Origin of the sequence: Pandoraea sp. CB10b_02 (genome assembly GCF_002216225.1) — a bacterium.
In the GTDB taxonomy this organism is placed as follows: Bacteria; Pseudomonadota; Gammaproteobacteria; order Burkholderiales; family Burkholderiaceae; genus Pandoraea; species Pandoraea nosoerga.
In genome coordinates this window covers 55,854-113,524 of sequence record NZ_NJGW02000013.1, presented here as the reverse complement: position 1 = coordinate 113,524, position 57,671 = coordinate 55,854, and the positions used below count along the sequence as shown (strand labels likewise).

Sequence of the window (57,671 nt, the reverse complement as noted above, 5' to 3'; positions counted from 1 at the left end):
GCGCCTTGCGAGACACGGTAGCCCGGCCACGTCGCGAACGCCTGACGCGCGGCCGCCGGCTTGGTCAGATTCGGCAGATCCTGCAGACGGATGCGCTTGTCGTCCGCCCCATGGCACGACGCGCACGAGAAGTCGTAGGGCCCGGCTCGGTAATAGAAAATCTTCTGCCCGCGCGCGTAGGCTTCCTTCTCTTCCTTGTGCGATTGCGGCACGCGAATGAGCGCCCCGCGCGACTGGCCCGCGACGTAAGCCGTCAGCGATTCGAGGTCGGTCGGGTCCTGGCCTTCCTTGGAGAACGGCTGCTTGATGACGTCCGCGCGCTTGAAGCCCTGCAGGTTCACCATGCACTCGACGATGCGCGACTCGGCGTCGAGCACGCGCTTCGAGTCGGGGAAGTAGCGCGGCAGTTGCGCGTAAGCGTCCTTCACCACGCCCGCGCCAAGGCCGAGGTCGCATTGCGCGAGCGACACGTTGTTCGGGCCGCGCGGCGTCTTCCAGAGCTCCTCGCCACGCATTTCGATGAGTTCCGCCGGGTTGCCGTCGGCGAGCATCTCGCGGTATTGCGCGATGGCGTCGGCCGTCGAACTGTCGGCTGCGAATGCGGGGCCGCTGATGCCCCCGATGGCGAGCATGCCGCCGAGCACGCCGCGTCGCAGCCACTGGCCGCCTGCGGTGCCGGCTCGCGCAACGGCCCGTGCGCTGCTCGCTCGTGCGCTCTTCCGCGCCTCTTTCATCTGGCTCTCCTCTTGTGGGTTGGTTGGCACGACGACAGGGGCGGAACACCCCCGTGCACACAACGCGACGCGCACGACGCGCGTGCGAGCCGCGCGTCCTACCCGGCCGGGGCCGGCATTCGCCGTCAGGCGACAGTCGTCTCGTCCGTACGCGAGTCGCCCTTGTTGTCGGTCCACGTCACCGTGACCTTGTCGCCTTTCTTGGCGCCCTTGAACTTGAACGACAGGAACGGATCCTTCGACACCGCCGGCCCCCATTCGGCCGACAGCACCGTCTTGCCGTTGCAGGCGACCGTGACGTTCTGGATGAAGTGTGCCGGCACGATATTACCGGAAGCGTCCTTGCGCTGGCCGGTTTCCATGATGTGGCTCATCAGCACCTTGACCTCGACAACGCCGCCGGCCTCGGTTGCGCGAATGCGCATCGGATTACCCATGTTTTGGCTCCTCTTGTTCTACGATGCGCCGCTCAACCGCCGCAGCCGCCCAGCGTGACCTTGATTTCCTTTTCGGCCACGAGGAATTTGTTGTCCGCCTTGACGAGCGCGTAGACCTTCGAGGTCTGGCCCATCTTCACGCGCGTGGTCACCGACGGCTCCGTGCCGTCGGGAATGTCGAACGACGCGGCGAGCGTGTTCGGATTCTTCTCGATCAGGATCGCGATCGATTGCGTATTCGGCGCCTTGCTGGTCACCGCCACCGGCACGACCGCACCGTTTTCGGCAATGTCGGGCGCGTTCAGCACGACCAGGTCGCTCGGGCTCGCGCTCGTGCCGCCGAGCGCCTTGACCGTGTCGGCCACGCTCTTGGTGGCAAACGCCGCCTTGTTCCACTCCACCTGTGCCGCGCGTGCCTCTTCGGGCTTGATCAGCCCGGCGGCCACCGCCAGCCCCATTACCGCGGAAAACCGCAGCATGTCGCGTCGCTGTTGGTTCATCTCTGTGTGTTTCCTTCTCTGAGGGCCGCCGGCGCGATATTCGTATGCCGCACCGGCCGCCGTTCGCTCGCCCGGCCGTGCCGCATTGCCGCGCGGCCGACCGGCGAGCCCCCTGCCCCGGGCTTACTTCGCCGGGGCGCCGGCCAGAACCCAGTCCACCAGGATCTTGGCGTCGGCATCCGACATGTTCGGGTGCGCCGGCATCGGGATCGGACCCCACACGCCCGAGCCGCCGCCCTTCACTTTCTTCACCAGCTTGGCCACGGCATCCTTGTCGCCCTTGTACTTGGCGGCGACATCCTGATAGGACGGGCCCACGAGCTTCTTGTCGACCGCATGGCAACCCATACAGGCGTTGGCGGCGGCGAGCTTGGTCGCTGCTGCAACATCGACACCGGCATGGGCCAGCGAGGCGCCGGCCAGCATGGCCGCAGCGATCAGAATCTTCTTCATCGTATCTCCTTCGATTTGGGTAGGGGATGGCGTCCTGCGGCGACCTGTGTGGTTTGGCCCGGCCGTCGGACGCCCTGCCCGCTCAATGTGCACCACGGAGAATCCAGTCGACCATCGTGTGGACGTCGGCTTCGGCGACCTGCGACTGCGGCGGCATCGGCATGCTGCCCCAGTTGCCGGCGCCGCCGGCACGTATCTTCGCCACCAGTTTTTCAGTCGCATCCGACTGCCCATGATACTTGGCGGCGACCTCCGAGAAGGCGGGCCCGATCTTCTTGTCGGTCACGCCGTGACAGGCCAGACAACCGTTCTTGTCCGCAAGCGTTGCTGCCGATGACGTCGCAGCGGCGGTTTGGGCCGGCGCGTCCGGACTCGCCATGCCGAGCGTGGCGAGAGCCGCCGTCTTGCGCACCGACGCATTTTGCGCGGCAGTGCCCGACAGCGGAGGCAGCTTCGTATCGACACCGCGCACCGGTCCGATGACACGGTTTTGCGCGGCCAGATCTCCATGCGCGTCGCGGGCGTACGCAGGGAGTGCGGACGTCACGATACCAGCCTCGGGACAATCCTGCATACACGCCTTGTTATGAGTATCCGGTTTGTCGCCCACGCGCCACATGCCGTGCGCGCGCGTCATGCCGTTGCGATTCGGCATGCGTTTCTGGACGTCGGCAATGTTCTTGTCCGAGAGCACGAAGTCCGACGGCACGATTTCGCCGAGGTTGAGAATGTAGGCCGTCACCGCGTACACCTCGTCGGGTGTGAGCGAGCGCGGCGCATTCCACGGCATGGCGCGGCGGATGTAATCCCAGAGCGTCGAGACGGTGTCGACCTTCATGAGCGTGGTGCGCACCGGCTGATTGTTCGCGCGCAGCGACGCCACGTGCCCCGTCTTGATGTCCTCGGGGGTGGTGCCGCCCACGAGCGGATTGAAGACCTCGTTGCTCTCGCCGAACGTGCCATGACACGACGCGCAGCGCGCGTCGAAGAGCTTCTGACCGTCGGCCACCGAACCCTGCCCTTTCGGCAGGCCCTTGAAGTCGGGGCGCACGTCGATGTCCCACGCGCTCAGCTCGGCCGGCGTGGCGTGGCGTCCGATGCCTGACGGCGCCTTGATGGCCGGCGGCGTCCCGGCAGGCGCCGCCGCGGCGGCCCTGGACGTCCACGCGGCAAGCGTCAGCCCGACCACCACCAGCGCACTCGCCCACAGCGCGCCCAGCAGGAACAGGCCGACATGGCGGCTCACGGCGTGCAGCGACTCGCGTTCAATCGACGTGGACATTGGTCACCTCCCCGCTCGTTGCCACTTGCCACGTCTGGATCGCGTTGTTGTGATAGATCGATTTGGTGCCGCGCACCTCGCGCAGTTGGCGATAGCGCGGCTGTACGAAGCCGGTTTCGTCCACCGCGCGGCTTTGCAGCAGCGCCGGCGAACCGTCCCAATGCCAGTCGAAGTTGAAACGCGTGAGGCATTTGGGCAGCACGGGCGACTCCAGGCGCGCCTGCCGCCACGACTTGCCGCCGTCGGTCGACACGTCCACGCGCTTGATGCGCCCTCGCCCCGACCAGGCCAGCCCCGTCACGTTGAAATAGCCGCGATCGAGCAGCGCCTGGCCGCCCGAGGGCGACGTGATCACCGATTTGCACTCCTGGATCGAGGTGTATTGACGATGCTGGCCGTCGGGCATCAGATCGACGTAGTGACTCGTTTCGTCCTTGGTGTTCCACGGGGCATCGCCCACCTTGATGCGACGCAGCCACTTCACCCACGAAACGCCCTGCACGCCGGGCACGACGAGCCGCAGCGGATAGCCGTTCTCGGGGCGCAGCATTTCGCCGTTCATGCCCCAGGCGACCAGCACGTCCGAGAGCGCCGCCTCCATCGAGATCGTGCGCGTCATGCCCGAGCCGTCGCCGCCTTCGGCGAGCACGAACTGGCCGCGCCGGGTGTCGGCGCCCACGTCGTCGAGCAATACCGACAGCGGCACGCCGGTGAATTCGCAGCACGAGAGCATGCCGTGCGTGTACTGCACGGTCGGCACGGCGGCGTTCCCCCATTCCATGCCGGTATTCGCGCCGCATTCGATGAAATGCATGCGCGAGACGGACGGCAGACGCATGATGTCGTCCATCGTGTAGACCTTGGCCTCGCGCACGAGCCCATGCACCATCAGGCGATGCTGTGTCGGGTCGATTTCTTGCCAGCCCTGATGGTGGCGCTCGAAGTGCAGGCCGCTGGGCGTGATGATGCCGAACAGGCCCTGCAGCGGGGTGAACGCCACGGAGGCCTGTGCCGTCTGGGTGAGGCCCGGCGACTGCCGGCGCTGCAGGTTCGACTCGAACCGGGACGGCACGCCGTAAGCACGCGCGGCGACCGGCTGGCCCAGCGAGGTGGCCCAGGCGCGCGGCTCGAGAATCATGGGGTCGCCTGCGCCGGCCGTCTTCGGGGCGTCGGCGGCAAAGGCCGCGCCGCCTGCGAGCGCGGCGCCCGCCGCCAGGAAGCTGCGCTGCAGAAAACCGCGCCGCGTGGGGTTCAGCCCCTCGCGTGCGATATCGGCGGCGAGTGCGCCGTCGATGAAATTCTCCGGTGCTCGGCGCAAACGGCCGGCCCGCGATGGTTTGTCGCTCACCCTGTCTCCTCGCGTTTTGTGGCACCCGTCGGCGTCCGCGAGGACACTGACGGGCTTAAGGCACTTGCGCGCAGTCTCGTTGCCGCGCTGTCCTGCGGGTCTTGCGGTATTGCGGCGTCACTGGAGCGCCACATCGGGTGCGCAACGCCAAAGCGACGCGCCCCCGGCTTTCCCATCGGCCTGCGGCGTGTGTCAGCGCCCTCGCGGCATGAAGCCGTCGACGGCCTGCTCCGGCAGAGCCTCCTCCTCGATTCGGCCGGCGACCTGCACGCATACGGCGCGGCAGATCTCGACCACCCCGGTGTCCGCGATCGCGTAATACACCTGATTGCCCTCGCGACGGCGCGCCAGCACCCCCGCCTGGTACATCGCGCCGAGATGCCGCGATACGTTCGTCTGCGACGACCCCACCTCCGTCACCACCTCGTTCACGGAACGCTCGCCCCCGCACAGCGCGTGCAGAATTCGCAACCGCGTCGGCTCGGAGAGCAGGCTGAAGTAGTGCGATACCTTTTCGAATACGCGATCGAGTTCTTCCATGACGGTCTTTCTTTGGGTTCGTGTGAAGGCACAGGAAATTTCGTATATGCCTACATACGCATATACGGATAATCAAAATAACGGGCGACGGACGCAAGCTGCACTGCAACATATCGGAGGCCGACGTATCGGACATATCGCGCGCGAAAGCCGGGTCGCTCTTGCCGTTTCCATGTATACGACGAGATATAGCGGCCTTTTTCTCGGGCTTTAGCGGGCCGTTCGGCGCGACGCGCCTTGATGGGGCAGCCGAGCGGTGTAAGCAATGCGGATGGCGCGGCATCAGGGAAAAACCTGATAAGAAAAATGGGTGGGGAACGTCGCAACAGCGGTGATCCGTATTGCTGGCATCGTCGAACGAGGGCAAGGACAGCGCGACACTCACCCGTGCGACGGCAGCCGAAAACGACAAAGGCGGACGCCGTGGCGGCGCCCGCCCTTGCTCCTCATCCACGTCGTCATCCTCGTCATCATCCACGTCGTCGCTGTCGCCGCCGCGCATCACTCGAACTGATAGGACCAGTTGGCGTTAAAGCGCAGCGGCCGCCGCGGCGCGTTGGTCGGCGCGTCGGCCATCGGCTTGGCGAGCGACAGATCGAGCGAATAGTACTTGCTGTCGGAGATGCGCACCCCCAGCCCGAGCGACGCGAGCTGGTTGTGGAACAACTGCCCGTAGTTCATGTAGACCTTGGCGGTATCGAACAACAGATAGGGCTGTACCGTCTTGAGATAGCGGAAGTCCGTGCGGAACATGCGATTGACCTCGATGGACGCCCCCCAACCCTTGTCGCCGGCAATCTCCCCGGCGGGATAGCCGAGGCCGTAGCGCTGGCCGCCGAACGTGGCCTGCTCCGAGGTCGGCAGCGTGTTGCTGCTGTACTGCGCGCCGGCCGAGACGACGACGCCGAAGTCCCACGGCAGCACCACGCCCTGCTTCGCGTCGAGAGTGAAGCGCCAGAAAGCGAGATCGTACGGGCCGAGTATCTGCACCACGCCGGCCGGCTGCGTGGTGTACGACTGGCTCGCGCCCATCCCGTTGAAGCCTTTGAAGACGCCCAGCGTGGCGCTGCGCGTCTGCTTCTCGGTCACTTCGTTGTAGGCGAGCTGCGCCTGCGCGGCGCGCACGTTGGTCTGCGAATTGATGAAATTCGGGCTATCCGGCACTTCATAGCGATCGCGGGAATTCACCCCGTACATGCCGCCGCTGATCGTCAGGCTGCGCTGGTTGTTGAGCAGCAGCGGGTACGACACGCCCACCGCCAGACGCTTGGTGTCGAGGTGGCGCGTGAGGCCCGGGAGGCCCTGGTCGTCAGGCTGGCCGCGATAGTGCGACGCATCCACGCGCGCCTGCAGGCCGTTCGAGCCCAGCGGCTGGATGTAGGACGCCGCGTAGAATTCCTCGTCGTTGTGCCCCTTGGGCGCGATGGCCGTGAGCTGGATCTGTTCGCCCAGCGGGGTGAGCGCGTTGCTCGTCACGGTAAACACGCCGCGAATGCCAGGGTTGTTGTATGAGAGCGAGGTGCCGAGCGCCACCGGCTGTCGCGAGACGTCGAGCGACAACTCGGTCGCGCCATCGGTCTGCGTGGGCGGTTGCACGTCCGCCTTGATCTTCATGCCCGGCACGAGCGTGAGCAGGTTCAGGTAGCGCTCGAACGTGGCCCGCCTGAGCGGGCGTTCGGCCTCGATGTGCGCCGCGATGTCGCGCAGGCGCTGCTCCGACGGGCCGGGCGTGCCGGAGATCTTCGTGCCGGAGATGTAACCCTCGACGACGGTCACGCGCACGAAGCCGCCGGCAAAGTCTTGCGCGGGCACGAAGGCGAACGACAGCAGGTAACCGGCGTCCTGGTACATCTTCGTGACCTGGTTGGCCGTCTCGACGAGATCGCCGATGGTCACTTCCTTGCCCGCCATGGGCGCGAACAGCGCCGCGATTTGATCGAACGGCAGCGATTTCACGCCTTCGATCCCGAAACGCTGCGGCGTGATCTTACGCGCGAGCAGTGCCTTGAGGGCGTCTTCCTGGGTCGGCGGCTGAATGCGGATGGTCGCGGCCGGGGCCTTGGGTGCCTCGATCTTGGGAAGACTCTGCATCGGGTCGCCGCGCACCGGACTGGCGTCGGCGCGCGCCTGCTGCGCGCCGAGCAGGCCGATGACCGCCGTCGCGGCGGCCACGAACCGAACGGCGCGACGGTGTCGGCGCAACCCGCGATGAAACGCACGATGTGATTCGATGGTGTCCGCACGCGCAACGCGCGACGCGAGACGGGACTCTCCCTGGCGATGCGCCATCCCTATGCCCCCCAACGATTATTTTTTCGTTGGGGCAGTGTAACCGAGAGGTCCGAGCCCCCGTCAACGAGGCAGGCTGCCGCAAATGCGGCACTCACACAACATTGCCGGAGTCGCTCGTGGCCACACGCACATTGCGGCACTTAGAGAAAGTCCTCCAAACGCACTTGCCGCGACCGGGAATGCCGTCGAAATCCGCGTCAGGCCAGCATGTCGGCCCAGATGCCCTGCGCCCATGCGAGTCCCAGCGCGAATTCCTCGCGCGTGGCCCGCGGCGACGCGCCGCCGGTGCCCTGGACCGGCATCATGGTGCGCTGCGAGGCGTCGTATCGGTGCACGCTCGCGACGTGCATGGCCTCGGTCCCCGAGACGAACGTGTAGCAGGTGTTGCTGTAGAGCGGTTCGGGGTTAACCGGGCGGCCGGCCAGCATCGCGACGATCGCCGCCGCGCACACCTTGCCGTGCTGGTTCGCCATGTGGCCGGACTTGGGCATCTGGGGCGCGATCTGGACGGCATCGCCCAGAACGTGGATATCGGGTTGCACTGTCGAGGCGAAGGTCAGAAAGTCCACGTCGCACCAGCGGCCGTTGGCCGTCGCCAGGCCACTCGACGTGGCGATCTCGCCCGCACGCATCGGCGGGATCACGTTCAGCACGTCCGCGCGGATCTCCTCGCCAAGCTCGAAACGCGCGAGCTGCCTGGCGCCATCGAGCGCAACCTCGGTGCAGTTGAATTGTGGGTGATACTCGAGCATGCCGCCGAATTGCGTGCGCCAGACGTCGTGGAACTGCTCGGCTTCGGCCAGCACCTCGTCGTTGGCGTCGAACACGAGCACCTTGGCACGCGGCTTGTGCTGCTTGAGCCAGGCCGCCGCCTGGCACGCGCGCTCATACGGTGCAGGCGGGCACCGGAACGGCGCTTCGGGAATCGTGATGGCAAACACCCCGCCGTCGGGCATCGCGCGAAGCCGGGCGTGCAGCATGGCGCTCTCGCGCGCGTCGGTCCACCCGACCGGCAGAGCCTCGGCGGTGGCGGGCTCCGATAGTCCGCCGATCGCCTCGCGGCGCAGCGCCACGCCCGGCGACACGATCAGCTTGTCGTATGGCAGGCGGCTGCCGTCGGCCAATTGCACCTGTTTGCGCCCGGCGTCGATGCGGCTCACGCGCGTGCGCCGCCAGGCCACGCCGTGGCGTGCGACGAGTGCGTCGTAGGGCACCGTGAGATCGGTCACGCGCAAGTTGCCGCCGACGACCAGATTCGACAACGGGGCGGAGACGAAAGCGGCGTTCGGCTCGATCAGCGTGACCTCGACCGTATTGCCGGAGAGCGTCCGCAGTGCTTTGGCCGCCGTCGCCCCGCCAAAGCCGCCGCCGACCACGACCACGCGAGCGCGCGCCTTCACTGGCGTGGGCCAGAGCGGCGCGAGGCGCGTTTGTGCGCTCGCGGTGCATGGCGCGCCCGCCATGCCTGCCAGCGCGGCCATCGTCCCCAGGTGCAAAAGGAAATCGCGACGTTGCATGCGGGCGTGCCTATCGTGATGTGCGCGAAGCCGCACGCGGCCCTGGCCGGGCGGGCCGCCCCGGGAGTCGGGGCTGTGCGGCGAAGTACTCGGCGATGCGCCGCAGTTCGTCGTCGCGGTAGCCCCGAAGAAGTTGCGGCATGAGCGTGGCGGGCTGCCGGCCGTCGCGCATGGCCTGCAGCGCGGCAACGAGTTCGGCGGCCGGGCGGCCCTCGAGCGTCGGTAGTGTGGGGAGCGTTGCGTTGCCGGCGCTCACCGGCGCCGACGCGTGATGGCAGCTCATGCAGGCAAGCGCCCAGTCGCGGGCTTGCCAGTCGGGCGACGGGGCGCGTGCCGTGGATGGTTGCGCGACCGGTTGCGCTGGCGATGGCGCCGGCGATGGTGCCGCCGCGGGCGCGCCTTCGGCGAAAGCGGCATGGCCCGCCGACGCTACGAGCATCGCGGCGCCCAGAACGAGAGCCGCCGGCGTCGCCCACCCTTGGCGGGCGCGATACCGGCGGTTCGGCATGGGAGGAATGGCGCGCATTCGCAACGCGTGTGTGAGCACTTGGGGACGCGTCGGCACGCGCCGCCGGCGCGCGTCAATTACCCGTCTTGTTCGACGGCCCGGGCTTGACTGGTCCCTCGGTGATCGGTGCGGGCGTCGACAGCGGCTTGGCCGTGACGGTGTCGTTGCCGATCGGGGTGGTCGTGACGGTCGCCGCGTTCGCGTCGTCAGGCTGCGCCGGGGCGGGGTTCTTCGCGGCTTCGGTCGACAGACGCTGCGCCTCTTCCGGCTTCACGTACTCATAGAGCTTGACGACTTTTTCCACGCCGCCGACGCGGCTGGCGACGTTTGCGGCAATGCGGCCTTCCTCTTCCGAGACGAGGCCCATCAGATAGACGTCGCCGCGTTCGGTGACGACCTTGAACACGTTGGCCGAAATCTCCTTCGTGTTGATCAGGTTCGCCTTGACCTTGCTGGTGATCCACGCGTCGTTCGAGCGCGCGCCGAAGGAGCTTGCCGGCCCGATGGCCAGCTCATCGACGATGCCACGCACATTGCTGATCTGCCTGACGATCTCGACGGCGCGCTGCTTGCTGGCCTCGTCCGGCACTTCGCCGGTGAGCAGCACGCGGCGGTTGAAGACCGTGACGTTGACGTGCGCCGCTTCAGGCAGCGTGTTGGCGATATTCGCTTCCGCCTTGATCTGGATTTCGCGATCTTCCGTCTGGGCGCCGACGGAGCGGCGATCGGTGGCCACGAGCGCGCCGGTGGCCGCGCCGCCGAGGATGATGGGGGCGCAACCGGCCAGGGTCGCGGCAATCAACGCTGCCGCTACGAGCGGCTTAACAACGCCTTGCGCGCGTTGGAAACTCATCGGTCATTCTCCTTGTTGGATGATCGAACGGGGCGGCCCCCGCCGCGCCCGGCCGGCACCGTCCGCCCCCGCGACCCGGTGCCCGTCATGATCTTGACGCCTCAGGATGACAATAGGTTCACGCGTCGCCGAAAAGCATCGCGTCGACCAGGTCGCAGAGGCAGTGAATCGTCAGCAGATGCACTTCCTGAATCCGCGCGGTGCGATCGGCCGGCACGCAGATGTGCACGTCCAGCTCGCCCAGCGCGTCGTTGACCTTGCCACCGCCCTTGCCCGTGAGGGCGATCACGTGCATTTCGCGCTCGTGCGCGGCTTCGATGGCGGCGAGCACGTTGGCCGAGTTGCCCGACGTGGTGATGGCCAGCAGGATGTCGCCCGGCTGGCCGAGCGCGCGCACCTGCTTGGCAAAGATGGCGTCGAAGTTGTAGTCGTTGCCGACGGCCGTGAGGATCGACGAGTCCGTGGTGAGCGCGATGGCCGGCAGTTCGGGACGCTCGCGCTCGAAGCGGCCGACGAGTTCGGCGGCGAAATGCTGGCAGTCGGCAGCCGACCCGCCGTTGCCGCAGGCGAGGATCTTGTTGCCGTTGGACAGCGCGTTGAACATGACCTCGGCGGCGGCGGCAATGGGGTCCGCCAGGGCGTCGCGCGCGGCCAGTTTGGTTTCGACGCTATCCGTGAAGTGTTGCTGAATTCGTTCGATCGACATGGTCGTTTGCCAGGGTGTCGCAAAAGCAGCCGGCCTCGCGAGGGCAATGCCCGGCGTCGGCCGGCAATCCGGGGCCGTATATCATGAAACGGCACTTTCGCAAGTGTAACAGGGCCGACGGGGCGGGTTTCGTCAGAGATCGTCGGCACTGAAGGCGTTCGGCAGCCAGTGTGCGACGGGCGGGCGCCCGTCGAAGGCCACGACGTCGAAGCGGCAGCGCGCGGCCGGGCGCCGCAACAGGTAATGTCGCGCGGCCAGCGCGAGGCGCCTTCGCTTGGCGCGGGTGATGCTCTCGGCCGCGCCGCCAAAATCGCTGCGCGCCCGTGCGCGGACTTCGACGAACACGAGCACGCCCGCGCGATCGCGCATAATGAGGTCAATTTCACCGCCGCGGCACCGATAGTTGCGCGCGACGAGCTGCCAGCCGCGTCGCTCGAGCAGGGTCTGCGCGCGGCTCTCGAACGAAACTCCTAGCTGATTCGACATGGTTGTTCCAATGTTTACCGTTTCCGGCAATGCCGGTGTCGCTGCGTCCTGCGGGGTGCGTGAGGCGACGACTTCGCTTTACCGGAGGCCCCGCGCATGAGCGACCGTCTGTTGTCGCTGGCCGAGGGCCAGCATTACCCGACGGGCACGCTGTATGTCGTGGCCACACCGCTGGGCAACACCGCCGACATCACCGTGCGCGCCCTGCACATCCTGGGCATGGTGGACGCCATTGCCTGTGAAGATACGCGCAACAGCGCACAGCTGCTGCAACGCTATGGCATCGATCGTCCGTTGATCGCGGCCCACGAACACAACGAGAATGCCGCCGCGGCGCGGCTGGTGGAGCGTCTGCGAGCCGGCGAGCGCGTCGCCTATATTTCGGACGCTGGCACGCCCGGCATCTCGGATCCGGGCGCACGGCTCGTCGATGCGGTGCGCGCAGCCGGGCTCGGCGTGGTGCCGATACCGGGCGCCAGCGCGGTAATCACGTTGCTGTCGGCGGCGGGCGCGTGGGTGGAGTCGTTCACGTTCGTCGGCTTTCTGCCGCCGAAGGCGCAGCAGCGCGCACAGGCCATCGCTGCGTTGGCGGCGTCGCCGTGCGCGCAGGTGTTCTACGAAGCGCCGCACCGGATCGTCGAGACGGTCGGCGCGCTCGCGGCAGGACTGGGCGCCGGGCGCAGGCTACTGATCGGACGCGAATTGACGAAGCGCTTCGAGGACATTCACGAGTGCGCGCTCGGCGACGGCGTGGCGTGGCTCAAAGCGGATGCGAATCGCCAGCGCGGCGAGTTCGTCCTGGCGGTGTCGGGCGCGGCCGCGAACGTCGCCGAGGACGGCGTGGACGCCGAAGCGCAGCGCGTGCTCGCACTGCTCGTGGCCGAATTGCCGACGAAGAGCGCCGCCAAGCTGGCCGCCGCCATCACCGGCGCCCCTCGGAATGCGCTGTACGAGCGGGCGCTGGCGCTCAAGAACGGCTAGCGGCGCCGTCAGGGCGGCCCGGGAGAACGACATCGGATATTTCCGCGGGCATTTCCGGCATTCCCCCACACTTTCCCGCCGGCGATTGGTCTGCCAGTCCCCGTGGCACGCAAGGAAAAGCCCGCCGAAGCGGGCTTTTTTCCGTGGCGGCAACGCGCGCTCAGCTCAGCAGCAGTGCGTCGTCGTCGAGCTGTTCGCCGCGCGTGCGCTCGAACATCTGGAGCAGGTCGGGCACGTCGAGGCCCTTGCGCGCGTCGCCCGAGACGTCGAGCACGACCTTGCCCTGGTGCAGCATCACCGTGCGATCGCCGTAGTCGAGCGCCTGGCGCATGCTGTGCGTGACCATCATGGCCGTCAGCTTGCTTTGCTCGACGATGCGCGCCGTCAACTCCAGCACGAACGCCGCCGTCTTCGGATCGAGCGCCGCCGTGTGTTCGTCTAGCAAGAGAATTCGCGATGGTTGCAATGAGGCCATCAGCAAACTCACGGCCTGACGTTGGCCGCCCGAGAGCAAACCGATGCGGTCCGAAAGACGGTTTTCCAGCCCCAGGTTGAGCAGGCTCAGCTTCTCGCGAAAGCGCTCGCGCAGTTCCCTGTTCAACGCAAACCGGAAGCCGCGGCCTTCGCCGCGCTTGACGGCCAGCGCCATGTTCTCTTCGATGGTCAGCGCCTCGCATGTGCCGGCCATCGGGTCCTGGAACACGCGCGCCACCTGGCTCGCGCGCTGCCATGCCGTCTTTTTCGTGACGTCGTTGCCGTCGATCGAGATGGTGCCCGAGTCGACCGTCAGGTCGCCGCTGATGGCGTTAAGGAACGTCGACTTGCCGGCGCCATTGGATCCGATCACCGTCACGAACTGGCCCGTCGGAATATCGAGCGACATGCCGCGCAACGCGCGGTTTTCGATCGGCGTGCCCGGATTGAAAGTGATCTTGAGGTCTTTTGCGCTCAACATGATCAGGCGCCTCCGTTCTTGCGTGCGAACAGCTTGCGACGCGTTGCCGGCAGCACCAGCGCCACCGCCACGAGCAAGGCCGTCACCAGGTTGAGATCCTGCGCCTTCAGTCCGATGAAGTCGCTGTTGAGCGCCAGCGCGATGAAGAAACGATACAGCACGGCGCCGATCACCACGGCGAGCGTGGTGAGGATGAGCCGGCGTGCCGGCAGGATGGTCTCGCCGATGATCACCGCCGCCAGACCGATCACGATGGTCCCGATCCCCATCGAGATGTCCGCGCCGCCCTGCGACTGCGCGAACAGCGCGCCCGCCAGCGCCACGAGCGCGTTCGACAGCGCCATGCCCGCGAGAATCTCGCGACCGGTGTTCACGCCCTGCGCCCGCGCCATGCGGGGGTTGGCGCCCGTCGAGCGCATCGCAAGCCCCTGCTGCGACGAGAAGAAGTAATCGAGGCCCAGCTTCACGACCACGACCACCACCAGCAGCATGGCCGGACGCAGCACGTAGTCGGGCAGCCAGCTCGGGCCGTTCTCGGGCAGCAGCATCGTGAAGACGGTCGGCGACGTGATCAGCGGCACGTTCGGCGCGCCCATCACGCGCAGATTCACCGAGTAGAGCGCGATCATCATCAGGATACTGGCGAGCAGGTCCATGATCTTCAGACGCACATTGAGCCAGCCCGTGATGAAGCCGGCCACCGCGCCGGCCGCCATGGCGGCCAACGTCGCCGCGAACGGATTGGTGCCGCCGGCGATCAGCGTGGCGGCCACCGCGCCGCCAAGCGCGAAGCTGCCGTCAACGGTCAGATCGGGAAAATTGAGGATGCGAAAGGAAATCAGCACCCCGAGCGCCACGAGACTGAAGATCAGACCGATCTCCAGCGCGCCCATCATAGAAAAAAGGGACATTTTCGTAATTCCACTGCGCAAGACGGCCCTTGCCGGGTCACGGCATCAGCGCTCGCACGGCCGACGTCGGCCAATCGGGTCATAGCCGGTCGTTTTGCGACCGCGTTCGGGGGGAGCCGTCCCGCCCATTCGATAGGAAAAGAGCGGCGGGGACAGATCGTGTCCGGGCGCCGCCCTGTCGCTCGCCGGCGCCGCGGGCAGGCGGCCCGCCGCACCGGTGTCACGCACGCTTTACTGTTTGATGACCGTCTTGGCTTCCTTCACCAGGTCGTCGGACAGCGTGGCGCCCTGGCGCGCGGCCGCCGCCGTGTTCACGAACAGTTCCAGATTCGAGCTGGTCTGCGACGCGATCGAACCCGGCTTCTCGCCCTTGAGGATGCGACCCACGACCTTGCCCGTCTGGCGGCCAAGGTCGTAGTAGTTGATGCCCAGTGCCGCGATGGCGCCACGCTTCACGCTGTCGGTGTCCGAGGCGACGAGCGGGATCTTGCGGTCGTTGGCCACCTTCACCAGCGACTCGTAGGCCGACACGACGTTGTTGTCCGTGTTCGTGTAGATCACGTCGACCTTGCCGACCAGGCTGCTCGCCGCCGAACTGATGTCGACGGTGCGAGGCGCCGCAGCTTCGACCAGCGTCATGCCGGCGGCCGGCAACAGCTTCTTGAGCTCGTTGACGACCACGACCGAGTTCGCTTCGCCCGGGTTGTACACCATGCCTACGCGCTTGGCGTTCGGCACGACGCGCTTGATGAGCGCGACCTGCTTGTCCAGCGGCAGCTTGTCCGACACGCCCGTCACGTTGGTGCCCGACGGCTCCCAGCTCTTCACGAGTTGTGCGGCCACCGGATCGGTCACGCCGGAGTACACCAGCGGCACACTCTTGGTCGCGGCGGCCACGGCCTGCGCGGTCGGCGTGGCAATGCCGATGATCGCGTCGGGCTTGTCACCCACGAACTTGCGAGCAATCTGCGCCGCGGTGCCGACGTTGCCCTGCGCGCTCTGGTATTCCCACTTGAGGTTCTTGCCGACCTCATAGCCTTCTGCCTTGAGTTCGTCGCGCGCGCCGTCGCGGATGGCATCGAGCGCCGGGTGCTCCACGATCGCCAGCACCGACACCGACTTCGTGTCCTGCGCGAATGCCGCGCCGGTCGTCCCCAACAACGTAGCGGCCACCGCGCACAGCAGGGTGCGCTTGGCGTATTTACCCATCGTCGACATTAAAACTCCTCCAGGAATGCGTTTTTTTGAAAGGTGCGCCGGGCCCGGGTCTCGGCAGGCCTCAATCGGATGCACACAAAGCGTGCATCTGCGCGTGGGGCACAGTCTACCCACATCGTCTGCGGCGAACAACGGTTGCCAACGCAACCTCCTGGAAAGCCCGTCATGCGTCGCATTGCGGCCAAAGGCTGGCAGATTGATGCGAGGATCGGAAAAAAAATAGTGGATTTGGTCGCGGGCGATTTGAAGTGCGCACATTCATGCGACGCACTCCGCCGCAACGTTGGCGCGGAAAGCGAAATAATTAAGGTGATTTTTCCCGCAATGTGCGTGAATTGCACAACAAACCGGTCGTGCGCGTCCCGATTTTTAAGACGCTTCCGGCGTCGGTCGCGGCGCAATCGCATCGGCTGAGGGCGCCGACGCCTCGGTGGGCGACGACGATGCGCGCGCAGCGCCGTTGCCGCTACTGTTCCTGTTGCCGCCGTCCTCGAGGCCGAGCGCCGCGATTTCGCTGCGCGACAGGCGCCGGATCTCGACCTTGGCATGACCGGCGTTGACGAAGTCCAGCTTTTTGGCCGCGCCGTAGGACAGATCGATGATGCGCTTGCGCGTATAGGGTCCGCGATCGTTGATCTTCACCACGACCGCCTTGTTGTTGGCGACGTTGCGCACCAGCACGAAGCTCGCGAGCGGCAGTGTGGGATGTGCGGCAGTCAGTTCGTTCATGTCGAACGTCTCGCCGGTAGCGGTGCGGCGCCCGTGGAACTTCTTGCCGTACCACGAGGCGGTGCCGGTCTGGAAGAACGTGCCCGCGTCCGCCCGCAGACGGGCTTCGCCGTCGCGCTCCGGGGCGTCGGGGTCGCCGGGATTGAGCCCCCCGTTGTGGTACACCCGTCCCGGCCAGTGCAGGTCGAAGCTCGAGCCGACCGGTGCGTTGGCTTCGCGCGCACGCGTGCCTGCGCCTGTCGCCGAAGGGGCGGCAGCCGACTGGCTGGGGGGTTCGAGCGGCGTTGTGCAGGCTGTCAACGTCAGGGCGAGGGCGCAGCCGACCGCGAACCGTGTGAGCATGTCGCGTGTTCGCATAGGGCCGGAGTTTAACATGCCACCGAAGTCAACCTATCAGCGAGCGTTCACTTACTTCGTAAGTCTTGTTACCAAGCGTTACTGCCGAACATCACTGCCGGGCGTTACAGGCGCTACAAACGTGACGGGCGCCGCCGCGCCGCTCGCGCATGGCAGCGCCTTTCGCAACAGGTCTCCGGGCGCCTCGGCGCACCGTTTGCGGGCCGCTCTCGTGCCGCTCTCGTGCCGCTCTCGTGCCGCCCTCCTGCCGCTCTCGGACCAGGGCGCGACCCGGGTGGCGACCAGGGCGTCGGCACGCCGGGCGGTGCGGCGGCGGCCCGAATTACAATAGACGAAAACCGCGTCCCCAATACCTCATGAACGTCACCCTGATACCCGTCACACCTTTCCAGCAAAACTGCACCCTGCTCGTCTGCGATGCAACGCAACGCGCCGCCGTGGTCGACCCCGGCGGCGACATCGACCGGATCGTGGGCGAAATCGAGCGCCAGGGGGTGACGCTCGAAAAGATCTTCCTCACGCACGGCCACCTCGATCACTGCGGCGGCGCGGGCGCGCTGGCCGAGAAGTACGGTGTGCCGATCGAAGGTCCGCACCCGGACGACGCCTTCTGGATCGACCAGCTCCAGGCGCAGAGCGCGCGCTTCGGCTTCCCCGAACCGCAGCCATTCACGCCCGATCGCTGGCTCGGCGACGGCGACACCGTCAAGTTCGGCGACATCACCCTCGACGTGCTGCATTGCCCCGGCCACACGCCCGGCCACGTCGTTTTCTTCTCGGCCGACGAACGGCTCGCCAGCGTGGGCGACGTGCTGTTCGCCGGCTCCATCGGCCGCACGGACTTTCCGCGCGGCAATCATGCCGACCTGATCGCGTCCATCCGCGACAAGCTTTGGCCGCTGGGCGAGGACGTCACGTTCATCCCGGGGCATGGGCCCGTGTCCACGTTCGGCCAGGAACGCCAGACCAATCCTTACGTCGCCGACGCGGTGCTTGCCCGGAGCGCCGTATGAGCGAAGCGATGTCGCGCACGCCGTCGCGGATCATTCCCGTCGACGAGGAAGTTTTCGTCAGTACCGACGTCGAAGCCGACGGTCCGATCCCGGGTCCGCATTCCATGCTGAGTTTCGCGTCGGCAGCATACACGGCCGACAAGGAGTTGATCGGCACGTTCAGCGCCAACCTCGAGCTGCTGCCCGACGCCAAGGGGCATCCGCTCACGATGAAATGGTGGAAAACCGAGCCGCACGCGTGGGCCGCCTGCCGCGTCGATCCGGAAGATCCGGCCACGGCGCTCAAGGCGTATGTGAAGTGGGTGGAGAAGCTGCCGGGCAAGCCGGTGTTCGTCGCCTACCCGGCCGGCTTCGACTTCACGTTCATGTTCTGGTACATGATGCGTTTCGTTGGCCGATGCCCGTTCTCGTGGTCAGCACTCGACATCAAGACGCTGGCGTTTGCGATGACCGGCATGCCGTATCGCAAGTGCATCAAGCCGCGGCTGCCGCAAGCCTGGCTGGACCCGCTGCCTCACACCCACGTGGCGCTCGACGACGCGCTCGAGCAAGGCGCCCTCTTCTGCAACATGCTGGCCGAGCTGCGTGAGCAGCAAAAGACACTCGCCGCCCTGCCGGGCTGGCAAGGCGTGGGCCTCACCGCGAACGCCGACGCGCCCGTGTCCGGGGCGGCGGCGCAGGCCGAAGCCACCGACGCCGAATCGCCGGAGACCGGCCCCGGCAAGGACAGCGCGGCGCACGGCTGACGCGGCCCACACGCGCCCACACGCGCCCACACGCGCCCACACGCGCCGACCGGGGCGGCGGGGCGACCGGGCGACCCGCTGTCCAGGCCGCAGGACCGGCGCCGGCCGCCGCGGTCGGCTACAGCACCTCGTTTGCCAACGCCGGCGGACGCGCAATCACCGCCTTGTCGCCGTTGACGACGATCGGGCGCTGCAACAGCTTCGGATGCCTGGCGATCGCCGCGAGCAGTTCGCTGTCGGTAAGCGAGGCATCGTTGAGCCCCAGCTCGGTGTACTCGGTTTCGTTGCTGCGAATCATGTCCCGCACGGGCACGCCGAGCAGCTTGTGCAGGCGTTTGAGTTCGGCGAGCGTGGGCGGCGTTTTCAGATATTCGATGATTTGCAGATCGCCGCCGGCAACGGAGGGCGACCCTTCCACGAGGGCCAGCGCCTCGCGCGACTTCGAGCAGCGCGGGTTGTGATACACGGTGATCATGGTGACTCCAATGCGTCGAAAAGTGCGTCCGGCGTGACGTCGTCGGTCACGCCGCGAACGTGCGCTCCGAGTATGCATGGTATCGTCGGATGTCGCTACTCACGGCGCGTCCGTGACGGCACGACCCGCTTCTTTGTCGGCTTCACCCCGTTCACTTCATGCATCGCCCGACGCAGGCGCCGCCGCGGCGCTCGCCCGGCAGCTTCGTGCCGTCCCGGTCCGTCTCGGTCCATCTCGGTGTTAACCGCGCTGCGCATCGCGCGGGCGACGCCTAAGATAGGCAAGGAGCGTCTGCGTCGCACGGTGGCTTTTTTTGAGGAGGCAGTGACATGGCAGGACGCTTCATCAGCATCAAGTCGCGAGACGGCAAGACCTTTCAGGCCTACCTGGCAGTCCCCGAAGGCGGCGCCCACAAGGGCCCCGGTCTGGTGCTATGCCAGGAGATCTTCGGTGTGAACGCTTACATCCGAGAACTCGCCGACCGCTACGCCGAGGAGGGCTATGTCGTGCTTGCGCCGGATCTGTTCTGGCGCATCGAGCCGGGCATCGAGCTCGGCTACTCGCCCGGCGACTGGCAGCGGGCCTTCGCGTTGTTCCAGAGCTTCGACGTGGATCTCGGCATGGAAGACGTCGGCGCCACCGTGGACGCGCTGCGCGCGCTGCCCGAATGCGTCGGCGGGGTGGGCGTGGTGGGGTACTGCCTCGGCGGCAAGCTCGCCGCGCTGTCCGTCACGCGCACGAGCGCGGACGTGGCCGTCGGCTACTACGGCGTGGGCCTGGAGCAGCATATCGACGAACTCGCCGGCGAGCACCCGCCGCTTGTGCTGCACATCGCCGAACTCGACAAGTACGCGCCGCCGGAAGTGCGCGCGACGCTGGCCGACCGCCTGGGCGAACACGCCAACGTCACGCTGTACCACTATCCGGAGGCCGACCATGCGTTCGCGCGTCCCGGCGACCACTTCAACCGGGCGGCAACGCAACTCGCGCATCAGCGCACCGTGGGCGCGTTGCGCCGCGTGCTCGGCCCGCACTACGACTTCGCGTCGCTTTGGGAGACGCACTGCGCCTACGAATTCGCCACCCGCGAGATCGATCCGCTGATGAAGACCATGGTGGCCGAGCCCTATGTCAACCACATTCCCACGATGACGGGCGGTGTCGGCCATCAGCAACTGGCGCATTTCTACCGGAACCACTTCGTCGACAGCAATCCGCCGGATACGCGCCTGATTCCGATCTCGCGCACCATCGGGGCGACGCAGCTCGTCGACGAACTGCTGTTCTGCTTCACCCATACGACGCCCGTCGACTGGATGCTGCCGGGCGTGGCGCCCACCGGACGCCGCGTGGAGATCCCGCTGGTCGCCATCGTTCGTTTCCGTGGCGACAAGCTCGAGCACGAACACATCTACTGGGACCAGGCGAGCGTGCTCGTGCAGATCGGCCTGCTCGATCCGACCGGGCTGCCGGTGGCCGGCATCGAGACGGCGCGCAAGTTGCAGGACGAGAACCTGCCGTCCAACACGCTCATGCCGAACTGGTCGTTCGGCACTCGCGCGCAGTAGTCAGACCGCCCGGCAGGAAACGACGGCCCGGCGCGCACACGTACAGCACGCATAGTACGTATGCGCATCGGGCGCGCCGCGCAAGGCGCGTGCGGCGGGGACGTGAAAAGAAGAAAAGTGTCGCGGACGTTGCGGGAGACAGCGCATGAATACGCAACTTTCTCAAAGGCGGTGGGTAGCGCGTGCATTCGCGTGGTGGGCGCTCGCGGCGCAAACGCTCCTCTGGGCGGGCTGTGCCAATCCGGACTTCGAGCCCAAGAAGCCGCTCGTCCTGAATCTGACACCCGGCCCGGCGCCGCTCTCCGCGCTCGATCAATACAAGGTTGCGGCCGCGCAGCGCGTCACCGAAGTCAATGCGCGCGAGATTACGCCGGGCAATCCCCAACCGATGCTGCGCTCGGTCGTCTCGCTCGAATACTGGGTGGACCGCAACGGCAACGTGACGAGCGTGGCGCTCTACCGCAGCAACGGCGATCACGAAGCGGAACGCATAGCCGTGGCGAGCCTGCGGCGGGCCAGTCCGCTGCCCGCGCCAAGCCGGGCGCTCGTGGACAGCAGCGGACGAGTGCGCGCCGTCGAGACCTGGCTCTTCAACAACGACGGTCGCTTCCAACTGCGCAGCGTGGCGGCGCCTCAGATCGACGGGCAATGATATTGTGACGGGCATGGCCCCGCGCGCGACGGGCCGCCCTGGGCTTCGGAGATTTCTCATGCCGCGATTTGCCGCGAACCTGACCCTGCTGTATCAGGAAGTCCCGTTTCTGGAACGTTTCCGCGAAGCGGCCAGCGATGGCTTCCGCGGCGTGGAATGCCTGTTTCCCTACGAGCATTGCGCGCGCGACATTCGGGCACGCCTGGACGATGCCGGGCTCACGCAGGTGCTGTTCAACACACCGGCGGGCGACTGGGCGAGCGGCGAGCGGGGACTCGCTGCACTACCGGGCCGCGAAGCGCAGTTTCGCGACGGCGTCGAGCTCGCCCTCGACTACGCCGACGCGCTCGGCTGCCGCCAGTTGCACGTGATGGCCGGGTGCCCCGACGCCTCGCAATCGCCGGCGCAATGCCGCGCGGTGTATCTGGAAAACCTCGCCTATGCGAGCGAGCAGGCGGCCGCGCACGGCGTCACCCTCCTGATCGAGCCGATCAACGTGCGCGATTTTCCGCGCTATTTCCTCACGCGCCAGGACCAGGCGCACGCCATTCGCCAGGAAGTGGGCGCGAGCAATCTCAAGGTGCAGTTCGATGCGTACCACTGTCAGATCGCCGAGGGCGATCTCGCCATGAAGCTGCGCCAGCACATCGCCGACATCGCGCATGTACAGGTGGCGGGCGTACCGGCGCGTCACGAGCCTGACACGGGCGAGGTGAACTATCCGTTCATCTTCCGTTTGCTCGACGAACTCGGCTACAGCGGTTGGGTGGGGTGCGAGTATCGCCCGCAGGGCGAGACGCGCGCCGGACTCGGCTGGCTCAAACCGTGGCTCCGGGCCACGCGATAGCCACGCCGCGGCGGCACCCCGGCGCACGCAATGCCGACTCGGAGCCGGTATTGTGCAGGCGCAAGGCGGCGCCGGCTCGATTTCGTTGCGCGCGCACCTCTCATGCGCCCCTCGTGCGCTTCCGATGCGCTTCTGACGCGCTTCTCAAATTACGCAGGAGTGAATTCATTTCCGAATTTCTCGGACAGCGAACGATTTTTCGCACTTGTCGGAGAAAGGGTTAGGAAAGATGTAGGAGGCCGCAGGCAAAAAAAAATGGCGGGGCACACGGGCCCGCCAAAACCACACGCTACGGGGTTAGCGCGAGGAGACCAGATTCGGAGCACTGCATCGAACCACCTTGCAAACCGCGCCGGGGGACGCCTTTTGCCGATACAGTCGCGCTGCTGCGTTACCGGGGGATAAGCACATCAGCGTTGAGATGCATTGTGGTGGAAACGTATGGCGTGAGGGGTAACAAAGTGTTTCAGGTTGTAACACCTCGGGCGTTTCACCTTTGCTCTCGCCGTCCCCAACGCCTTGCCGGACAAGGACCTGGCACGCACGCCGGTCCGCGCAATTTTGTTCGCATTCCTGAATAACTTGCGGAAACAGGCATCGGCCGCTCGCCCGAGCGCGCCCCCCGCTGCGTCAACAGCCCCCTACGGCGGCCATTTCACGCGAACTTCGTCAATGTGCTAACGTCATTCTTTGTGCGTGGCAACAAAGTGTCCAGCCGCCCGGAAATCCCGGAAATCCCGGGAACTGCTCGGAGATGACCGGCAGACGACGAACGCCGCGCAAGAAGCGCACGCTTTTTCTCCCTACAGCCACGGCCTGGCAGGGCCGAATTCGCATGGACACCATCGAACGTCTGGGACAGATTCTGGCGCGCGACCGCGTGATCGCGGTCGTCGGCCTGTCGCCGCGGCCGGACCGGCCGAGTTTCACCACGTCGCGCTACATGCAGCAGCATGGCTACCGGATCGTGCCGGTCAATCCGCAGGCGGCGGATTCCGACGCGACGATTCTCGGCGAGACCGTGTACGCGAGCCTCACCGAAGCGGCCGATGCGCTGCGGGCCGAGGGGGTAAAGATCCAGATGGTCGATTGCTTCCGGCGCAGCGGCGACATTCCGCCGATCGCCCAGGAGGCTGTGGCCATCGGCGCGAACAGTTTGTGGATGCAACTCGGCATCGAAAACGACGAGGCGGCCGCACTCGCGCTGGCCGCCGGGCTCGATGTCGTGATGGACCGCTGCGTCAAGATCGAGCATCAGCGCTGGCTGATGCAGGGCGGCCACGCCCGGCAGCATGCGAACCTACGATGAAGCCCCGGCGTGAGTGGCCTGCGCCGCCCTCGGGGGGAATGCGCCGCGCGCCGCCGCGCATCGATCGCTCGCAGAACCGAAGCACTGCCGTTTCCGGAAATAACGACGAATTCTCTGACCACCAAGCGCTGAGCACCGAGCACTGCCGACATGACCATCGACGCTGACCTTCTCGCCTACTACGACCAGATGGCTCGCAAATATCCCGAGCCCGCCGACGCTGCCCCGCCGAGCCCGCAGGCGGTGCGCGCCAGGTTCGCGACCGTTGCCACCGAAGCCTTGCGTCCGTTGCCGGCGGGCCTGCGCAGCGAGACGTTCGAGATTCCGCTGCCGGGACGCCATCTGCGCGCCCGGCTGTACCGCCCGGTCGGCCGACAGGTGCCGCTCGTCGTGTACTTCCATGGCGGCGGGTGGGTCGTGGGAGATGTCGACACGCACGGCACCCTCACCGCCTTTCTTGCGCAGGATGGCGACGTGGCGGTGTTGAGCGTCGATTACCGGCTCGCCCCGGAGCACCCGTTCCCCGCGGCAGCCGACGATGCACGCGAGGCGCTGGCGTGGGCGGCCGAGCAGCGGGCGCGTCTGGGACTGAGCCTGGACCGCCTCGCGGTGGCCGGCGACAGCGCTGGCGGCCATCTGGCGGCGCAGGCGGCGGCATGGTTCAACGACAGGCATCCGGGCATGGTGGGCGCCCAGTTGCTGATCTACCCCGTCGTGCAATACCGGTTCGACACGCCGAGCTACGAGCGCCTGGCCAGCGGCACGGGTCTCACGCGCGACGAAATGCGCTGGTACTGGAAGCACTATCTGGGCGACGTGGAGCCGGCGGCGGACGACGTGCGGGTGAACCTGACGGCGCAGGCGCCACGGCACCCGTTGCCCAATACGCTGGTCATCGCGGCGCAATACGATCCGCTGCACGACGAGGCGCTGGCGTATGCGCAGTTCGTCGCGCAGTCGGGGGGGCGCGCCGAGGTAATCGAAGCGTCGGGACTGACGCACAGCTTCGCGAGATTGCAGCCGTTCGTGCCGCAGGCGAGGCTGGTGATGCACGACGCGGCGCAACGCCTGCGCGATTGGCTCGGCTGACGCTTGGAAGGCTCCAGCCCGGCCTGGAGCCTTCGGTCAGCGGGTGAATCGCCTCACCTGCTGACCGGCGCGAACCGACATGCCCCTTATTTAAGCCACTTGTCGACCACCGCCTGATACTCGCCGGTCTTTTGCGCGAGGTTGAGCCACTGGTCGACATAGTGCTTGAAGATGTCGTCGCCGCGCGGCAGCAGGTAGGCCTTCTCGCCGAACTGGAGCGGCTTGTCCGGGTTCACCGGGCAGAGCGAGGGGTTGAGCTTGTGCTGGAGCAGCGTCTCCGAGGCGTCCGTGACCATGACGTCGGCCTTGCCATCGGCGATCTGCCTGAAGATTGTCACGTTGTCCGGGTAGATCGTGAGCGTTGCATTGGGCAGGTACTGACGCGCGAAGCGTTCGTTGGTGCCGCCGGGATTCGCGATCGCGCGCGTGCTCGGCTTGTTCAGATCGGCGAGCGTCTGGTACTTCGCCACGTCGGCGCAGCGCACGATCGGCGACTTGCCGTCGACCATGACGACGCTGCTGTAATAAGCGCGGGCGGCCCGATCGAGCGTGACGGAGATGCCGCCCACGGCGATGTCGCACTTGCCGGCGGTAAAGTCGTCCATCAGCCCCTTCCACGTGGTCGGGACGATCACCGGCTTCACCCCGAGCGACTTGGCGAGCGAAGCGACCAGATCGACGTCGATGCCTTCGAATTGCCCGTCGGGACGGCGATACGAATACGGCTTGTAGTCGCCCGTCGCGCAGGCGCGCAGCGTCCCGGCCTTCTGAACATCGTCGAGGCGCGAATGTACGGCGGCTGGGGCGGGCGGTGCGAGCGGTGCGGCCGGTTGTGCCTGAGCCGCGGTCGCGGCGAATGCCACGCCCGCCACGAGCGCCGCGTGAGCCGCGCAAGCGGCCGCCATCATGACTTTCATACGTATCTCCTGATTGTTGTCGTTGTGACGCAGTTGCCTGTCTGGCGGACCGTTCGGGGCGGCCTGCCAATCTCGCGCGCCCAGCCGGGATGCGGGGGCCGTGAAGCGGTGAAGCGAGCCCCTCATGGTAATGACAGCGCGCGCTCGCGCCAACGAGTCTTTATCAGTCCGCGGCATAAACCGCGGAACATGAATCCGCGACATAACGGCCGGCCGAGGGCTGGCCCCCGGATACCCGAGTAAAATGGCCGCTTGCCCAACACCATTCCACCACCGCTTCGACGTGTCCCAAGCCCTGCAAAACGATACTTTCCTGCGCGCACTGCTGCGCCAGCCGACCGAGTACACGCCGATCTGGCTGATGCGCCAGGCAGGCCGGTACCTGCCCGAGTACAACGCCACACGCGCCAGGGCCGGCAGCTTCCTGGCGCTGGCCAAGAACCCCGCCTACGCGACCGAAGTCACGCTGCAGCCGCTCGAGCGCTTCGCGCTGGACGCCGCCATCCTGTTCTCGGACATCCTTACCATTCCCGACGCCATGGGCCTCGGCCTGTCGTTCGAAGCCGGTGAAGGCCCGCGCTTCGCGCATCCGCTTCGCACCGAAGACGACGTGCGCCGCCTGCGCTCGCCGGATCTCGACAGCCTGCGCTACGTGTTCGACGCCGTGAGCGAGATTCGCCGCGCGCTGAACGGCCGCGTGCCGCTCATCGGCTTCTCCGGCAGTCCGTGGACACTCGCGTGCTACATGGTCGAAGGCGGGGGCTCGTCCGACTTTCGCACCGTCAAGACGATGATGTACGAGCGTCCCGACCTCATGACGCACATCCTCGAGACCAATGCGCGCGCCGTCGGCGACTATCTCAACGCGCAGATCGAAGCCGGCGCGCAGGCCGTCATGGTGTTCGACACCTGGGGCGGCGCGCTCGCCGACGGGCGTTATCAGCAGTTCTCGCTCGCCTATATGCGACAGGCGCTGGCGGGCGTGCATCGCGAATGGAACGGCGCGCGCGTTCCGCACATCGTCTTTACCAAGGGCGGCGGACAGTGGCTCGAAGCGATCGCCGACACCGGCCCCGACGCCATTGGCCTGGACTGGACGGTCGATCTGGCGGGCGCGCGCCGCCGCGTGGGAGACCGTTGTGCACTGCAAGGCAATTTCGATCCGACCGCCCTGTTCGCGTCGCCCGATGCCATTCGCGGCGAGGTCCGTCGCCTGCTCGACGCCTACGGCAATGCACCAGGACATGTGTTCAACCTCGGCCACGGCATTTCGCAGTTCACCGACCCCGAACACGTCGCGGCACTGGTCGACGAAGTGCATTCCTATAGCCGGAAGGTGCGCCAGAGGCCGTAAGACGCGATGCACGCAAGTAACGGTGCGGGTTCGCAACGCATTTCTGCCGCGCAAGCCCGACCGCCGTTCCAGCGATGGAATGTCAAGGAAAAAACAGTCGAGGAAGTCCTCCAATTTGGTGCGTTGTCCCAAAGACTTATGCACAAATTCTCGCTGCGCCGCCGCAACCGGGGAATGCGTTGGGGATACTTTGGGGCTTGTTCATAAGCTATTGATCAAAAAGCAATTTTGATTTTGCCTGGACGGCAGCGCCATACGGCGCGAAGGCCGTGCGGCGAGGCTGACGGACGATAGTCCCCACAGTTCTCAACATAGTTATCCACAAGCATTTCGAGCCCACCGGAAAGGCGACTCAAATCCGGGGTTTAGCGAAACTTCTCAGGATTCACTTTAAGTTTGACCCGCGCCGACGACCTTCCAGCACCCTCGGCGACATCGGCGGACGATGTCGCTTCTCCGGCGGAAAAATCCCGCACCGGCGCGCCGGCTATCGCCCGCGTGGCGCTCGACACCCCGCTGCTCACGCTGTTCGACTACCGTCTGGATCAAGCCGCGAGCCCCGGCCAACTGGTGCAGGTGCCGTTCGGCAGACGGCAGGTCGTGGGCATCGTGTGGGAATTGACGCAGCGCAGCGAAGTCGACCCCGGCAAGTTGCGCGAAGTAACGGCCGTCTGGCATGAGTTGCCCGCGCTGGGCGACGAGTGGCGCGCCCTCATGCAGTTCGCTTCGCGCTACTACCAACGCGGCATCGGCGAAGTCGCGCTGCCTGCCGTGCCCGGACACCTTCGTACCCCGATGCGCTGGCCAAGACTGCTGGCCCGGCGCGGCGTGCAGCGCTACCGGATTGCCGACGGGGCGCTCGGGGCGCTGATGGAGAACGTTCCCGCCCGGCTTCGCGCGCAGCGCCGGCTCGCCCAAGGGCTGGCGCAGGCCGGTACGCTCGACGCCGACGAAGCCCGCGCCCTGTGCGCCAAGGCTGCCGATGTCCTCAAGCAGTGGGCGGCGGCCGGCTGGGTAGCCGTCGAAACCGTGCCGTTGCACGAAGCCATGCACGAGACCCGCGACGAGACCCGCGACGAGATCGATAGCCGCATCGATCACGAAGCCCGCGACGCCGCAGTCGACGAGACGCCGGCTTCGCACACCGCGAAGACGCTCACCGCCGGGCAGGCCCACGCCGTCGCTGCGATTCACCATGCACTTGTCGCGGCCGGTGCGCGGCGCCTCGGCTCGATCGCGTCGAACCCACCGCAGTCCACAGCATCGGCCCCACCCCCGCCATCGTCCCCGTCCGGCGTGTGCGCCGACTCCGCGAGCGCCGCGGCGGAACCTGCCGCCTGTCCGCCGTTTTTGCTGTATGGCGTGACCGGCAGCGGCAAGACCGAGGTCTATCTGCGCGCGGTGGCCGAGGCGCTGCGCGAGCGCGATGCACAGGTGCTCGTGCTGGTGCCCGAAATCAACCTGACGCCGCAGCTCGAAGGCGTCTTTCGCAGCCGCTTCCCGGGCGAGACGCTGGTCACGCTGCACAGCGGGCTGGCCGAAGGCGAGCGCGCCCGGCACTGGCTCGCGGCGCATCGCGGCGAAGCGCGCGTCGTGCTGGGCACGCGGCTGGCGGTCATGGCGTCGCTGCCGCACCTGCGGCTGATCGTCGTCGACGAGGAGCACGATCCGTCCTACAAGCAGCAGGAAGGGCTGCGCTACTCGGCGCGCGATCTGGCCATCTGGCGCGCGAACCGGCTGCGCATTCCCGTCGTGCTGGGCTCGGCCACGCCCTCGCTCGACAGTTGGCGTCGCGCGGAGCAAGGCCGCTACGTGCGCCTGTCGATGCCCGAGCGCGCCACGCCCGACGCCGTGCTGCCGCGCGTGTCGCTCATCGACATGGAAATCGAGCGCAAGCGCCAGCGTGTCGTGCACGAGGGGCTGTCGCAAGCGCTGCTGGCCGCGGTTCGTGCGCGCCTCGACGCGGGCGAGCAGAGCCTGCTGTTCCTGAATCGCCGCGGCTACGCGCCGGTACTCAACTGCGACGCCTGCGGCTGGGTCAGCGACTGCCGCCGGTGCAGCGCGCACATGGTGCTGCACAAGCCCGAGCGGCGGCTGCGCTGTCATCACTGCGGCGCCGAGTCGCGCATTCCGCACGCCTGCCCCGATTGCGGCAACCTCGATCTCGCCCCGCTCGGGCGCGGCACGCAGCGCATCGAGGAAACGCTGGCCGAGCATTTCCCCCACGCGCGTCTGGCGCGCATCGACGCCGACAGCACGCGTCGCAAGGGCAGCGCGCAAGCCCTCTTCGCGCAGGTGCACGCGGGCGAGGTCGATATCCTGATCGGCACGCAGATGGTCGCCAAGGGGCACGATTTCCGCAACGTCACGCTCGTGGGCGTGGTCAACGCGGACAGCGCGCTCTTCTCGCATGACTTCCGGGCCGCCGAACGCCTCTTCGCGCAACTGATGCAGGTCGCGGGGCGCGCCGGCCGCGCGGCCAGGGCCGATGGACCCGGCGACGTGCTCATCCAGACCCGCTACGCCTCGCATCCGCTGTTCGCCTCGCTCATGCGCCACGACTACGCGGGCTTCGCGGCCCAGCAACTGGAGGAGCGCCGCGTCGCCCTGCTCCCGCCGTTCACGCATCAGGCGCTGCTGCGCGCGCAAGCCCGCAAGCTCGACGACGCCATGGCGTTTCTGCGGCAGGCCCGCGACATCGCTGCCGATCCGTCGCTGCACGACCCGCGCATCTCCCTGTGGGACCCGGTGCCGATGACGATGGTGCGCATCGCGGGCACCGAGCGTGCGCAACTCGTCGTGGAAAGCCCGCATCGCGGCGCATTGCAGCGCTTCCTCTCGCACTGGATGGGCGAGCTGCGCGCGCTCAAGACGCCTGTGCACTGGCATCTCGAAGTCGACCCGCTCGAGATCTAGAGCGAAGTATTAAACGGTATATAACGTTCCGGAAATTTGACAACGTCGGCAGAATCTCCGACCATGCAGGCATTCGTTGCACGCTGAGGTTGCCGGTGCGCACGCGCTCACACGTCGTTCGCGCCATGAGAAGTCCTACAGGAGACGATCCGATGAAGTCGCACGATCAGAGCGCCGCCCCCACGACGCCGCATGCCGCCCCACTGTCCACCTCGCTGTCCGCCGCGCCGCCAGGCGACGCCCTGCTGGCCGCCCCGCCCCTCGAATCACCGCTCGCTGCTGCCTCGCGCCGCCGTTTTCTGCGACGCGCCGGTGCGCTCGGCGTAGGCGCCAGCCTTGCGGGCCGCGCGCTCGACGTGATCGCCGCGGCCGCCGCGCCGCAGACGGTCACGCTGCCGTTCGCCAACGGCGAGCGCGAGCTGGTCGCGTACCCCCAGAAGCGGCCGCTGATCCGGCTCACGGCACGCCCGCCGCAGCTCGAGACGCCGTTCGAAGTGTTCAACGATGGCCTCATCACGCCAAACGACGCCTTTTTCGTCCGTTACCACCTCGCGGGTATTCCGACCGACATCGACCCGGCGAAGCACCGCATTCGCGTGGGCGGCAGCGTCGCCAGGCCGCTGGAAATCTCGCTCGACTCGCTCAAGAAGGATTACGGCGCGCCGGTGGAACTCGTGGCCGTACACCAGTGCTCCGGCAACAGCCGGGGCTTCTTCGAGCCGCGCGTGGGCGGCGGGCAGATCGCCAATGGGGCGATGGGCAACGCGCGCTGGCGCGGCATCCCGCTCAAGCGGATCCTGGAGCGCGCCGGCGTCTCGCCCGGCGCGAAGCAGGTCACGTTCGAAGGGCTCGACCGCCCGATCGTGCCGGCCACGCCGGAGTTCGTGAAAGCGCTCGACATCGAGCACGCGATGGACGGCGAAGTGATGATCGCGTTCGCGATGAACGGCCAGGACCTGCCCATGCTTAACGGCTTTCCCGTGCGTCTGGTCGTGCCGGGCTATTACGGCACGTACTGGGTCAAGCATCTGGCCGACATCAACGTCATCGACAAGGTATTCGACGGCTTCTGGATGGCCAGCGCGTATCGCATTCCCGACAACGACTGCAATTGCGTGGCCCCAGGCGCCGCGCCGCAGAAAACGAAGCCGATCGGCCGCTTCACGGTGCGCTCGTTCGTGACCAGCCACACCGACGGCCAGCGCGTGGCGGCGGGCAAGGCGGTGCGTGTGCGCGGCATTGCGTTCGACGGCGGCGAAGGCATTCGCGACGTCCAGTTCTCCTCCGATGGCGGGCAGACGTGGCAGGTCGCACAGCTCGGCGAAGAACTCTCCAAGTACTCGTTTCGCGAGTGGACGGCGTCGTTCACGCCAGCGCAGCCAGGCGAATACGCGCTGAAGGTTCGTGCCACGAATCGGGCGGGCGTTACGCAACCGCTGCAATCGCTGTGGAATCCGGCTGGCTATCTGCGCAACGGGGTGGAAACCGTGCGCGTGCTCGCGGCTTGAGACGGGGGACGATCATGAACGCCAGAAAGTTCGCAACGCGCGCGGCGGCCGTGCTCGGCCTGACGGGCCTGCTCGGCGCCGCTGCCTTCACCCCGGCCCACGCTCTCGAGATCAAGCTGCCGCAGGAGAGCGCGCAGCTCAAGGCCTCCACGCTCGCCGGCCATCAGGCCGCCAGCGCGTGGTGCGTCATGTGCCATTCCATCGACTACATCAATAGCCAGCCGCCCATGCCGGCGTCGTTCTGGAGCGCGGAAGTCACGAAGATGGTGAAGGTCTACGGCGCGCCGATTCCGGAAGACCAGGTCAAGCTGATTTCCGAATATCTCGGCAAGACATACGGCAACGACGCGAAGTAAGTCGCATCCCCCGGGGAAGCCCCCGGGGGATGGCCAGCGAGGGTCGGTGAGAGTCGGTGAGAGTCGGTGAGGATCGGCACGGGTGGGCGATGGCCGGCTCACCGCCTTTTCGCCGACCGGACTTTTCTTTCGTGCAAATCCTTTCGATTCCGATCACGCCGACCGCCATATAAGACTTCTCCCGGCGCCTATTCCCAAGCGGTCGCCAATAAAATCGTTCGCTGGCCCGGGGACTATCGACACGCGCGTTTCCCGGTCTTTTCCTTGACCGGGGACACCCATGCGGAACCGACAATCCGGCTTCTTCCTGATCGGCGCGACCATTGCCGTCGCCATCGCAGGGATCTTGCTGACCCTCTACATGAGGCAGCAAGTCCACGAAACCCGTATTCAACGCGCCGAGAACATCGGCAGCGCGCTCAGGATCATTGGCAATGGCGTCGAGTCCTTCATCGTCGAGCATCACGACAACATCGACAAGGCGCTGAACGGCGTGCCGGGCGTCACGCTCGCCCGCGCGGGCGAGCTGACCAACGTCCCGCTCTCGCGCACGACGGACGTTCGCTTCGGCCACGTGCTCCAGATGCGCATCGACGGCCACACCGGACCACCGAGCGCCGCGGCAATCATTCGGATGACGCGTCTGCCTGGGGTCGGAGACCGGCCGCCGTTACCGGGCGCAAATTACGTCGTGCGGATCTTCCGGGATGTGAACAATCCGAACATTCGCGCCGTCGTCCATCTCGACAGGACGCTGCGCACCACTTACGGGCCTGATCCGGACTGGGACATGCTCGGCACCGCCGTTCGCAAGATCGGCCCGAACGGCGGCCTGTCGCGCGACGACAGTGGACGCTTCACCTTCCCGCTGACGCCGCCGGGCGACACGACGCTCCAGAACACGCTCCCGAGCACGAGCGACACGCCCGGTCTGCTGGCGGTTCGGGCCGGATATTCGCTCAGCCCGCTCAATCGCTATCTCAGACGCGACGGTACGGACGCAATGACCGGGCCTCTGAGGATGGGCGGCAAGGACATCGTCGGCGCCGGCAATATCCGGCTTGACGGCAACCTCGAGTCGCCCACCGGCACGCTCAAGGCGAAAACCCTGGACGCTCAGGAGGACGTGGCGGCCCGTCGCAATGCACTCGTGGGCGGAGAGGCGGCCCGACGGCGGGCGAATGCGGTCAATGGCGGCGATGCGCCCGGCTGGGTCATTGCCGGCAAGGGCATCGCATCGGGCCAGGTGGTCGCGGGAACCGACGCGCAAATGCTCGCGGACGTCAGGCGACAAGGCGACGGGATCGTGGCGGGCTCCAAAGGCGTCTGGTCTTACGGCGACCTTCGGGCCAAGGGGGACATCCAGAGCGAAGGCGGGAACATCCGTGCCGAGCGCAGGCGAGCCGGCAACAACACTGGCAACGTGATCGCGGACGGCAGCGTCACCGGCGGCACGCTGCACTCGAGAGGCACGGTCACGGCGTCGGGAAACCTGATTTCCCAGGGAGGCGCGCTGCAACTCAAGGACTTCCGCGCCGAGGCCAACACATCATGTTCCGGCATGGAGGGCGGCATTGCGGTAAACCGCGCCGGCCGCGTCGTCTCGTGCCAGTCGGGGCGCTGGCAAATCAGTCTCAAGACCGAGACGCACTACGTCGATCGCCCCGTGAAATGGAGCTATCGCGAGTGGGACCTGTCGGGCACCAACGACTCAGGCGTTCGGAACCATCGATTCGGCAACGCGAAGGTGTGCCGGCTGTTGTCGAACCAGCACTTCAACCCGGCCTCCCAGCACCCCAGCATCTCCCCGCGATATCTGCGGTTCGACGGCAGGGAGTACATCGTCGACGTACCGCACGAAGTACGCGCGGCGCTGCCGCGCATGACGGTCGCCTGCCTCTATACCGATACGCCGTCGGCGGCTTACGCGGCGCGCTACGGCGGGTACAAGACTTACCTGCAGCCCATCGCGAGCGGCAGTTTCGACGGCGCCGCCGCGCGCAGCTTCGTACAGGCCAATCCCCCCACCACCGAATACCGGTCCTTTACCTACGACCGCTTCCGGTTCCTGTCGGGCGACGCTGGCTATCACTACAAGCTCGGTGACTGGGACCACTGCATCGTCGACGGATCATATGGAAACAGTTGGCCCGGCTGGGAGTTGGACCTCTACCCGCCGCAGACGTACTACGAGAACACCGAATGGCTGTTCCGCGTCAAGAAACGCGACGGACGAGCCATCTGCTGGCGCACCAGAATCTGACCCTTCATAGGGTGCAACCCCAATATTGACTCTGGTTGCACCTGCCCGGAAAGCCGGTTACGATGCCGCAATTCACCCGCTATGGGTGTCACGCTTTTTTGCTCTCTTGCGTCATCAGGTAACCCTTCCATGGCTAACACCACTCTCGGCGTCAAAGTCGACGACGTCCTGCGCACCCGGCTCAAGACCGCCGCCCAGCAAATCGAGCGCACCCCCCATTGGCTGATCAAGCAGGCAATTTTCGCCTATCTGGAGCGCGTGGAAAGCGGCGTGCTGCCGCCCGAACTCAGCGGTGCAACCCAGTCGGGCACCGAGGTGATCGACGGCCACACCGGCGACGACACCGTGCCGCACCCGTTCCTGGAGTTCGCGCAGAACGTGCAACCGCAGTCGGTGCTGCGCGCGGCCATCACGGCCGCCTACCGCCGTCCGGAACCGGAATGCGTGCCAGTGCTCATCGGGCAGGCCAAGCTTGCGCCGGCCACGGCCACCTCGGCCTCCGCCCTGGCCCGCAAGCTCGTCGTCGCCCTGCGCGGCAAGAGCACCGGCGGCGGCGTGGAGGGCCTCATTCACGAGTTTTCGCTCTCGAGCCAGGAAGGCGTGGCGCTCATGTGCCTTGCTGAAGCGCTGCTGCGTATTCCGGACAAGGCCACGCGCGACGCGCTCATTCGCGACAAGATCAGCAAGGGCGACTGGCACGCTCACGTGGGCAATTCGCCGTCGATGTTCGTCAACGCGGCCACCTGGGGCCTGATGATCACCGGCAAGCTCGTCACCACCACCAGCGAAGCCGGTCTCACCAAGGCGCTCACGCGCCTGATCGGCCGTGGCGGTGAGCCGCTCATCCGCAAGGGCGTCGATATCGCCATGCGCCTCATGGGCGAGCAGTTCGTGACGGGCGAGACCATCTCCGAAGCGCTCGCCAACAGCCGCAAGTATGAGGCCCAGGGCTTTCGCTACTCATACGACATGCTCGGCGAAGCGGCGACCACCGAGGAGGACGCGCAACGCTACTACGCGAGCTACGAGCAGGCGATCCACGCGATCGGCAAGGCGTCGGCCGGACGCGGCATCTACGAAGGCCCGGGCATCTCGATCAAGCTCTCCGCGCTGCACCCGCGCTATTCGCGCAGCCAGCACGAGCGCACGATGAACGAGCTGCTGCCGCGCGTGCAGGCGCTCGCCAAGCTGGCGCGTTCGTATGACATCGGCCTGAACATCGACGCCGAGGAAGCCGACCGCCTCGAGATCTCGCTCGATCTGCTCGAGGCGCTGTGCTTCGACCCCGATCTGGCCGGCTGGAACGGCATCGGCTTCGTGGTGCAGGCGTATCAGAAGCGTTGCCCTTTCGTGATCGACTTCATCATCGATCTGGCGCGCCGCAGCCGCCATCGCATCATGGTGCGTCTGGTGAAGGGCGCGTACTGGGACACGGAAATCAAGCGCGCGCAGGTCGACGGGCTCGAAGGCTACCCGGTCTACACCCGCAAGATCTATACGGACGTGTCGTACCTCGCCTGCGCCAAGAAGCTGCTCGCCGTGCCGGAGGCGATCTATCCGCAGTTCGCCACGCACAACGCCTACACGCTCTCGGCGATCTACCACCTCGCCGGCAACAACTACTACCCCGGCCAGTACGAATTCCAGTGCCTGCACGGCATGGGCGAGCCGCTCTATGAGGAAGTCGTGGGCCCCATCGCGGCGGGCAAGCTCGCACGACCATGCCGCGTGTACGCCCCGGTCGGCACGCACGAGACCCTGCTCGCCTATCTGGTGCGACGCCTGCTCGAGAACGGCGCGAACACGTCGTTCGTGAACCGCATTGCAGACGACACCATCAGCGTCGACGAGCTGATCGCCGACCCCGTCACCGAGGCCGAGAAGGTGCAGCCGCTCGGCGCGCCGCATGCCAAGATTCCGCTGCCGCGCGACCTGTACGGACCTGCGCGCGCCAATTCGTCGGGCTTCGATCTGTCGAACGAGCACCGCCTGGCCTCGCTGTCCTCGGCGCTGCTCGCGAGCGCGGGCACGCCCTGGCGGGCCGCGCCCATGCTCGCCGATGGCGAGCGCACCGACGGCACGCCGCGCCCCGTGCGCAACCCGGCCGACCTGCGCGACACCGTGGGTCAGGTCATCGAAGCCACGTCGGCCGACGTGCAAGCCGCACTCGCGCACGCCGTGGCCGCCGCGCCGATCTGGCAGGCCACGCCGGTCGAGGAGCGCGCCGACTGCCTGATGCGCGCGGCCGACCTGCTCGAAGCACACATGCCCACGCTCATGGGCCTTTGCGTGCGCGAAGCGGGCAAGTCGCTACCCAACGCCGTGGCCGAAGTGCGCGAGGCCGTCGACTTCCTGCGCTACTACGCCGCGCAGATCCGCCAGGGCTTCTCGAACGACACGCACCGCCCGCTGGGCCCCGTGCTGTGCATCAGCCCGTGGAACTTCCCGCTCGCGATCTTCGTGGGCCAGGTCGCGGCCGCGCTGGCCGCCGGCAATCCGGTCATCGCCAAGCCGGCCGAGCAAACACCGCTCATCGCCGCCGAAGCCGTGCGACTGATGCACACCGCCGGCATTCCGGCGGGTGCGCTGCAACTGCTGCCCGGCACCGGCGAGACGGTCGGCGCCGCGCTCGTGGCCGACGCACGCACCAAGGCCGTGATGTTTACGGGCTCGACCGAAGTGGCGCGCATCATCGCGCGCACGCTGGCCGAGCGGCTGGACGCCAACGGCCGCCCGATCCCGCTGATCGCCGAGACCGGCGGGCAGAACGCCATGATCGTCGACTCGTCGGCCCTGCCCGAGCAAGTCGTGTACGACGTGCTCGCCTCGGCCTTCGACTCGGCCGGCCAGCGCTGCTCGGCCCTGCGCGTGCTGTGCCTGCAGGACGACATTGCCGACAAGACGCTGCACATGCTCAAGGGCGCGATGCAGGAACTGGCCATCGGCAACCCGGACCGCCTGGCCATCGACGTCGGCCCCGTGATCGACGCCGAGGCGCAGGGCAACATCAATCGCCACATCGAACAGATGCGCGGCAAGGGCTTCCCGGTCGAGCAGCTGCCGCTGCCCGAAGCAACGCGCCACGGCACGTTCGTCGCCCCGACGCTCATCGAGCTCACCGACCTCAAGGCGCTGCAGCGCGAAGTCTTCGGCCCGGTGCTGCACGTGATCCGCTTCAAGCGCGCCCAGCTCGACAAGCTGCTCGAGCAGATCAACGCCACGGGTTACGGACTGACGTTCGGCGTGCATACGCGCATCGACGAGACCATCGCCTATGTGACCGAACGCGCGCATGTGGGCAACATCTACGTGAACCGTAACGTCATCGGCGCCGTGGTCGGCGTGCAGCCGTTCGGCGGCGAGGGTCTGTCTGGGACGGGTCCGAAAGCGGGCGGCCCGATGTATCTGCCGCGCCTGCTCGCCACGCGCCCGGCCTCGCTTGCGCCGGAGCTCAATCGCAACGAGGCCGCGCTCGCGCCGCTCGTGGTGTATCGCGACTGGCTGCGCCAGCAGGGCAATGGCGCGCACACCGCTGCCGCGATCGATCGCGTCGACCGCTATCTGGCGACCTCGGCGCTCGATGCGACCGCCGTGCTGCCGGGCCCGACCGGCGAGCGCAACACCTACGGCCTGGAGCCGCGCGGCCCGGTGCTTTGCGTGGCCGCCACGCCGCTCGGCGCGCGCACGCAACTGGCCGCCGTGCTGGCCACCGGCAACCACGCGCGCTTTGCCGACGGCGCCGCGGCGCGCGAGTTGATCGATGCGCTGCCGGCCTCGCTCAAGGACCGCGCGTCGGTGTTGCCCGCCGGGGCGGACGTTGCCGGCGAACCCTCGCTTGCCGCCGTCCTGTTCGAGGGCGACAGCGACGAACTGCGTGCGCTCAATCGCCGCATCGCCGCGCGCAGCGGCCCGATCCTGTCGACGCAGGGGCTCTCCCCGGAGGCGCTGGCCGCCGGTGACGACTACGCGCTCGAGCGTCTGCTGTGCGAGCGCTCGGTGTCGGTCAATACGGCCGCCGCCGGGGGTAACGCCAACCTCATGACCATCGGCTGATCACGCCGTGCCGCCCGCGGCCACCCGTGTCCCGCGTCTGCGGGGCCGGGTGGCCGTCGTCGTTCTGCCGTTCCGCCCCCCTTGCCTCCTTGCCGGCAACGGCGTCCGCCCTTTGCGTTCACACGCAAACCCCGTAGCCCAGCACCGCCGGCCCATTCGCGGTATCGTCGCGCCCGCCCCCGACATATCACGCGTCTCACCGCCTTCGCGCGGTCAACCCGTGCCGGCGACGCGTATCGCCGGCCGCCGCGATCGCCGCCCTGCGCCGCCGCCTCCCTCGTCATGCCGGGGCAGACGCGCAGCGTGCGTGGCGGTGTCGCACAAGGAGGCAACATGTCCCTTTGGAATCCCACCGCGGTGTCGTTTACCGTCTACCTGCTGCTGATGCTGGCGATCGGCTGGCTGGGCTACCGTTCGACCCGCAATCTCTCCGACTACATTCTGGGCGGACGGCGGCTTGGCAGCTTCGTCACGGCGCTCTCCGCCGGCGCGTCCGACATGAGCGGCTGGCTGCTGCTCGGACTGCCGGGCGCAATCTACGCGGGCGGCCTGTCCGGCGTGTGGATCGCCGTCGGCCTGGCCGTCGGCGCATGGGCGAACTGGCATCTGGTCGCCGCGCGCCTGCGCGTGCATACGGAAGTCTGCGGCAACGCGCTCACGCTGCCCGAATACCTCACACAGCGCTTCGACGATCGCAGCCACGTGCTGCGCATCGTCACGGCGCTGGTGATTCTCATCTTCTTCACGATCTATTGCGCGTCGGGCGTCGTGGCGGGCGCGCGCCTGTTCGAGACGATGTTCGGCCTCGAATACCACACCGCGCTGTGGATCGGCGCCGTGGCGACCATCGCGTATGTCTTCATCGGCGGCTTCCTGGCGGTGAGCTGGACGGACACGGTGCAGGCCTCGCTGATGTTCGCGGCGCTGGTCGTCACGCCGATCGCCGTGGTCGCGCTCGACGGCAGCCCGGCCGCGGCCGTGGACGCCGTAACGGCCGTCCACCCGTCGCATACCGACTGGTTCGGCGATCTGGCGCCCATCGGCGTGATCTCGATGCTGGCCTGGGGCCTGGGCTACTTCGGGCAGCCGCACATTCTGGTGCGCTTCATGGCCGCGCGCTCGGCCGCGGCAATTCCGCAGGCGCGCCGCATTTGCATGACATGGATGGTGCTGTGCCTGAGCGGCGCGGTGGCCGTCGGCTTCTTCGGGCTGGCGTTCTACAGCGCGCGTCCGGACCTCGGTGCGGACGTCGCGGCCAACCCCGAGACCATCTTCATGTCGCTCACGACGCGTCTCTTTGCGCCGTGGCTCGCCGGCGTCCTGCTCGCGGCGATTCTGGCCGCGGTCATGAGCACGCTGTCGTGCCAGTTGCTCGTGTGCGCCAGCGCGTTGACGGAAGACCTCTACAAGATCTTCGTGCGCGGGCCGGTAAGCCAGCGCCGCCTTGTGTGGATCGGCCGAACGATGGTGCTCGCCGTGGCCGTGGTCGCCGTGTTGCTGGCCCTCGATCCCGAGAGTCGGGTGCTGGGCATGGTGAGCTACGCGTGGGCCGGCTTCGGGGCCGCCTTCGGTCCGCTGGTGCTCGCCACGCTGTTGTGGCCGCGCGTCACCCGCAACGGGGCGCTCGCGGGCATCGTGGTCGGCGCGGCGACGGTGCTCGTCTGGAAGCAGTTCGGCTGGCTGGACCTGTACGAAATCGTGCCGGGCTTCGTGCTGGGCGGTCTGGCCCTGGTCGCGGTAAGCCGGCTCGGCCAGCCGCCCGGCGCCGAGGTGCTGGATCGTTATGCAGCCGCTGAAAAGACCCTGGCGCAAATCCGTCAGGGCACGCCGGCCGAGCCGGGTGCCACCGACGCGCCGACGGCGCAACCTTCGCCATAAGCCGGTAGCACCTTCTATCGGAATATGTCCCTCTTGACCGGCGCGCGCAGCCATCCAATACTGCCGCGTCGGACGCATAGTGCGTTTGATTTCGGTCGATGCCGTCCCAGAGTCAACCGGCTCCGGGCAGACAGCGTTCCAAGAAAGCGCGTCGCGGCGATCCCGCAGGCGCGCCACTCAACGACATACACATGCAAGGAGAGGGTTGATGCAATCGAAGCTTACGGCTGGCGCACTGGCAGTTGCGGGACTGCTCGCATTCGGCGGCGCCGCGCACGCCCAACAGGCGCAGGAAGTGAAGCTGGGCTTTGCCGCACCGCTCACGGGCGCCCAGGCGCACTACGGCAAGGACATGCAGAACGGCATTCAGCTCGCCGTGGACGAATACAACGCGACGAAGCCGACCATCGAGGGCAAGCCGGTGAAGTTCGTGCTGCAGTCGGAAGACGATCAGGCGGATCCGCGTCAAGGCTCGCTGGTCGCACAAAAGCTCGTCGACTCGGGCATCAAGGGCATGCTGGGCCACTTCAACTCGGGCACCACCATTCCGGCGTCGCGCATCTACGCGCAGGCGGGCATTCCGGAAATCGCCATGGCGACGGCCCCGGAATATACGAAGCAAGGTTTCAAGACGACGTTCCGCATGATGACCTCGGACATCCAGCAAGGCTCGGTCGTCGGTAACTTCGCCGTGAAGAAGCTGGGCTTCAAGAACATCGCCATCGTCGACGACCGCACTGCCTACGGCCAGGGTCTGGCGGACGAATTCGAGAAGGCCGCCAAGGCCGCCGGCGGCAAGATCGTGCGCCGCGAATTCGCCAACGACAAAGCCGTGGACTTCCGCGCCATTCTCACCAACCTCAAGCGCGCCAATCCGGACGTGATCTTCTACGGCGGCGCCGACGCGCAAGCCGGCCCGCTCGCCAAGCAGATGCGCGAACTGGGCATGAAGAGCACGCTGATGGCCGGCGAGATGGTCAAGTCCGACGCGTTCCTGAAGATCGCCGGCGACGCCGCCAACGGCTCGGTCGTGTCGCTCGCGGGCCTGCCGCTCGACAAGATGCCGGGCGGCGCCGCCTACGAGCAGCGCTACAAGGCCAAGTTCGGCGCGGCGCCGGAAACGTATTCGCCATACGCATACGACGGCGCCATGGCCATGATGTCGGCCATGAAGAAGGCCAACTCGACCGACCCGGCGAAGTACCTGCCGGTACTGGCCAAGACGAGCATGCCGGGCGTGACCACGCGCGAGCTGGCCTACGACAACGTGGGCGATCTGAAGTACGGCTCGATCACCGTCTACAAGGTCGTGGATGGCAAGTGGACCGTGCTGGAGACCGTCGGCGGCAAGTAAGCCGTCGGCGTTACCCGCGATCCGCGGTACGAGGGGCCGGCGAGACTGTCTCGTCGGCCCCTTTTTGTTCGTGCAATAAAAAAGCCGCCCGGCAGTTGCCGGGCGGCGTAAAGACAAGGCAAGGAGACATCGGGGAGAGGTTAATCGCGGCATGTGTCTGCCGCGTGACAGTCCCGCCGTGCCGCCATGGCCCACCGCGCCATCAGCACTCCACGATATTCACCGCCAGGCCGCCGCGCGCCGTCTCCTTGTACTTCGTCTTCATGTCGGCGCCGGTCTCGCGCATCGTCTTGATGACGGAGTCGAGCGAGACGTAGTGGGCGCCATCACCGCGCAGCGCCATGCGCGCGGCGTTCACGGCTTTGACCGACGCCATCGCGTTGCGCTCGATGCAGGGAATCTGCACAAGACCGCCCACCGGGTCGCAGGTGAGCCCCAGGTTGTGCTCCATGCCGATTTCCGCGGCGTTCTCGACTTGCTCCACCGTCCCGCCCAGCACCGCTGCCAGCGCACCCGCGGCCATCGAGCACGCCACGCCGACCTCGCCCTGGCAGCCCACTTCCGCGCCCGAAATCGACGCATTGAGCTTGTACAGAATGCCGATGGCCCCTGCCGTGAGCAGAAAGTCGATCACGCCCTGCTCGTTCGCGCCGTGCACGAAGCGGTCGTAGTAGTGCAGCACCGACGGGATGATGCCCGCCGCGCCGTTCGTCGGCGCGGTCACCACGCGCCCGCCCGCGGCGTTCTCCTCGTTGACGGCAATGGCGTACAGGTTCACCCAGTCCATCACCGAGAGCGGGTCCGACAGCGTGCGCTCGGCGCGTTGCGTGAGCTGGCGATACAACTCCGGCGCGCGGCGACGCACATGCAGCGGCCCGGGCAGTTCGCCGTCGGCTTCGTCGTTGCCGATGCCGCACCCGCGCGTGACGCACGACTGCATCACCGCCCAGATGTTGAGCAGGCCGCGGCGGATGTCCTCCTCCGCAGTGTCGCTCTTGTGCCAGACCTTCTCGTTCTCCCACATCAGCCCGGCGATGCTCTTGCCGCTCGCGCGACACATCTCGAGCAGTTCCTTGCCGGTGCGAAACGGGTACGGCAACTGGTCGTGCGCGGCGAGCACCTGCGTGTTCGACGCGCCCGCCGTCACCACGAAGCCGCCGCCCACCGACAGGTAGCGCCCTTCGCGCAGCTTGTTGCCGTCGCTGTCGAAGGCATGGAACTTCATGCCGTTCGGATGCTCGGCCATCGCCTCCCGGCGGAAGAACACCATGTGCTCCTTCTCGACAAAGGGCACTTCGTGCTTGCCGAGAATCGACAGCACCTTCTCGCGGCGCAGCGTGGCGAGCCGCCCGGCGATCGTCGACGGATCGACCGTGTCCGGCGCTTCGCCCATGAAGCCGAGCAGCACGCCCTTGTCGGTGCCGTGGCCCTTGCCCGTGGCGCCGAGCGAGCCGTAGAGCTCCGCACGCAGTGATGCCACCTTCGGCAGCAAAGCGTCGCGCTCCAGTCCCTGTACGAACATCAGTGCTGCGCGCATCGGCCCCACGGTATGCGAACTCGACGGTCCGATACCGATCTTGAACAAATCGAAAACTGAAACGGCCATGAGGCTTTCCTGATTTAGCTGAAACGTTGTGATACCCGGCGAGCGCCTTCACGCTGACGCATTCGCGTGACATCCATAGAGACAAAAAAGGGCCAGCAATGTTTCTGCCGGCCCCGGTTCGTCGAATTTCGCGGCGCTTACTCGTAGTCGCTCATCGGCACGCACGCGCAGAACAGGTTCCGGTCGCCGTACACGTTGTCGGCGCGGCCTACCGGCGGCCAGTACTTGCGCTCGCGCAGACCGGCCACCGGATACGCCGCCTGGCTGCGCGCGTAGGCGTGCGGCCATTCGTCGGCGGTCACGACATCCGCCGTGTGCGGCGCATGCTTGAGCGGGTTGTCTTCCCGGTCGGCACGACCTTCTTCCACCGCGCGGATTTCTTCACGGATCGCGACCATCGCCTCGATGAAGCGATCGAGCTCGTGCTTCGACTCCGACTCGGTCGGCTCCACCATGAGCGTGCCCGGCACCGGGAAGCTCATGGTGGGCGCGTGGAAGCCGAAGTCCATCAGGCGCTTGGCCACGTCGTCCACCGTGATGCCGCTCGTTTCCTTGAGCGGACGCAGATCCAGAATGCACTCGTGCGCCACCAGACCGCCCGGCCCCGTATAGAGCACCGGATAGTGCGGCGCGAGCTTCTTGGCGAGGTAGTTCGCGTTGAGAATCGCGGTTTCGGTCGCCGCGGCGAGGCCGGACGCGCCCATCATGGCGACGTACATCCACGAAATCGGCAGAATCGACGCCGAGCCATACGGCGCGGCCGACACCGCGCCGATGCCATTCGCATGGCGCGAGCCACCGGTCGAGCGCTGATTCGGCAGGAACTGCGCCAGATGCGCGCCAACGGCCACCGGGCCCACGCCCGGGCCGCCGCCGCCGTGCGGAATGCAGAACGTCTTGTGCAGATTCAGGTGCGAGACGTCGCCGCCGAACTCACCCGGCGCGCACAGGCCGACCATGGCATTCATGTTCGCGCCGTCGACATACACCTGACCGCCGTTGGCGTGCACGATTTCGCAGATCTGACGCGCGCCCGCCTCGAACACGCCGTGCGTGGACGGGTACGTCATCATGATCGCGGCCAGCCGGTCGCGGTGCTGCTCGGCTTTCGCCTTCAGGTCGGCCAGGTCGACGTTGCCGTTCGCGTCGCATGCCACGACCACGACCTGCATGCCCGCCATCTGCGCCGACGCGGGGTTGGTGCCGTGCGCGGACGCCGGAATCAGGCAGATGTCGCGATGCGCCTCGCCGCGCGAGGCGTGATACGCCTGGATGATCAGCAAACCCGCGTATTCGCCCTGCGAGCCGGCGTTCGGCTGCAGCGACACGGCGGCGTAGCCGGTGGCGGCCACCAGCATCTGCTCGAGCTGATCGATCATCGTGCGATAGCCGACGGTCTGCTCGGCCGGCGCGAACGGGTGAATCTGGCCGAACTCGGGCCACGTCACCGGCAGCATCTCCGACGTGGCGTTGAGCTTCATCGTGCACGAGCCCAGCGGGATCATCGTGCGGTCGAGCGCCAGATCCTTGTCCGCCAGGCTGCGCAGATAGCGCAGCATCTCGTGCTCGGAGTGATAACGGTTGAATACCGGGTGCGTGAGGTACGCGCTCTGGCGCGCCAGCGCCGCCGGGAAGCCGTTCGCCACGCCCGCCTCGATCGCGTCGAAGTCCAGCCCGCCCGACGATTGGGCGCTCTTGCCCAGCCCCTCGGCGATCACCTCCCACAGCGCGATCACGTCATCGCGCGTGCTCGTCTCGTCGAGCGAGATGCCAACGGTGTCGGCGTCTTCGCGACGCAGGTTGAAGCGACGTGCGGCGGCGGCCGTATGCACGGCGTCGGCGCGACCGGCGACGGGCACCGTGAGCGTGTCGAAGAACGTGGCGTTGCGCGGCGCGGCGCCCAGCTTCGCGAGGCCCGCGGCGAGCACCGCCGTCAGGCGATGCACGCGCTCGGCGATCACGCGCAGCCCTTGAGGGCCGTGATATGCGGCGTACATGCTGGCCATGATGGCAAGCAGCGCCTGCGCCGTACAGATGTTCGAAGTCGCCTTCTCGCGACGGATGTGCTGCTCGCGCGTTTGCAGCGCGAGGCGCAGCGCCGGCTTGCCTTGCGAGTCGATCGACACGCCGACCAGACGGCCCGGCATGGAGCGCTTGAGCTCGTCGCGCGTGGCCAGGTAGGCGGCGTGCGGGCCGCCGAAGCCCATCGGCACGCCAAAGCGCTGGCTGTTGCCCACGGCCACGTCCGCGCCCCATTCGCCCGGGGGCGTGAGCAGCGTAAGCGAGAGCAGGTCGGCCGCGGCAATCAGCATGCCGCCCTTGGCGTGGACCGCGTCGGCCAGCGCGCGGTAGTCGCGCACGTCGCCGCCCACGCCCGGGTACTGCACCAGCACGCCGAACGCATCGACGCCGGAGGCTGCCGCGACCGGCCCGACCTGCACTTCGATGCCGAGCGGCCTGGCGCGCGTGTGCACCACTTCGATGGTTTGGGGCAGCACGTCGTCGGCCACGAAGAACGTGTTCGACTTCGACTTGCCCGTGCGCTTGACCAGCGTCATCGCTTCGGCGGCGGCCGTCGCCTCGTCGAGCATCGACGCGTTGGCGATCGCCAGCCCGGTCATGTCGATGATCATCTGCTGGTAGTTGAGCAGCGCTTCGAGGCGACCTTGCGAGATTTCCGGCTGATACGGCGTGTAGGCGGTGTACCAGGCGGGATTCTCGAGCACGTTGCGCAGGATCACGCCCGGCGTGAACGTGTTGTAGTAGCCCTGACCGATAAACGACTTGAAGACCTGGTTCCGGTCGGCGAGCGCGCGCAGTTGCGCGAGCGCTTCCGATTCGGTCTTCGGCGCGGCGAACTGGCCCAGCGCCGCGGCGAACTGCCTGCCGTCGCGGCGGATCGACGCGGGCACGACGGCGTCGATCAGCGCGGCGCGCGACGCGTAGCCGAGCTCGGCGAGCATCGCCTGCTGTTCGGGGGTGTCCGGGCCGATATGGCGGGCGGAGAAATTATCGCGCTGCTCGAGCTCGGCGAGCGAGCGGCGCGGCTGATGCAGGTCGGACGGGGCGTTCATGGTCGGATCTCTCGGGCGGTCACGGCAAGTGACAACGGCAATGGATTGCTTCGGTGCGGGTCTGCGGGCAAGTCTGCAGGCGCATCGGCGGGTGGGGAACCGGGAGACTCGCGAAGACCGCGATTCATCGATTCACCGAACCGCCGAGCCGCCCGGCTGGTCGCCGGACGCGGACGGACTCAGGCGCCCGGGCCGGCGTTGTATTGCTCGGCGGTGAGCAGTGCGTCGAGTTCCTTCACGTTCGACGGCTTGATGCGGAACAGCCAGTTGGCATACGGGTCGCTGTTGACCAGCTCCGGCGCGCCCTGCACTTCGCTGTTCGTCTCGAGAATCTCGCCACCGATCGGGGCGTAGATGTCCGAGGCGGCCTTGACCGACTCGACCACGGCCACGGATTCCTTGGCAGTCACCGTGCGGCCGGTGTCCGGCAGCTCGACGAATACCACGTCGCCCAGCGCTTCCTGCGCGTGGTCGGTAATGCCGATGGTCACGGTGCCGTCGGCTTCGAGGCGAGCCCACTCGTGGGACTCGGCGTACTTCAGGTTATCGGGGGTGTTCGCCATTTGTGACGCTCCGGTTTCAGTATGGGGTGTCGTATTGAGAGTCTGTCGTGCCGTCTGCCGCGCGGGGTGAGCCTGTCCGCTCACGCCACCACGGCCTTGCCGTGACGCACGAACGGTAATTTGACCACACGTGCGGGCAATTGCTTGTCACGAATTTGCACATGAACGATCGCGCCGTCGGGCACGCCCTTGGGCAGGCGGGCAAAGGCGATGGACTGCTGCAGGCTCGGGCTGAACGTGCCGCTGGTGATTTCGCCTGCGCCGGCATCGGTCGCCACGACCTGATGCGCGCGCAGCACGCCGCCCTTGCCGTCGAGGACGAGACCGGCGAAGCGCCACGTCTGGCCGCGCGAGAGCAGCGAGTCCTTGCCGACGAACGTGCGCTCGCTGTCCTTCTCGACCGTCCAGCCCAAGCCGGCGTCGAGCGGCGAGACGTTGTCGTCCATGTCCTGGCCATACAGGTTCATGCCGGCCTCCAGACGCAGCGTGTCGCGCGCGCCGAGCCCGGCCGGGCGCACGCCCGCGTCGACGAGCGCCCGCCACAGGGCCACGACGTGATCGGCCGGCACGATGACTTCGAAGCCGTCCTCACCGGTGTAGCCGGTGCGCGCGATCATCAGCTCGCCGAACGGAGTGTCCTTCGCAAAGGCGGCATTGAACGGCTTGAGCACTTCGCTCACGGCCTGGCTGCCCGGCACGGCCTGCCACACCTTGGCGCGCGCGTTCGGGCCCTGCACGGCCACGATGGACAGATCGCGGCGCGGCACGATCGTCAGGCTGTAGTCGCCGTGCGCGTTGAGCTGGCCGAGCCAGGCGAGGTCCTTGTCGGCGGTGCCGGCGTTCACGACCAGACGGAACCAGTCTTCGGCAATGAAATAGACGATGAGATCGTCGATCACGCCGCCGCTCGGGTTGAGCATGCAGGTGTAGAGGGCCTTGCCCGGGCTCTGCAGCTTGTCGACGTTGTTGGCGAGCGCGTAGCGCAGGAACTCGCGGCAGCTCGGGCCATGCAGGTCCACCACGCACATGTGCGAGACGTCGAACATGCCGGCATCGGTGCGAACGGCGTTGTGCTCTTCGATCTGGGAGCCATAGTTCACCGGCATGTCCCAGCCGCCGAAGTCGACCATGCGGGCACCGGCAGCGCGGTGCGTATCGTTGAGCGGGGTGCGTTTGAGTTCGGTCATCGGGGCGTCAGGCATCAAGGATTCGGGAATTTCGGATAAGCCGCGTCCGAAAACGCAAAAAGGGGTCATCTCGACGACCGGCACTTAGCGCGTGCGGACCGTGCTGACGCACTTGCCCGACGCAATGCCAGTTGGCGAGATGACCCCTCTGTCCTTGGTACCTGAGAGATTGCCCGGTCCGTGCGACGCGCCCGCGTCTGCCACCGGTACCGGCCCCTTCGGTGGGTTGCCAGCGCGCTCCCGCTTGCTGCAACCGCTCTCCAGAGATCGAAGGCGATGCCTTCGGCGCGGACGGTCCTTGATGCCTGAGAGTTTGTGGGTATTACCCCTTCGGCGGCCCCGGCATGTGCTTCCCGGTGCGCTCTCCCGACCACGCTCGCGCACTTTACGGGGAAAGCCGGGGACTGTCAATTTGACGCGCCCGGCTCGAGCGTCGCGCCGCGTGGCGCCGGTTTCCGGCACTCCGCTCCCGCGCCTACACACCCGCAACGCGCCCACACGCCCACACGCCGGCCATTCTGACCGTTGCAATGCGGTGCGGCGAAGCCGCCGCCGGTCGGTGCATGTCGCTGCGCGTCAGTGCGTGTCTCCCGGATTGGCGCCGGCGGGACAGCCGTCCTTGCCCCAATGCCCGTTGCACACGGCCCAGATGCAGCGCTGCTTCGGAATCACTTCGTACCAGCGATAACGCTCGCATTGCGCGAGGGCGGCCGCGATGGCGCTCGCGGCGCCGGGCCGGGAAGCCGCCGGCGCCGCGGCGGCATGCTGCGTGGACGCCGGGGTGGCCGGGCCGAAGTCTTCGTTGTCGTAGTGGGCCGGCAGGTCGGCGTTGGCGCCTGGACGCGCCACGTTGCCGGCGTCAAGCGCGTTGCGGCGGCTCAGCATCTGCATCATGGCGTCCGGCGCGTCGCTGCCGGCGGGGGTGGTAGGGGCCGGCGACGCCGGTGGCATGGCGGTGGCGCGCGCGGTGAGCGCGGCGGTCGCCGCCGAGGCCGTAAGCGGCGCGCTCGAGGCCGATACAGCCTCCGATACAGCCTCCGATGCAGCCTCCGATGCAGCGCCCGCCGCCGCGGCATCGGCCGCGGCCAGCGCCTGTGCCCGGGCCAGCGCCGCCGAGGCTTCGTCGACGGGGGGTGCGGGCGCCGCCGCGCTTGCGGCCGAGGCGCCTGCCGGGGCGGGCAGGCTATTGCCGCTGTTGAACGGGGTGACGGCGAGTCCGCCGCCGGGAGGTTTGGGAACGGGGTCGACGTAAGGCGCCCGCAGGTTCCACCAGATGCCGATCAGCGCGATGGCGGCAAAGACGGCGGTACCGATGACGAGCGCACCGTTGAGCCAGGCCGGCTCGCCGTCGCGCCTGCCGCGCTGGAACCGGCCCCGCGGCGCCGCGGGGGCGCCCGCCGCCGCCAGCTCGCCGTCCCGGAATCCCGGTTCGGCGTCCCCGAGTGTCGCGCCGCACTTCTCACAGTGCAGAGCACGCGGCGCATTGTTCGTCCCACAGGTTGGACATTGCACGGCGACCTCACCACGATGGCAACGTTTTTCATTATAGGCACCGCCCGCGCGTCGACGCCAGCGCACGCGTCGCGTCCGCCCCACAGTGGCGCATGGGGACAGGTGTGCGTGCGCGTCGCGCACCCGGCGTGTCACGGCGACGTGCATGCCGCGTGATAGACTTGCCCGCTATCCGGCAGGCCGACGCTCGCCACGCCGACGCCGCCGGTACATGCGCACCGCGCCGTGCGCGCACCCGCCGGCTGCCACTCCCGTCCCCATCGCTTCACGCCATGTCGTCCTTCCCGCTCAACCCTGCTCAGAACGAAGCCACGCATTACTTCGACGGCCCCTGCCTCGTGCTGGCCGGCGCGGGCAGCGGCAAGACGCGCGTGATCACGCAGAAAATCGCGTGGCTCATCGAGGCGAAGGGTTTCGAGCCGAAGCACATCGCCGCGGTAACCTTCACCAACAAGGCCGCGGCCGAAATGCGCGAGCGCGTGGCCAAGCAGCTCGAAGGCAAGACGCTCACCACACCCGGCAAGGAAGGTCGCAAGGTCCCTGTCAATCAGCTCACGATCTGTACGTTCCACTCGCTGGGCGTGCAGATTCTGCGACGCGAAGCGGAGAACGTCGGCCTCAAGCCGCAGTTCTCGATTCTCGATGCGGACGACTGCTTCGGTCTGATCCAGGAGCAGCTCGGCACCACCGACAAGGCGATGATTCGCGGCGTGCAGACGGCCATCTCGCTGTGGAAGAACGGGCTGATCACGCCCGAGACGGCGCTCGCCGCGGCCGAGACGGCCGAGGAGCACCAGGCCGCGCTCGTCTACCGCAACTACATGGCGACACTGCAGGCCTATCAGGCGGTCGACTTCGACGACCTGATCCGCCTGCCCGCGGAACTCTTCGAGCGCGACGAGCAAGTGCGCGAGCGCTGGCAGAACAAGCTGCGCTACCTGCTCATCGACGAGTATCAGGACACCAACACCTGCCAGTACCTGCTGCTCAAGCTGCTCGCAGGCAAGCGCGCGGCCTTCACCGCGGTGGGCGACGACGACCAGGCCATCTACGGCTGGCGCGGCGCCACGCTCGAGAACCTCAAGCAGCTGCAGGTGGACTTCCCGACGCTCAAGGTCATCAAGCTCGAACAGAACTACCGCTCGACGTCGCGCATTCTGACGGCGGCGAACAACGTCATCGCGAAGAATCCGAAACTCTTCGAGAAGAAGCTGTGGAGCGAGCACGGTCTGGGCGATCCGATCACCGTGACCGCGATGAACGACGAGGAACACGAGGCCGAGTCGGTCGTCTTCCGGCTGTCGGCCCACAAGTTCGAGCGTCGCGCCGAGTTTCGCGATTACGCGATTCTCTATCGCGGCAACCATCAGGCCCGCATCTTCGAACAGGTATTGCGCCGCGAGCGCATTCCCTACGTGCTCTCAGGCGGCCAGTCATTCTTCGACAAGGCGGAAATCAAGGATCTGTGCGCCTATCTGCGCCTGCTCGCCAATCCGGATGACGACCCCGCATTCATCCGCGCCGTGACCACGCCGCGGCGCGGCGTGGGCAGCACCACGCTCGAAGTGCTCGGCGGCTTCGCGGGGCAGGCCAAGGTTTCGCTGTTCGAGGCCGTCTACATGGGCGCGGTCGAGGCGCGGCTGCTGCCGCGGCAGCTCGAGCCGCTGCGCGCGTTCTGCGACTTCATCCAGCGCATCGCGGCGCGCGCGGCCCGCGATCCGGCCAACGAAGTGATTGACGACCTCATGGAAGGCATTCACTACGAGGCGTATCTGTACGACACGTTCGACGAACGTCAGGCGCAGGCGCGCTGGACGACGGTGCTCGAATTCCTCGAATGGATGAAGCGCAAGGGCACGCGCAGCACCACGGACGCCGCCACCGGACTCGACCCTCTCGACGACGCCGACGCGACCGACGACGACGGCAAGAGCCTGCTGGAGCTCACGCAGACCATCGCGCTGATGTCGATGCTCGAGGGCCGCGACGGCGACGATCCGGACGCCGTGCGTCTGTCCACGTTGCACGCGTCGAAGGGACTCGAGTACCCGCACGTCTTTCTCGTGGGCGTCGAGGAAGGCATCCTGCCGCACATCCGCGAGGACGAAGAGGTCACCGCCGAGAAGATCGAGGAGGAGCGGCGCTTGATGTACGTGGGCATCACGCGCGCGCAGCGCTCGCTGCAGTTGTCGTGGTGCAAGAAGCGCAAACGGGCCCGCGAGACGTATTCGTGCGAAGTATCGCGGTTCGTCGCCGAGATGCAACTGGACGACGCGCCGCCCCCGCCGCCGGAAGAAGCGCCCATGTCACCCAAGGACCGGCTCGCCAGCCTCAAGGCGATGCTCGCGGGCGGCGGCAAGGCGCCGTCGACGTCGGGCGCGTGACCCCGGCGCCTTGACGTCGTAAACGAGTCGCCCCCCGCGAGCGGGGGGCTGGCTTGAGGTGCGGCGATGTCCGTACCGGGGCTGTCGGCGGCGGCAGGCACGCCGTGTACGCAATGCTTGCTGCTATTTGCCGCCGCCCGAAGACGTCTGGTCACATGCGGCCGCCGGACTCGATACTGCGACAACGCCCGTCAGACCGGCCAAACAAAGCAGGACGGCGACCCACAGTTTGCGCATAGGCTCTCCTCCACTCGTCAGGTGAAGTTTCACTATAGAAGCGCGTTCTATCGATGACAAAGACATCTTGACCATCGGCGCCGCGCAGGTGATAGTCGGTAAAAAACGGGCGAAACAATGCGCAAATTGCGTTGATTTCGATCCAATGCCCACACGTCCGACGCACGGCGATGCGTCCGGCACGCAGGCGCGCGGCACGTGTGCGGCACCGATCCTCAAGCCTAGTGGAGCGTGTGCGTGAGACTGCATATCCTGTCAGACCTGCATTTGTCCGTAGCCCCGATGGCCGTACCCGACGTCGACGCCGACGTCACCATTCTCGCCGGCGACATCAGCCGTCCGGCGCAAGCGATCGAGTGGGCGAAGCAGTTGCCTCGTCCCGTCATCTACGTTCCCGGAAATCACGAGTTCTATGGCGCGACGCTTGCCGGCACGCTCGCCGAGCTGCGCCGCCTCGTCGCGGGCACCCAGGTGCATCTGCTTGAGCGCGCGGCCGTGGTGATCGACGGCGTGCGCTTCGTGGGCACGACGTTGTGGACGGACTTCGCGCTGTACGACGCGCTGGGCAAGCACAACGAAGTGATCGAGGAATCGCGCAAGTTCGTGCGCGACTTCACGCGCATTCGCGTAGGCGACCCGGCAGCGCCATGGTCGGATCTGCCGTTCTTCTCGCCGGAGGATTCGGCAGCGCTGTGTCGCGAGAACGTCGCGTGGCTCGCGCGCGTGTTCGCCACGCCCCATGAGGGGCCGACGGTGGTCGTCACGCATCACGCCCCCACGCCGAGAAGCATCCATCCGCGCTTTGAGGGCTCGCTGGTCAATCCGGCGTTCATTTCGGATTTGACCTCGGTCGTCGAGCAGTCGGAGGCCGCCTTGTGGATCCACGGCCACACGCACGATTCGTTCGACTACAAGGTCGGGCGCACGCGCGTGCTGTGCAATCCGCGCGGCTATTGCTTCGAGGCACGCGTGGAGAACGCCAGCTTCGATCCGCAACTGTGCGTGCGAGTATGAGCGCTGAGGGCTGACGCCGCGCGTGCGAGCCTGCGCGACGCCGCCCCCCCCCGGGACGCCAAAAAGAAAATCCCCGCCGAGGCGGGGATTTTCAGGGTGGCGATTGCGAAACGTTGCGCGCGCCGGTATTACTTCGCGGCGTTCACCATGTAATCGACGGCGGCCTTGACGTCGTCGTCCGAGGCATTCGCGGCGCCACCCTTGGGCGGCATGGCGTTCAGACCCTTGAGCGCGGCGTTGTGCAGCGTGTCGATGCCGGTCTTGATGCGCGGCGCCCATGCGGCCTTGTCGCCGAACTTCGGCGCGTTCATGACGCCGGCGGCGTGGCAGGCCATGCAGACAGTGTCGTACAGCTTCTTGCCGGCTTCGAGGTTGCTGCCCGCGCCCGCTGCGGCCGGTGCGGCCGTCTTGAGCGACGCCATGGCGGCGGCGGCGGCCGCGGCACTGCCGGCGTCGGCGCCCGAGGCCGGGGCAGAGGCAGCGCCGGAGGCGGGCGCGGCTGCGGCGCCCGAGGCGGGCTGAGCCGGCGCTGGCGGCTCCTGGAGCTTGCCGCCCGAGGCGTTGGCCATATAGACGATGGCGCGGCCGATTTCGTAGTCCGTCACGTCGTCCGGACTGGTGCCGCCGCGCGGCGGCATGGCGCCCTTGCCGGCCAGGGCGATCTTGAGCATTTCGTCATAGCCTTGCGCAATGCGCGGCGCCCAGTCGGGCGAGCCCACCTTCGGCGCGCCGGCGGCGCCGGAGGCGTGGCAGGCGGCGCAAACGGCCTTGTAGAGTTGTTCGCCGGTCTGATACACGCGTGGCGCGCTGGCGTCCTTGATCTCGACCTTGGCCACGGGCGCGATGCGCTCGGCAATGGCCTGTTCGGTCATGGCGGAACTGCCGGCGCCGGTCAGGGCGCTGTTGCCCACGTAATTGACCAGCAAGACGATGATGACGATCGGTACCAGAAAACCTGCGACGACTGCGGCGATGAGCTGCTTCGGTGTTTTGATGAGGGACTCATGCTCGTTATGTGCTTCACTCATGCGGGATCTCTCAATAGTTTTTGTGGAAACCGAGTGCATCACACCGGATGGCTGGCACCATCCAGTCAAAATAACGAACCATTGTAGCAACAAACGTTCGGCGGATGACACGCGAAGGCGGTGCGTAGACGCCGCAAAAGTCCCGTATTTTCCCTAACTTACGCGAAAGCGAAAGCAGTGTTCCGCGCGGTTCGTGCGCAAAGCGCGGGCGCGTTGCGCGCACAGCAAATCCGCGCAGCAGCGTCGTGCGGCATGAAATTGCCGCATTGTGGGGCGCGAGAATGCACAGGGCATGGACGGCGCGCGGCAAAACCGCTATGCTTCTACCTCTTTGCCCGCCGGCAGCGCGCTCGCGCACTCCTTCCCGGCGGCGAGCACCGCGCCCGTAGCTCAGGGGATAGAGTATCGGCCTCCGAAGCCGAGGGTCACTGGTTCGATTCCAGTCGGGCGCGCCAACATTTTTTCAATGGGTTGCGTCGGCTCATTGCCGGCACCCGAGGCCCCCATCTCGTTACACGAAATACATTGTGCGCCGGGCATAACCCGCGTATAAGTGACACATCGAACATCAAGTCTGACTTTCATCGACCAGCGTCGATCTTCACGATCTTTGCGAGACACTTCCGATCTCTGAATTCTTGTTTGTCCGCCACTGGTGTCCAGTCACGCATTTCGCGATGGCAGCACACCGGGAAAACCAGGAGTTCGCATGAGCACCGGAATTGTTAAGTGGTTCAACGACAGCAAGGGCTTCGGCTTCATCAAGCCGGACGACGGCAGCGAAGATCTGTTCGCTCACTTTTCGGAAATTCAGCCCCAAGGGCGCACCGAATTTCGTACCCTCCAGGAAAACCAGCGAGTCTCCTTTGATGTCGCCCGCGGGCCGAAAGGCATGCAGGCCTCCAACATCAAGCCCGCGTAACCGCCCCCCGTCGCCTTTCCTGTACATCACCTCGCCCCCGCGCGGTGATGTTGCGCCACTCGCCGCTGGAGGAAAACATGGCTTACATCAATCCGTTTTACCGAGGTTTTCGCCTGGAAACCTGCGTATTCCGTGAGCAGGACGCAGGGTCCATCGAGCGCAGGCATGATCGGACGTTCGGCGTCTCCGTAAGGATTTCCCCTACTTCCGAGAACGACCCGGCATCCTCGTTGGCACCGAAACTGTTTCGCCTCGACGGCTCGCCCTTCGACTCGATCGGTGAGGCGCGCCGTGCCGGCGAGGCATTCGGACGGTCTTGGGTCGACGACCTCATTCGCAGCACCGAAGTGCAGGCGTGATCATGGTCCTGCGCGCCAACTGGTTCCTGTATCCGGACTACGTGCCGCCGGACACGACGCGGTTCTTCGGCGGACCGTCTGTCGCCAGCGCGCTCGAGGCGAGCCGCCGCATGGCGGCAAAGCCCGTGCAGCGCGGTCGAATCCGCAAATGGCTGAGCCGGCGCTACGTCGGCGAGTACCCGACCCGCAGTTAAGCAGTGCGTCCACCGTACCGGAAGCCCTGCGGGCCATAGAACGTCGACAGGAGCAGACCGTGCTCGCCCCTTTGCGCACATGCCCGTACATGCCCGCACATGCCATGATGGCCGCGCTCCAGCGCATCGCCGAAAAGCGTTCCGAGCAACCCTCCGAGGCGGTTATCGAACCGCATCGCTGGCTCGCGAACTGATACACCGGGTCGGCAAGCACTTCGAGCCGACCCGATTCGGCCGAGCGTATTGCCGGCACGCGAACACCCTTCGTCCGTCGTGGTGAGAAGGCATCGCGCAGCGATCGCCGTTCCGGACCTCAGAACACCACCAGCCGGTCCACCAGTTGCGCCATGCGCGAGTTCGACGCCGACCATGATTCGATCGTGGACGAGCGCCCGTCGAAATACACCGTGTTGATGATCGCGCCGTCGCGGCTGAGCGTGAGCGTCGCGTAGGCCAGGTATTCGGTCGGCGCCGTGCCCCATAGCGAATTGCGCCATGCACGCCGCACCTGGTAGTTCAGCACGATGCAGCCCGCCGGCCACGTGCCCGGACTGTAGATCGTGCTCACGATGCCGTAAGCCCGCAGCCGCCCCTGGATGGCGGGCAGCAAGTCGGAGATGCCGTCCGGCGCCAGTTCGATGCACATATTGTGCGACAGCAGCTCCGGCGCGGCCGGCTCCGACGGTGGCTGCACCGGCGGCAACTGGTCCGAGAGCGCCGCGCCCGTGGTGACCACCGTGGCCGCCACCTGCGCCGCCACGACCGGCACCGGCGTCGCGAAGAGGCACCCGCCCAGCGTCGCGCTCGCCGCCGCCGCGAGCGCCAGCACCATCGCGAGGCGCATCGTCAGAACGGCGACACGCCGAGCACGACGCGCTGCAGCCAGCCGACGCTGCTGCCGTCGGCAATCTGCCCGTCCTCCACGCGCGCCACCTTCGCCTGCCCGACCTTGTTCGACGCCACCACATTGCCCGGCGAGATGTCGAACTTGTTCACCACGCCGGTGAAGCGGAACGTCTCCATGTTGTGCCCCTGCATCACCTGCTTTTCGCCTCCCACGACGTAGGCGCCGTTCGGCAGCACCTCGACGATCGCCACCGTGATCGTGCCGGTAAGCGCCGTGCTCGAGGCCGAATTTCCGTTGCCCTTGAAACTGCTCGCGGACTGGCCGATGTTGAACCAGCGCTCGAGCACCGAATCGGCGCCGTCGGCCTTCGCGCTCTTGGCCGTTACGCTGGCATTGCGCGACACGTCGCTCTGCGATTTGTTGCTGCCCGACGAAGTTTCCGATACGGCGATCGTCAGCAGATCGCCCACGCGATGCGCCACCGGCGTCTCGAACCAGTTCGTCGCCGTGGTCGGTTGGTAGATGGAACCGGCCGTCTGCACGTTGGCCACGCGCGGCATGGGCATCACGCTCATGGGCGTGGGCATGGGCGCCGGCGTAGAGCAGGCGCCGAGCATGGCGCCCGCCCCCGCGAGCTGCGCAAGCGTGCGGACCAGACCGCGCGACTTGTCGCGCTTGAGCATCGATAGCTTCGACATGATGAGGCGCCCCCGCGCCGGTTCCGGACCGGGTCCGGTTCCCTTCGAAAGATGTGAACGGTTGAAGCAGCCGGCCAAGCGGCATGACGGCATGGCGGCCAGCCTGGTAAGGCATGGTAAAAAGCGCGCGTGCAGCGACTGCGGACAAATCGAGGAAAATTTGTGGAGGCACGGCGCGCGCCGCGCCGAAGCTGAGAGAATGGCGCGCCAGACGCACAGCGCTCGCCTCGCCGCTCGCCGGTCCGCGGTCATTACACGGCATTGCGCGGCATTACGCGGCATTGCGCGGCCATTACACGGCATTGCGCGCTCATTCCTCGGATCACTTCCTCGGGCTACTTCTTTTCACGCAAGCGCATGAACTCCGGCATCACCCGCAAGCTCTTCCTCGCAATCTTCGCCACGGGCCTGATCACCATGATGGCTACGGCGCTCGTCGTGCGCGCGGCCGCCGGCGGCCAGAGCTGGCTGCGGGGTGACAATCTGGTGTACCTGGCGTTGCTTGGCATGGCCGCGCTCGGGGCCGTCGCGCTGCGCCTCGCCCAGCGACTGCTCGTGCCGGTCACCCCGCTGCTCGAGGCCACGCACCGCATGGCGATGGGCGACTACAGCGCACGCGCGCCCACCGCCGGCGCCGACGAACTCGCCCGCCTGGCCGCCGATCTCAACCGGCTGGCCGACACGCTCTCTCACAACGACCGGCTGCGCCGCGACCTGCTGGCCGACATCTCGCACGAGCTGCGCACACCGCTCTCGGTCATGCGCGGCGAGATCGAGGCGATGGAGGACGGCGTGCGCCCGCTGACACAAGACGCACTCGCCTCGCTGCGCGTCGAGATTTCGCTGCTCTCCAAACTGATCGACGATCTCTACGAACTCTCGCTCTCGGACATCGGCGCGCTGACCTATCAGTTCGCGCCCGTGGACATGACCGAGCGGGT

50 protein-coding genes, 1 tRNA gene and 2 riboswitches (2 of these 53 cut by a window edge) are annotated in these 57,671 nt (G+C 66.9%); of the genes, 24 read left to right on the top strand and 27 right to left on the bottom strand.

Going from position 1 to position 57,671, the window contains the following annotated elements:
- The 13 genes from soxA to CDN36_RS15105 all read right to left on the bottom strand — a co-directional run.
- Window positions 1–632 carry the 5' portion of a sulfur oxidation c-type cytochrome SoxA gene (soxA, locus tag CDN36_RS15165; RefSeq protein WP_150555645.1) on the bottom strand. Its footprint begins 154 nt before the window's first position, so 632 of the gene's 786 nt are visible here — the first part of the coding sequence; it begins with the start codon at window positions 630–632; the stop codon falls past the left edge of the window.
- A gap of 227 nt (window positions 633–859) precedes the next feature.
- Window positions 860–1,171: a thiosulfate oxidation carrier complex protein SoxZ gene (gene soxZ / locus CDN36_RS15160; RefSeq protein ID WP_150555573.1), complete on the bottom strand. Its 312-nt coding sequence runs from the start codon at window positions 1,169–1,171 to the stop codon at window positions 860–862.
- A 32-nt stretch (window positions 1,172–1,203) separates the two neighbouring features.
- Window positions 1,204–1,671: a thiosulfate oxidation carrier protein SoxY gene (soxY, locus tag CDN36_RS15155; RefSeq protein WP_150555572.1), complete on the bottom strand. Its 468-nt coding sequence runs from the start codon at window positions 1,669–1,671 to the stop codon at window positions 1,204–1,206.
- 123 nt (window positions 1,672–1,794) lie between these two features.
- On the bottom strand, window positions 1,795–2,124 hold the full coding sequence (locus CDN36_RS15150; RefSeq protein ID WP_150555571.1) for a c-type cytochrome: 330 nt from the start codon (window positions 2,122–2,124) through the stop codon (window positions 1,795–1,797).
- Between the two features lie 82 nt (window positions 2,125–2,206).
- Window positions 2,207–3,406 (bottom strand): c-type cytochrome, encoded by a 1,200-nt coding sequence (locus CDN36_RS15145; RefSeq protein WP_287497149.1) that lies wholly within the window; start codon window positions 3,404–3,406, stop codon window positions 2,207–2,209.
- Window positions 3,390–4,754: a sulfite dehydrogenase gene (gene soxC / locus CDN36_RS15140; RefSeq protein WP_287497148.1), complete on the bottom strand. Its 1,365-nt coding sequence runs from the start codon at window positions 4,752–4,754 to the stop codon at window positions 3,390–3,392. Before soxC ends, CDN36_RS15145 begins: the two co-directional genes overlap by 17 nt.
- 192 nt (window positions 4,755–4,946) lie before the next feature.
- Entirely contained in the window at window positions 4,947–5,294 is a 348-nt protein-coding gene (locus tag CDN36_RS15135; RefSeq protein ID WP_150555568.1) for an ArsR/SmtB family transcription factor, read from the bottom strand.
- 501 nt (window positions 5,295–5,795) lie between these two features.
- Entirely contained in the window at window positions 5,796–7,583 is a 1,788-nt protein-coding gene (locus tag CDN36_RS15130; RefSeq protein WP_502920371.1) for a ShlB/FhaC/HecB family hemolysin secretion/activation protein, read from the bottom strand.
- A 200-nt stretch (window positions 7,584–7,783) separates the two neighbouring features.
- Window positions 7,784–9,103, bottom strand: coding sequence for an FCSD flavin-binding domain-containing protein (locus CDN36_RS15125; protein ID WP_287497146.1), 1,320 nt, complete (start codon window positions 9,101–9,103; stop codon window positions 7,784–7,786).
- A 10-nt stretch (window positions 9,104–9,113) separates the two neighbouring features.
- Entirely contained in the window at window positions 9,114–9,629 is a 516-nt protein-coding gene (locus tag CDN36_RS15120; RefSeq protein ID WP_287497145.1) for a c-type cytochrome, read from the bottom strand.
- Between the two features lie 55 nt (window positions 9,630–9,684).
- The gene (locus CDN36_RS15115; protein ID WP_150555565.1) at window positions 9,685–10,464 is read right to left on the bottom strand and encodes a BON domain-containing protein; all 780 of its coding nucleotides are present in this window, start codon (window positions 10,462–10,464) and stop codon (window positions 9,685–9,687) included.
- Between the two features lie 118 nt (window positions 10,465–10,582).
- Complete coding sequence (locus CDN36_RS15110; RefSeq protein ID WP_150555564.1) at window positions 10,583–11,170, bottom strand: phosphoheptose isomerase; 588 nt, start codon at window positions 11,168–11,170, stop codon at window positions 10,583–10,585.
- Between the two features lie 132 nt (window positions 11,171–11,302).
- Window positions 11,303–11,686, bottom strand: a complete 384-nt coding sequence (locus CDN36_RS15105) for a YraN family protein (RefSeq protein ID WP_370750090.1) — start codon at window positions 11,684–11,686, stop codon at window positions 11,303–11,305.
- 66 nt (window positions 11,687–11,752) lie between these two features.
- Here CDN36_RS15105 and rsmI point away from each other — a divergent pair, with 66 nt between their 5' ends.
- Entirely contained in the window at window positions 11,753–12,637 is an 885-nt protein-coding gene (gene rsmI / locus CDN36_RS15100; RefSeq protein ID WP_287497144.1) for a 16S rRNA (cytidine(1402)-2'-O)-methyltransferase, read from the top strand.
- 160 nt (window positions 12,638–12,797) lie between these two features.
- Here rsmI and CDN36_RS15095 read toward each other — a convergent pair whose 3' ends face one another.
- From CDN36_RS15095 to CDN36_RS15080, 4 genes are all read right to left on the bottom strand, one after another.
- The gene (locus tag CDN36_RS15095) at window positions 12,798–13,592 is read right to left on the bottom strand and encodes an ABC transporter ATP-binding protein (protein ID WP_150555561.1); all 795 of its coding nucleotides are present in this window, start codon (window positions 13,590–13,592) and stop codon (window positions 12,798–12,800) included.
- Between the two features lie 2 nt (window positions 13,593–13,594).
- Window positions 13,595–14,503 (bottom strand): ABC transporter permease, encoded by a 909-nt coding sequence (locus CDN36_RS15090; protein WP_150555560.1) that lies wholly within the window; start codon window positions 14,501–14,503, stop codon window positions 13,595–13,597.
- A 231-nt stretch (window positions 14,504–14,734) separates the two neighbouring features.
- Window positions 14,735–15,721: an ABC transporter substrate-binding protein gene (locus tag CDN36_RS15085; RefSeq protein ID WP_150555559.1), complete on the bottom strand. Its 987-nt coding sequence runs from the start codon at window positions 15,719–15,721 to the stop codon at window positions 14,735–14,737.
- 369 nt (window positions 15,722–16,090) lie between these two features.
- Window positions 16,091–16,792 carry a septal ring lytic transglycosylase RlpA family protein gene (locus CDN36_RS15080; protein WP_150555558.1) on the bottom strand — a complete coding sequence of 234 codons (702 nt, stop codon included), beginning with the start codon at window positions 16,790–16,792 and terminating at the stop codon, window positions 16,091–16,093.
- Between the two features lie 371 nt (window positions 16,793–17,163).
- Here CDN36_RS15080 and CDN36_RS15075 point away from each other — a divergent pair, with 371 nt between their 5' ends.
- Together CDN36_RS15075 and CDN36_RS15070 are read left to right on the top strand one after the other, a co-directional pair.
- Window positions 17,164–17,820 (top strand): MBL fold metallo-hydrolase, encoded by a 657-nt coding sequence (locus tag CDN36_RS15075; RefSeq protein ID WP_287497143.1) that lies wholly within the window; start codon window positions 17,164–17,166, stop codon window positions 17,818–17,820.
- Complete coding sequence (locus CDN36_RS15070) at window positions 17,817–18,566, top strand: 3'-5' exonuclease family protein (RefSeq protein WP_502920370.1); 750 nt, start codon at window positions 17,817–17,819, stop codon at window positions 18,564–18,566. Before CDN36_RS15075 ends, CDN36_RS15070 begins: the two co-directional genes overlap by 4 nt.
- A gap of 118 nt (window positions 18,567–18,684) precedes the next feature.
- Here CDN36_RS15070 and arsC read toward each other — a convergent pair whose 3' ends face one another.
- Window positions 18,685–19,041, bottom strand: coding sequence for an arsenate reductase (glutaredoxin) (arsC, locus tag CDN36_RS15065; protein ID WP_287497142.1), 357 nt, complete (start codon window positions 19,039–19,041; stop codon window positions 18,685–18,687).
- Between the two features lie 329 nt (window positions 19,042–19,370).
- Between arsC and CDN36_RS15060 the strand changes: the two genes are divergently transcribed.
- The 5 genes from CDN36_RS15060 (at window position 19,371) to CDN36_RS15040 (ending at window position 24,506) form a co-directional block, all read left to right on the top strand.
- Window positions 19,371–20,609 (top strand): dienelactone hydrolase family protein, encoded by a 1,239-nt coding sequence (locus CDN36_RS15060; RefSeq protein ID WP_287497141.1) that lies wholly within the window; start codon window positions 19,371–19,373, stop codon window positions 20,607–20,609.
- 145 nt (window positions 20,610–20,754) lie between these two features.
- Entirely contained in the window at window positions 20,755–21,261 is a 507-nt protein-coding gene (locus tag CDN36_RS15055) for an energy transducer TonB family protein (protein WP_287497140.1), read from the top strand.
- 58 nt (window positions 21,262–21,319) lie between these two features.
- Complete coding sequence (gene otnI, locus CDN36_RS15050; protein ID WP_287497139.1) at window positions 21,320–22,108, top strand: 2-oxo-tetronate isomerase; 789 nt, start codon at window positions 21,320–21,322, stop codon at window positions 22,106–22,108.
- Between the two features lie 835 nt (window positions 22,109–22,943).
- A complete protein-coding gene (locus CDN36_RS15045) occupies window positions 22,944–23,417 on the top strand; it encodes a CoA-binding protein (RefSeq protein WP_287497138.1) in 474 nt (157 codons plus the stop codon).
- Window positions 23,418–23,567: 150 nt separating this feature from the next.
- Entirely contained in the window at window positions 23,568–24,506 is a 939-nt protein-coding gene (locus CDN36_RS15040; RefSeq protein WP_287497137.1) for an alpha/beta hydrolase, read from the top strand.
- Between the two features lie 86 nt (window positions 24,507–24,592).
- Here the strand turns inward: CDN36_RS15040 and CDN36_RS15035 are convergent, their stop codons facing one another.
- The gene (locus CDN36_RS15035) at window positions 24,593–25,411 is read right to left on the bottom strand and encodes a transporter substrate-binding domain-containing protein (RefSeq protein WP_502920372.1); all 819 of its coding nucleotides are present in this window, start codon (window positions 25,409–25,411) and stop codon (window positions 24,593–24,595) included.
- A 295-nt stretch (window positions 25,412–25,706) separates the two neighbouring features.
- On the opposite strand from CDN36_RS15035, the gene hemE reads away from it, so the two are divergent.
- From hemE to CDN36_RS14995, 8 genes are all read left to right on the top strand, one after another.
- A complete protein-coding gene (gene hemE, locus CDN36_RS15030) occupies window positions 25,707–26,777 on the top strand; it encodes a uroporphyrinogen decarboxylase (protein ID WP_280525223.1) in 1,071 nt (356 codons plus the stop codon).
- Window positions 26,778–27,173: 396 nt separating this feature from the next.
- Window positions 27,174–29,693, top strand: coding sequence for a primosomal protein N' (locus CDN36_RS15025; RefSeq protein WP_287497135.1), 2,520 nt, complete (start codon window positions 27,174–27,176; stop codon window positions 29,691–29,693).
- Window positions 29,694–29,845: 152 nt separating this feature from the next.
- Window positions 29,846–31,201 (top strand): SorA family sulfite dehydrogenase catalytic subunit, encoded by a 1,356-nt coding sequence (gene sorA / locus CDN36_RS15020; protein ID WP_287497134.1) that lies wholly within the window; start codon window positions 29,846–29,848, stop codon window positions 31,199–31,201.
- Between the two features lie 14 nt (window positions 31,202–31,215).
- Entirely contained in the window at window positions 31,216–31,557 is a 342-nt protein-coding gene (sorB, locus tag CDN36_RS15015) for a SorB family sulfite dehydrogenase c-type cytochrome subunit (protein WP_241013767.1), read from the top strand.
- 280 nt (window positions 31,558–31,837) lie between these two features.
- On the top strand, window positions 31,838–33,820 hold the full coding sequence (locus CDN36_RS15010; protein WP_287497133.1) for a hypothetical protein: 1,983 nt from the start codon (window positions 31,838–31,840) through the stop codon (window positions 33,818–33,820).
- 129 nt (window positions 33,821–33,949) lie between these two features.
- Complete coding sequence (putA, locus tag CDN36_RS15005) at window positions 33,950–37,873, top strand: trifunctional transcriptional regulator/proline dehydrogenase/L-glutamate gamma-semialdehyde dehydrogenase (RefSeq protein WP_287497132.1); 3,924 nt, start codon at window positions 33,950–33,952, stop codon at window positions 37,871–37,873.
- Between the two features lie 333 nt (window positions 37,874–38,206).
- Entirely contained in the window at window positions 38,207–39,751 is a 1,545-nt protein-coding gene (putP, locus tag CDN36_RS15000) for a sodium/proline symporter PutP (RefSeq protein WP_287497131.1), read from the top strand.
- 208 nt (window positions 39,752–39,959) lie between these two features.
- The gene (locus CDN36_RS14995) at window positions 39,960–41,105 is read left to right on the top strand and encodes a branched-chain amino acid ABC transporter substrate-binding protein (RefSeq protein ID WP_150555542.1); all 1,146 of its coding nucleotides are present in this window, start codon (window positions 39,960–39,962) and stop codon (window positions 41,103–41,105) included.
- A gap of 202 nt (window positions 41,106–41,307) precedes the next feature.
- Here the strand turns inward: CDN36_RS14995 and CDN36_RS14990 are convergent, their stop codons facing one another.
- The 5 genes from CDN36_RS14990 to CDN36_RS14970 form a co-directional block, all read right to left on the bottom strand.
- Window positions 41,308–42,711 (bottom strand): L-serine ammonia-lyase, encoded by a 1,404-nt coding sequence (locus CDN36_RS14990; RefSeq protein ID WP_150555541.1) that lies wholly within the window; start codon window positions 42,709–42,711, stop codon window positions 41,308–41,310.
- A 137-nt stretch (window positions 42,712–42,848) separates the two neighbouring features.
- A complete protein-coding gene (gcvP, locus tag CDN36_RS14985) occupies window positions 42,849–45,785 on the bottom strand; it encodes an aminomethyl-transferring glycine dehydrogenase (protein ID WP_287497130.1) in 2,937 nt (978 codons plus the stop codon).
- A gap of 179 nt (window positions 45,786–45,964) precedes the next feature.
- Complete coding sequence (gcvH, locus tag CDN36_RS14980; protein ID WP_150555539.1) at window positions 45,965–46,348, bottom strand: glycine cleavage system protein GcvH; 384 nt, start codon at window positions 46,346–46,348, stop codon at window positions 45,965–45,967.
- Window positions 46,349–46,428: 80 nt separating this feature from the next.
- Window positions 46,429–47,535: a glycine cleavage system aminomethyltransferase GcvT gene (gene gcvT, locus CDN36_RS14975; protein WP_287497161.1), complete on the bottom strand. Its 1,107-nt coding sequence runs from the start codon at window positions 47,533–47,535 to the stop codon at window positions 46,429–46,431.
- A 138-nt stretch (window positions 47,536–47,673) separates the two neighbouring features.
- Window positions 47,674–47,809, bottom strand: a riboswitch (glycine riboswitch).
- An 8-nt stretch (window positions 47,810–47,817) separates the two neighbouring features.
- A riboswitch (glycine riboswitch) is annotated at window positions 47,818–47,914 on the bottom strand.
- Window positions 47,915–48,111: 197 nt separating this feature from the next.
- Window positions 48,112–49,047, bottom strand: coding sequence for a zinc finger Ran-binding domain-containing protein (locus CDN36_RS14970; protein WP_287497129.1), 936 nt, complete (start codon window positions 49,045–49,047; stop codon window positions 48,112–48,114).
- A 272-nt stretch (window positions 49,048–49,319) separates the two neighbouring features.
- On the opposite strand from CDN36_RS14970, the gene CDN36_RS14965 reads away from it, so the two are divergent.
- A complete protein-coding gene (locus tag CDN36_RS14965; RefSeq protein ID WP_287497128.1) occupies window positions 49,320–51,431 on the top strand; it encodes a UvrD-helicase domain-containing protein in 2,112 nt (703 codons plus the stop codon).
- Window positions 51,432–51,905: 474 nt separating this feature from the next.
- The gene (locus tag CDN36_RS14960) at window positions 51,906–52,682 is read left to right on the top strand and encodes a metallophosphoesterase (RefSeq protein WP_150555536.1); all 777 of its coding nucleotides are present in this window, start codon (window positions 51,906–51,908) and stop codon (window positions 52,680–52,682) included.
- A gap of 128 nt (window positions 52,683–52,810) precedes the next feature.
- Here CDN36_RS14960 and CDN36_RS14955 read toward each other — a convergent pair whose 3' ends face one another.
- Entirely contained in the window at window positions 52,811–53,710 is a 900-nt protein-coding gene (locus tag CDN36_RS14955; protein WP_287497127.1) for a c-type cytochrome, read from the bottom strand.
- A 379-nt stretch (window positions 53,711–54,089) separates the two neighbouring features.
- Between CDN36_RS14955 and CDN36_RS14950 the strand changes: the two genes are divergently transcribed.
- The 5 genes from CDN36_RS14950 (at window position 54,090) to CDN36_RS14930 (ending at window position 55,379) form a co-directional block, all read left to right on the top strand.
- Window positions 54,090–54,165 (top strand) — tRNA-Arg (locus CDN36_RS14950).
- Between the two features lie 254 nt (window positions 54,166–54,419).
- Complete coding sequence (locus CDN36_RS14945; protein ID WP_150557380.1) at window positions 54,420–54,632, top strand: cold-shock protein; 213 nt, start codon at window positions 54,420–54,422, stop codon at window positions 54,630–54,632.
- Between the two features lie 77 nt (window positions 54,633–54,709).
- A complete protein-coding gene (locus CDN36_RS14940) occupies window positions 54,710–54,991 on the top strand; it encodes a hypothetical protein (RefSeq protein ID WP_287497126.1) in 282 nt (93 codons plus the stop codon).
- Window positions 54,988–55,185, top strand: a complete 198-nt coding sequence (locus CDN36_RS14935; RefSeq protein ID WP_287497125.1) for a hypothetical protein — start codon at window positions 54,988–54,990, stop codon at window positions 55,183–55,185. Before CDN36_RS14940 ends, CDN36_RS14935 begins: the two co-directional genes overlap by 4 nt.
- A 59-nt stretch (window positions 55,186–55,244) precedes the next feature.
- Complete coding sequence (locus CDN36_RS14930; RefSeq protein ID WP_287497124.1) at window positions 55,245–55,379, top strand: hypothetical protein; 135 nt, start codon at window positions 55,245–55,247, stop codon at window positions 55,377–55,379.
- A gap of 119 nt (window positions 55,380–55,498) precedes the next feature.
- On the opposite strand, the gene CDN36_RS14925 is transcribed toward CDN36_RS14930, so the two are convergent.
- Window positions 55,499–56,029, bottom strand: coding sequence for a hypothetical protein (locus CDN36_RS14925; protein WP_287497123.1), 531 nt, complete (start codon window positions 56,027–56,029; stop codon window positions 55,499–55,501).
- A 2-nt stretch (window positions 56,030–56,031) separates the two neighbouring features.
- The gene (locus tag CDN36_RS14920; protein ID WP_287497122.1) at window positions 56,032–56,730 is read right to left on the bottom strand and encodes a flagellar basal body L-ring protein FlgH; all 699 of its coding nucleotides are present in this window, start codon (window positions 56,728–56,730) and stop codon (window positions 56,032–56,034) included.
- Between the two features lie 357 nt (window positions 56,731–57,087).
- Here CDN36_RS14920 and CDN36_RS14915 point away from each other — a divergent pair, with 357 nt between their 5' ends.
- Window positions 57,088–57,671 carry the 5' portion of an ATP-binding protein gene (locus CDN36_RS14915; protein WP_287497121.1) on the top strand. 526 nt of this gene lie beyond the right edge of the window, so 584 of the gene's 1,110 nt are visible here — the first part of the coding sequence; its start codon is at window positions 57,088–57,090; its stop codon lies beyond the right edge, outside the window.

Coding starts and splice junctions, on each gene's coding strand:
- soxZ (WP_150555573.1), bottom strand. CDS start 1,171: ATGGGTAATCCGATGCGCATTCGCGCAACCGAGGCCGGCGGCGTTGTC.
- soxY (WP_150555572.1), bottom strand. CDS start 1,671: ATGAACCAACAGCGACGCGACATGCTGCGGTTTTCCGCGGTAATGGGG.
- CDN36_RS15150 (WP_150555571.1), bottom strand. CDS start 2,124: ATGAAGAAGATTCTGATCGCTGCGGCCATGCTGGCCGGCGCCTCGCTG.
- CDN36_RS15145 (WP_287497149.1), bottom strand. CDS start 3,406: ATGTCCACGTCGATTGAACGCGAGTCGCTGCACGCCGTGAGCCGCCAT.
- CDN36_RS15135 (WP_150555568.1), bottom strand. CDS start 5,294: ATGGAAGAACTCGATCGCGTATTCGAAAAGGTATCGCACTACTTCAGC.
- CDN36_RS15130 (WP_502920371.1), bottom strand. CDS start 7,583: ATGGCGCATCGCCAGGGAGAGTCCCGTCTCGCGTCGCGCGTTGCGCGT.
- CDN36_RS15125 (WP_287497146.1), bottom strand. CDS start 9,103: ATGCAACGTCGCGATTTCCTTTTGCACCTGGGGACGATGGCCGCGCTG.
- CDN36_RS15120 (WP_287497145.1), bottom strand. CDS start 9,629: ATGCGCGCCATTCCTCCCATGCCGAACCGCCGGTATCGCGCCCGCCAA.
- CDN36_RS15115 (WP_150555565.1), bottom strand. CDS start 10,464: ATGAGTTTCCAACGCGCGCAAGGCGTTGTTAAGCCGCTCGTAGCGGCA.
- CDN36_RS15110 (WP_150555564.1), bottom strand. CDS start 11,170: ATGTCGATCGAACGAATTCAGCAACACTTCACGGATAGCGTCGAAACC.
- rsmI (WP_287497144.1), top strand. CDS start 11,753: ATGAGCGACCGTCTGTTGTCGCTGGCCGAGGGCCAGCATTACCCGACG.
- CDN36_RS15095 (WP_150555561.1), bottom strand. CDS start 13,592: ATGTTGAGCGCAAAAGACCTCAAGATCACTTTCAATCCGGGCACGCCG.
- CDN36_RS15090 (WP_150555560.1), bottom strand. CDS start 14,503: ATGTCCCTTTTTTCTATGATGGGCGCGCTGGAGATCGGTCTGATCTTC.
- CDN36_RS15085 (WP_150555559.1), bottom strand. CDS start 15,721: ATGTCGACGATGGGTAAATACGCCAAGCGCACCCTGCTGTGCGCGGTG.
- CDN36_RS15080 (WP_150555558.1), bottom strand. CDS start 16,792: ATGCTCACACGGTTCGCGGTCGGCTGCGCCCTCGCCCTGACGTTGACA.
- CDN36_RS15075 (WP_287497143.1), top strand. CDS start 17,164: ATGAACGTCACCCTGATACCCGTCACACCTTTCCAGCAAAACTGCACC.
- CDN36_RS15070 (WP_502920370.1), top strand. CDS start 17,817: ATGAGCGAAGCGATGTCGCGCACGCCGTCGCGGATCATTCCCGTCGAC.
- arsC (WP_287497142.1), bottom strand. CDS start 19,041: ATGATCACCGTGTATCACAACCCGCGCTGCTCGAAGTCGCGCGAGGCG.
- CDN36_RS15060 (WP_287497141.1), top strand. CDS start 19,371: ATGGCAGGACGCTTCATCAGCATCAAGTCGCGAGACGGCAAGACCTTT.
- CDN36_RS15055 (WP_287497140.1), top strand. CDS start 20,755: ATGAATACGCAACTTTCTCAAAGGCGGTGGGTAGCGCGTGCATTCGCG.
- otnI (WP_287497139.1), top strand. CDS start 21,320: ATGCCGCGATTTGCCGCGAACCTGACCCTGCTGTATCAGGAAGTCCCG.
- CDN36_RS15045 (WP_287497138.1), top strand. CDS start 22,944: ATGGACACCATCGAACGTCTGGGACAGATTCTGGCGCGCGACCGCGTG.
- CDN36_RS15040 (WP_287497137.1), top strand. CDS start 23,568: ATGACCATCGACGCTGACCTTCTCGCCTACTACGACCAGATGGCTCGC.
- CDN36_RS15035 (WP_502920372.1), bottom strand. CDS start 25,411: ATGGCGGCCGCTTGCGCGGCTCACGCGGCGCTCGTGGCGGGCGTGGCA.
- sorA (WP_287497134.1), top strand. CDS start 29,846: ATGAAGTCGCACGATCAGAGCGCCGCCCCCACGACGCCGCATGCCGCC.
- sorB (WP_241013767.1), top strand. CDS start 31,216: ATGAACGCCAGAAAGTTCGCAACGCGCGCGGCGGCCGTGCTCGGCCTG.
- CDN36_RS15010 (WP_287497133.1), top strand. CDS start 31,838: ATGCGGAACCGACAATCCGGCTTCTTCCTGATCGGCGCGACCATTGCC.
- putA (WP_287497132.1), top strand. CDS start 33,950: ATGGCTAACACCACTCTCGGCGTCAAAGTCGACGACGTCCTGCGCACC.
- putP (WP_287497131.1), top strand. CDS start 38,207: ATGTCCCTTTGGAATCCCACCGCGGTGTCGTTTACCGTCTACCTGCTG.
- CDN36_RS14995 (WP_150555542.1), top strand. CDS start 39,960: ATGCAATCGAAGCTTACGGCTGGCGCACTGGCAGTTGCGGGACTGCTC.
- CDN36_RS14990 (WP_150555541.1), bottom strand. CDS start 42,711: ATGGCCGTTTCAGTTTTCGATTTGTTCAAGATCGGTATCGGACCGTCG.
- gcvP (WP_287497130.1), bottom strand. CDS start 45,785: ATGAACGCCCCGTCCGACCTGCATCAGCCGCGCCGCTCGCTCGCCGAG.
- gcvH (WP_150555539.1), bottom strand. CDS start 46,348: ATGGCGAACACCCCCGATAACCTGAAGTACGCCGAGTCCCACGAGTGG.
- gcvT (WP_287497161.1), bottom strand. CDS start 47,535: ATGACCGAACTCAAACGCACCCCGCTCAACGATACGCACCGCGCTGCC.
- CDN36_RS14965 (WP_287497128.1), top strand. CDS start 49,320: ATGTCGTCCTTCCCGCTCAACCCTGCTCAGAACGAAGCCACGCATTAC.
- CDN36_RS14955 (WP_287497127.1), bottom strand. CDS start 53,710: ATGAGTGAAGCACATAACGAGCATGAGTCCCTCATCAAAACACCGAAG.
- CDN36_RS14945 (WP_150557380.1), top strand. CDS start 54,420: ATGAGCACCGGAATTGTTAAGTGGTTCAACGACAGCAAGGGCTTCGGC.
- CDN36_RS14940 (WP_287497126.1), top strand. CDS start 54,710: ATGGCTTACATCAATCCGTTTTACCGAGGTTTTCGCCTGGAAACCTGC.
- CDN36_RS14925 (WP_287497123.1), bottom strand. CDS start 56,029: ATGCGCCTCGCGATGGTGCTGGCGCTCGCGGCGGCGGCGAGCGCGACG.
- CDN36_RS14920 (WP_287497122.1), bottom strand. CDS start 56,730: ATGTCGAAGCTATCGATGCTCAAGCGCGACAAGTCGCGCGGTCTGGTC.